The sequence below is a fragment of the Streptomyces sp. B15 genome (genome assembly GCF_018070605.1).
GTDB classification, from domain to species: Bacteria; Actinomycetota; Actinomycetes; order Streptomycetales; family Streptomycetaceae; genus Streptomyces; species Streptomyces smyrnaeus.
The window spans coordinates 1-56322 of record NZ_JAGPXJ010000016.1; the positions used below are offsets into that span (position 1 = coordinate 1).

Sequence of the window (56322 nt, forward strand, 5' to 3'; positions counted from 1 at the left end):
CCTCCGCCCCTCCGCCCCTCCGCCCGTCGGACCTTGCCTTCCTTGCCTTGGGGGCTTGTGCCTCATCTGCCTCACCAGGAGTTCCGCCCATGCCTGCGATCCCTCTGACACCTCGCCGAGTGCTCGCCGCGTTCGTCACCGTCGCCGTGCTCGTTCCGCTCGCCGCCTGCGGGAGTGGCGGTGACGGCGGTGCGGGTGAGGGGGGAAAGACCGAACTGACCGTGCTCGGCGCCGCGTCCCTCACGGATGTGTTCCAGAAAGCGGGTAAGGCCTACGAGAAGGAGCACCCCGACACCAAGGTGAAGTTCTCCTTCGCCGGGTCGCAGGCGCTGGCGGCTCAGGTCGAGCAGGGCGTGCCCGCAGATGTGCTGGCCACGGCGGACACCGCCACCATGGACGGCCTCAAGGCCGAGACGGGCAAGCCGATCGTCATCGCCCGGAACAGGCTCGTCATCGCCACCGAAGAGGGCAACCCGAAGCACGTCGAACGCCTCGAGGATCTGGCGGACAGCAAGCTGAAGGTGGTGCTGGCGGCGCCCGAGGTGCCGGTCGGGCGCTACGGCAAGCAGGTGCTGGATGCCCAGAAGCTGAAGGTCGAGCCCGTCTCCGAGGAGCCGAACGTCCGGGCGGTGCTCAGCAAGGTCGAGCTGGGCGAGGCGGACGCGGGCCTCGTCTACAAGACCGATGCCGCCACGGCGCCCAAGAAGGTCGACGCCATCGACATACCGGACAGCCAGAACGCCATCGCCTCCTACCCCGCCGCCACCCTCAAGCAATCCGAGCACCAGAAGGAGGCTGCGGCATTCGTGAAGTGGTTGAGCACGCCCCAGGCCCAGAAGGTGCTGCGTAGCGCGGGCTTCCAGCGCCCATGAACCGCCGGCGCCACTACGGAGAGCCCCACGCGCACCCGGCGGCGCGTCGCGTCCGTATCCGAACCCGCACCGGCACCGGCACCGGCACCGGCATCCGAACCCGCACCCGGCCGCCTACGCCGTTCGCGCTGGCGGTGCCCGCGCTGCTGGCGATCGCGTTCTTGCTGATGCCGTTGCTAGGCATCCTGGCGCGAACCGAGTGGGCGGAGCTGGGCTCGCATCTGAGCAGCGAGGGTGTGACGGAGGCGGTAGAGCTTTCGCTGCTGGTGTCCTTCTGCGCGCTCGGGCTCTCGCTCGTACTGGGCGTACCGCTGGCCTGGCTGTTGGCGCGGGTCAGCTTCCCCGGCAAGGCGCTGGTGCGTTCGCTGGTGCTGTTGCCGATGGTGCTGCCGCCGACCGTGGGGGGCGTGGCGCTGCTGCTGGGTTTCGGGCGGCGCGGGCTGCTGGGGCCCTGGCTGGAGGAGACATTCGGCATCGTGCTGCCGTTCCACACCTCGGGGGCGGTGGTCGCGGCGACATTCGTGGCGATGCCGTTTCTGGTGATCAGCCTGGAGGGGACCCTGGCGGGGTTGCGGCCCGCCTACGAGGAGACGGCGGCCTCGCTGGGGGCCGGGCCGCTGCGGGTGTTCTGTACGGTCACCTTGCCGCTGGTCGCCCCGGGGCTGGCGGCGGGCGCGGCGCTCACCTGGGCACGGGCGCTCGGCGAGTTCGGAGCCACGATCACATTTGCCGGAAATCTTCCGGGGGCGACACAGACGCTGCCGCTCCAGGTGTATCTCCTGCTCCAGGAGCAGCCGGAGGCGGCGACATCGGTCTCGCTGCTCCTGCTCGCCATCGCTATGGCGGTACTCGTCGGACTGCGCGGCCGCTGGGCGGGCGCCGGGCGCTCCCGGGCCACACCCACTCCGCTCCTCGACGAGACCGCCCCGTCGCCCGGTACACCCGGCCCCGCCGGCACGACGGGCGTCAGCACGACGGGTGTCAGCACCACCGGCGACACCACCTCCCCCACCGGCTCCCCCACCGGTGCGGCCAGCCCCACGGGAACCGATGACCCGAGCGGCCCGGGTGGCGTCGGCGGTAGTTGGCCGTTGCATGCCCGTGTCACCGGGTTCACCGAGCTGACGCTGGATGCTGAGCCCGGTACCACCGTCGCCGTCGTCGGTCCCAACGGGGCGGGTAAGACGACGCTGCTGCGCGCCCTCCTCGGTCTCACCCCGCGCGCACACGCCGAACTCCAGCTCGGCGAGACGCCGGTCGGCTCGCTGCCTTCGCACCGGCGCGGTGTCGCCTGGGTTCCCCAGGACGGTGCGCTCTTCCCTCATCTGACCGCACTGGCGAACACGGCGTACGGGCTGCGTGCCCAGGGAGCACGCCGTAACGAAGCGCGCCGCCAGGCACAGGCGTGGCTGACGCGGCTGGGGGTCGGGCACCTGGCGCACCGCAGACCGGGGCAGCTCTCCGGCGGCCAGGCCGGGCGGGTCGCGCTCGCCCGTGCGTTGGCGGGGCGGCCCCGGCTGCTGTTGCTGGACGAGCCGCTGGCAGCGCTCGACCAGACGACGCGGGCACAGGTACGGCACACACTGCGCGGCCATCTCGCCGGATTCGGGGGCGTCTGTCTGCTGGTCACACACGACCCGGTGGAGGCGGTCTCACTGGCCGACCGGGTCCTGGTGCTGGAGGGCGGCCGGGCTGTCCAGGACGCTCCGCCCACCGAGGTCACCCGGCATCCGCGCTCGCCGTGGGTGGCACGGATGCTCGGGCGCAACGCGCTGGCGGGCACGGCGGCGGACGGCACGCTGGCCCTGGACGGCGGGGGCAGCCTGGTGGTCGCCGACCCGGTCGCGGAGGGGACCGCCGTGCTGGCGGTCATCGCTCCCGAGGCGGTCGCCCTGCATCGCGAGCGCCCGCACGGCAGCCCGCGCAATGTGTGGCCGGGGACGGTACGGGAGATCACGGCGGTCGGCAGCCGGCTGCGGGTGCTCGTCACCTCGGCCAACGGTCCGGATCTGGTCGCCGAGATCACCACGGAGGCCGCTGCCGAGCTCCGGTTGGCGGACGGTGCCGAGGTCTTCACCAGCGTCAAGGCAACGGAGATCACTCTCGTGGAGAGATGAGCCCTCTCGGGCCGCGACGAAGGTACACCGCGCCTCTGCCCGTCCGTTCGGGATAATGACCGAGTACACCACCAGTTCGTTCAGTAAAGCGAACGCAACCCGTGAGGGAAGGGAGGGGACCGTGAGCGGTCCCGAGGGGTCGATCCGGGGAATGCTGGCGCTCAACCTGAAGCGGGCGCGAGCCCAGCGGGGATTGTCGATCTCCGAGCTGTCCCGCCGCTCCAAGATCGGCAAGGCGACGCTGTCCCAGTTGGAGTCCGGCACCGGGAACCCCACCATCGAAACGGTCTTCAGCCTTTCGCGCGTTCTCGAGGTGCCGATCTCCGACCTGCTGGACGCCCAGCAGCCCGCAGGCCTGCGCGTGGTCCGGGCCAAGGATGTGGAGGTGCTCAGCGGCCAGGGCATCGACCTTCGCCCGCTGCAGCGGATCGAGTCGGGGCAGGCCGTCTTCGAGGTGTACGACCAGCAGGTCAGAGCCGGTGAACGGCGGGATTCACTGGGCCACGTCGGTGTCGAGCACACCGTCGTGCAGGCCGGCCGGCTGGAGGTGACGGTCGACGGGCAGGAGGTGGAGCTGGAAGCCGGGGACTACGTCGGCTTCGACGCCACACTGCCGCACAGCTATGCCGCCGTGGAGGGGGTCGTGCGCTCGGTACTGCTGCTCCAGTACCGGTCGGACCAGCGGCTGGACCCGAACGCCCCGCACCCCCTGCCCGGTGAGGGCACCCCATGCGGTGACTGATCGACCGCGCAACCGTGCAGCCATCCACCGCGCCGTCGTCGAGTGCGCGTGCGGATAGGCGGGGCCGGGGTACGCAGGGCGGGGTCGCGGCTGGACGCGACCCCACGGAAGGCACGGTGCGGTCGCACCGTTGACACCCCCTGGGCGCTGGCATAGCGTCCCACTCGTTCGCTTTAACGAACGAGGAGGGTTCGATGAACGGAACGCGGGCCGTAGTGCTCGGGGCCGGCATCATCGGAGCGGCCTGTGCTCGCGAACTCGCCCTGGCCGGGCTGGAAGTGACGGTCCTCGACCGGGGCGGCGCCGGCGCGGCCACCACCTCGCACGGCGAGGGCAATGTACTCGTCTCCGACAAGGGCCCCGGGCCCGAACTCCGACTGGCTCAGCTCTCGCGGCGCCTGTGGCCGGAGGTGCTGGCGACAATCGCGGAACGCTCTCCCGCAGGGGCGCGGTGTGTGGAAGCGGCCGAGTGGGACCCCAAGGGCGGCATCGTCGTCGCCACCACCGAAGCCGGGGCCCACGGGCTCGCGGAGTTCGCCGCCACCCAGCGCACCGCCGACGTGCGGGCCGACACCCTGACGACTGACGCGCTCCGCGCAGCCGAACCCTGCATCACCCACGGGCACACCGCAGCCGTCCACTATCCGGAAGACGCCCAGGTCCAGCCCGCAGCCGCGGCGGCGGCGCTGCTCACCGACGCCCTCGCGGCAGGCGCCAGGCTGCGGACCGGCGAAGAGGTGCTGGCCGGGGTGGTGGCCCGCGGTGACCGACTGACCGGCGTACGCACACCCGGTGGAGTGGTGGAGGCCGACCTGTTCGTCAACGCGGCCGGTCCCTGGTCGGGCGCGCTCGGCGCCCGGCTCGGCGCGCCGGTGGCCGTCGAACCCCGTCGCGGCGACGTCCTGGTGACGACGCCGCTGCCGCCGACCGTCTTCCACAAGGTCTACGACGCCGACTACGTGGGTGCCGTCGGCAGCAGCGAGGAGGAGCTGCAGACCTCGGCGGTGGTCGAGTCGACGCGGGCGGGCAGCGTACTGATCGGCTCCTCGCGGCGCCGGGTCGGCTTCGACGACCGGCTGCGGCCCGAAGTGCTGTCCGCCGTCGCGGCCAAGGCGCTGCGGCTCTTCCCGTCACTCGCCGGTGTGCCGGTGATGCGGGCGTACGGCGGTTTCCGGCCGTACGTGCCCGACCATCTGCCGGTCGTCGGCGCCGACCCCCGGCTGGCCGGGTTGTGGCACGCGAGCGGTCACGAGGGCGCCGGAATCGGGCTTTCGGTCGGCACCGGACGGCTGCTGCGAGATCTCGTACTCGGTGAGCCGACCGAGATCGACGCCCACCCGTTCCGGGTGGACCGCCCGGCCGTGCTCACGCCCCCGCCCGCATCCCGGCAGCAGAACCGGCAACAGGGCCGAAGGCAGCGCCGGAAGCAGGACCGGAAGTGGGAACTGGAGCAGGACCGGAAGCTGGAGCAGGACCAGGAACAGGAGGGGGCATGAACCCGCGACTCGTACCCGTCGAGAGCGACTCCACCAACCGCAGGGACCGGCCGTTGCGCATCACGGTCGACGGCGAGCCGGCCGACGGCGTCGAGGGGCAGACGGTGGCCGGTGTGCTGCTCGTCTCCGGCCGACCGGCCTGGCGCGAGGGCCCCTCCGGTGCCGGGCGCGGGGTGTTCTGCGGCATCGGTGTCTGCTTCGACTGCCTGGTGACCGTCAACGGCGACCGCGATGTACGCGCTTGCCGACGGCGGGCCGTGGACGGCGACGTGGTGCACACCCAGTCCCGTGCCCGGAGCGGCCTCCGGCCCGGTACACCCGGCACACAGGCCGCCTCCCGGGCCGAAGCACCGGACGGCCCGCAAGCCGGGGAGGGCGAGTGATTCCCCGGCACGTGGGGGTCGTCGGTGCAGGACCGGCCGGGTTGGCGGCGGCCCACGCGGCGCTGGCGGCGGGCGCCCGGGTGACGCTGATCGACGCCGCCGAGCAGCCGGGCGGCCAGTACCACCGCATGCTGCCCGAGGCGTACGCGGCGGAGCGTCCCGAACGACTCCAGCACGGGTGGCAGGAGTTCGAGCGGCGCCGCCGCCAGGTACTGACGCACCCGCGCTGCAGTTGGCTGCCGGAGACGTCGGTCTGGGCGCTGGAGCGCCACGAAGCCAACCCCGGGCCGGCCGCCCCGGCCACCCCCGCCGCCCCGGCGGGCCCGGGCGGCCCGACGGACACGACCGGCCCGACGGACGCGATCGGCCCGGCGGACCCGACCGGACGGCCACCGCGCGTGCATCTGCTGTGCGGTGGTCCCGCCGACGGCTCCGGACGTGTGCGGCGGACACTCGACGTGGACGCGCTGGTGCTGGCGACCGGCGCCCATGACCGGGTGCTCCCCTTCCCCGGTTGGCAGTTGCCGGGGGTCTTCACCGCGGGCGCCGCACAGGCGTTGGCCAAAGGGGAGCGGGTGGTCGTCGGCGAGCGTGTCGTGGTCGCGGGCAGTGGGCCGTTCCTGCTTCCGGTGGCCGCGTCCTTGCTGGAGGCGGGCTCCACAGTGCTGGAGGTGCTGGAGGCCAACACCGCGGGCACCGTGGCCCGGGGCTGGGGCAGCCGTCCCTGGGAGCTGGCCGCGCAGTTGGGCAAGGCCCCCGAACTCGCCGACCACTCTGCCGCGATGGCCCGCCACCGGGTGCCCTACCGGCTGGGCCGCGCGGTCGTCGAGGCGCGGGGCGAGGGCCGTGTGGAGGAGGTCGTCACCGCTCGGTTGCGCCCGGACTGGTCGGTGGTCGACGGCAGTGAGCGCACCGTGCCGGTCGACGCGCTGTGCATCGGCCATGGTTTCAGCCCGCAGTTGGAGCTCCCGGTGGCGGCCGGGTGCGCTCTGCACGACGGCCGTGGCCGACCCGGGAACGGGAACGGGACCGGGACCGGGACCGGGACCGGGACCGGGACCGGGACCGGGGAGTTCGTGCTGGTGGACGACGAGCAGCGCACCAGCGTGCCCGGCGTCTTCGCCGCCGGGGAGGTCACGGGGATCGCCGGGGCGCCGGCCGCACGGGCCGAGGGTGCGGTGGCGGGGTGGTCGGCCGCCGGTGGCGACCGGTCCGCGCGGGCGCTGCGCGTACTGCGGCGCAGCCGGGACCAGGGACGGGCCTTCGCGCGCCGACTCGCCCGCGCGCATCCCATCGGGGCGGGCTGGCCGGGCTGGCTGCGTACGGACACGGTGGTGTGCCGCTGCGAGGAGACCGACTTCGGGGCCCTGTGCGCGGCGTTCGGCAGCGAGGCGGAGGCGTCGCCCCGGGTCGTCAAGCTGGGCACCCGGGCCGGGCTCGGGCCCTGCCAGGCCAGAATCTGCGGCCCCACCGTCTCCGAGCTCCGCGACCGGCTCGGTGCCCGGCCCGGTGCCGGACCGATCCCCGGGCACAGGGGCGGGCCCGGGGGTGAGGACAGGGCCGGGGATGGACCTTGCGAGCGGTCCGCCGAGGGGCTGCCTGCCGCCACCCCGCACCGCAGGCCGATCGCCCAGCCACTCCGGCTGGGCGAGCTCGCTGCTTCCCCGGCGCCCTGGGGCGCTGCTCCTCCGGACACCGCCCCCGACGCCACTCCCGGCACCCCCGACATCGCCGTTCCCGACGCCGCCCCCGACACCACTTCCGCTACAGCCACCGGTGCCACCCCCGGCACCGCGCCCGACGCCACCACCCCCGGCACCGCCGAGCGAACCGATCCGACCGATCCTTCGGAGGAGAGCACTTCATGAGCGACAGCAAGAAGCCGACCCGGGCCGTACAGGGTCTCGGTGGCGTGGTTGTGGCAACAGCACTCCCGTACTACGAGAAGGCATCGGCGCCCGCCGGCCTGGCCGTCGACTACGACCGCTACGCCGAGCACTGCCGCTGGCTGGTGGCGAGCGGCTGCGACGGTGTCGGGCCCAACGGTTCGCTGGGCGAGTACTCGTCGCTGACGGACCAGGAGCGCCGCACCGTGGCCCGTACGGCGATCGAGGCGGTGGGTGACACGGGCAAGGTCGTCGTCGGGGTGCACGGGGTCGGCTCGCACCAGGCGCGGCACTGGGCCGAAGTCGCCGCCGAGGACGGTGCGGACGGGGTGCTGTGTCTGCCTCCGACGATGTACCGCGCCAACGAGCAGGAGATCTTGGACCATTTCGCCGCGGTGGCCTCGGTCGGTCTGCCGGTGATGGTCTACAACAACCCGTTCGACACCAAGGTCGATCTGGCGCCGGAGCTGCTCGCTCGGATAGCGCAGATCGAGAACATCGTGGCCGTCAAGGAGTTCTCGGGCGATGTCCGTCGTGTGCTGGAGATCAAGGAGCGGACCGCCGGCAGCGGCCTGGAGGTCGTCAGCGGTGCCGACGACGTGGTGCTGGAGAGCCTGCTGATGGGCGCGACCGGCTGGTTCGCCGGGTTCCCCAACGTCTTCCCCGCCGAGTCGGCGCGGCTGTTCCAACTGGCCACCGAGGGGCGGCTGGAGGAGGCGCGAGCGCTGTACGAGCCGCTGGTGGCGGCCTTCCGCTGGGACTCGCGCACCGAGTTCGTCCAGGCGATCAAGCTCGGAATGGAGCAGGTCGGCCGGTTCGGTGGCCCCTGCCGACCGCCGCGCGGGCCGCTGCTCCCGCAGCTGCGGGAGCGGGTGGAGGCCGACATGGCGCGGGCGATCTCCGCCCTCTCGGAGCGGGGGGCCGCCTGATGCGGTCGGTCCGTTCGCTCAGCGCCGTCGACTCGCACACCGAGGGCATGCCGACCCGGGTCGTCACCGGCGGCCTGCCGCCGATCCCGGGCGCGACGATGGCCGAACGTCGCCGCTACGCCGTCGAGCATCTGGACGAGTTGCGCAGGTTCCTGGTGGACGAGCCGCGGGGGCACCCGGCGATGAGTGGTGCGCTCCTCCAGCCGCCGACCCGGCCGGACGCGGACTGGGGTGTGGTCTACATCGAGGTCAGCGGCTTCCTCCCGATGTGCGGGCACGGCACGGTCGGGGTGGCGACCGTGCTGGTGGAGACGGGCATGGTCCCGGTGAGCGAGCCGGAGACCATGGTGCGGCTGGACACTCCGGCCGGGCTGGTGGAGGCCCGCGTCACCGTGCGGGACGGGATGGCCGAAAAGGTCACCCTGCGGAACGTGGACGCGTTCGCGCTGGAGCTGGACGCCTCCGTACGGGTGCCGGGGCTGGGCGAGGTCGGCTACGACATGGCGTACGGCGGGAACTTCTACGCCATCGTCGAACTCGACCAGCTCGGGCTACCGTTCGACCGGACGCGCAAGGACGACATCCTCGCCGCGGGCCTCGCCGTCATGGACGCCGTCAACGAGCACAACCGGCCGGTGCATCCCGGCGATCCCGGCATCAGCGGCTGCAAGCATGTGCAGTTCCTGGCCCCGGGCTCGGACGGTCGGCACTCGCGCAACGCCATGGCGATCCACCCCGGCTGGTTCGACCGCTCCCCCTGCGGCACCGGCACCTGTGCACGGATGGCGCAGCTGCACGCGCGGGGTGAGCTGCCGCTGGGTACCGAGTTCGTGAACGAGTCGTTCATCGGCACCCGGTTCACGGGCCGACTGCTGGAGACCACCGAGGTCGGCGGGTTGCCCGCAGTCGTGCCCGAGTTCTCCGGGCATGCCTGGATCACCGGCATGGCAACCTATCTGCTGGACCCCCGGGACCCGTTTCCGCACGGCTTCGCCCTCTAGAGCCCGTCCGGTACGGCCGCACCGGCCCACCCCGTCCCGCTCGATCCGGCCCGCTCACCCGTGGGACGACTCCTCCAGCAGCCGCAGGGCGAGTGCCTTCAGCTCCGGGGACGCTTCCGCGGCGTTCCCGGAGTCGAACGGGGGCTGAGGGTCGTACTCCACGGCGAGTTGGATCGCCCGCGCGATGCGCTCCCCGGCGATCAACGACGCGAGGTGGAGCGACATGTCCACCCCCGCCGAGACCCCGGCGGCGGTGACGATCTTGCCGGACCGGACGTAGCGCTCCGGCACGTACGTCACGTCGAAGGTGGACTCCAGATATGCGGCGGAGGCCCAGTAGGTGGTCGCGCGGCGCCCGTCCAGCAGTCCGGCCGCGGCCAGGATCAACGATCCGGTGCACACGGAGGTCGTCCAGCGGGTGTGCCGGTGCATACGGCGGATCCACTCCAGTATCCGCTCGTTCTTCATCGCCGCCGTGGTGCCGCGATTGCCGGCGCCGGGCACCAGCAGCACGTCCAACCGGTCGACCTCGGCGAGCGAGCGGTCCGCCATGACGGCCACGTCTCCGGTGTCGGTACGGACCGGGCCACGCCGCTCCGCCACCATCGTCACCGCCGCGTCAGGCAGTCGGGACAGCACCTCGGCAGGTCCCGTGGGGTCCAGCAGGCTGTAGCCGTCGTACAGCAGGATGCCGATGTCGAGATCACGGCGGCGGGGCTGTGCGGCGTGCGCGGTCCCGGTCTGCGTCGCGGCGACGGCAGCGAGCGCGGAGGCCGCCGCCGCACCCCGCAGCACCGCACGGCGCGCCGTCGAAGAGGTGCGGGAGCTGGAAGGCGTCGGAGAAGACGGGAACGCTGCCGAAGGAGTCGAAGAGGAGGAAGGCGAAGAAGGCGTGGACGGAGCCGAAGGCATGGTCTGGGCCGAAGGCGTGGACGGAGCCGACGGCGTGGACGGGGTCGAAGGGGTCATGGCTCGGGATTCTGCGCACGGGCGGCGCCGCGCGGCCGCGGCATGTCCGGCATCCTGCGAATCCTGTCCCCGCCGACGCCGTAGAGGTCCAGGAACGCCTGCCGGAGCGTCTGCGGCGACCGGAACCCGCAGCGCCGGGCGATGGCGGCCAGCGGCAGTGCGCTGGACCGCACCAGATGCGCCGCGGCCTCGGTCCGCGCCGCCCGTACGGCGCGGCTCGGTGTGGTGCCCAGGTGGGTGGTGAACAGTCGTGTCAGATGGCGGGTGCTCACCCCCGCCCGGGCGGCCAGCGCACGCGGGCTGAGATCTTCGGACAGGTGTCCGGCGATGTAGCCGGCCAGGTCCCGCACCAGCCGGTCGCCCGGCGGCGGAGCGGCGAGGAACATGCTGATCTGCGCCTGGTCGGCGGGCCGGTGCAGATAGGAGACGAGTTCGCGGGCGACGGCGCGGGCCAGCGTCGGCCCGTGGTCGTCCTCGATCAGCGACAGCGTCAGATCCAGGGCACTGGTCACCCCTGCTGAGGTGTAGATGTTGCCGTCGCGGATGTGGAGCGGTCCCACGTCCACCGCGACTCCGGGGTGCTGCGCGGCCAACTGCTCGCCGAACCTCCAGTGCGTGGTGACGCGCCGGTTGTTGAGCAGCCCGGCCGCGGCCAGTACGTAGGTGCCGGTGCAGACGGAGGCGATACGCCGGCTCTGCCGCGCCAGCCGCCGTACCTGTGCCAGCAGCCGCGCGTCGGCCGCCGCGGTCGCGTACCCGGCCCCGCCCACCACGACCAAGGTGTCCAACTGCCCGCCGACCGCCTCCAGATCGCACCCGGCACCGAGCACGATCCCGGCCGAACTGCGCGCGGCGCAACGCCCCAGGGTGCCCAGTTCGACGGCGTACGGCGGAGTGGCGCCGTGCCGGTTGGCCAGCTCCAGGGCACTGCTGGGCGAGGCGATGTCGAGTATCTGCGCATCGTCGTAGGCCACAAGAAGCACGCGCCGCCGGTTCTCCATGCCGCCGATATCATCACGCCCGAAGCCACCCCGGACGCCGCACCGACCGCCACCCTTCCCGCTACCCCTCCTCCCCCGGATCGCTCACAGCACAAACATGGTGACAGCGCCGTCCCGTGCAGGCAGGCTCAGGCCCATGAAGAACCGAGAGTTCATCGACATCCTCAGCCGCGAGGGCCGTCTCTTCGCGGACGCCGTCGAACAGGCCGACCCCTCGGCCCCCGTTCCCACCTGCCCCGACTGGACGGTGCGTGACCTGGCCCTGCATCTGGGCGCGGTGCACCGCTGGGCGGCGGACATGGTCCGGGAGGCCCGTGCGCAGCCCGTACCGCCGTCCAGACCCGCCGGGTTGGCCGACGAGGCGCTCGGTCCGTGGTTGCGGGAGGGGCACGGGCTGCTGGTCGAGGCGCTGGAGTCGGCTCCGGACGATCTGACCTGCTGGACGTTCATGCCCGCGCCCTCCTCGCTGGCGTTCTGGGCGCGGCGCCAGGCGCACGAGACGGCGGTGCACCGGGTGGACGCCGAGTCGGCACTCGGCGCCCCGCTCTCCCCCGGCTCCTCATCGACAACCGAACTCGCCGAACAGCAACTCGCTGCCGAGTTCGCCGCCGACGGGGTGGACGAGCTGTTGTGCGGCTTCTACCCCCGGCGCGGTACGCCGGACGGCTTCGCCGCCGATCCCCGTACGGTCCTCGTGCGGGCGACGGACGTGGACGGGGCCGTCTGGGCCGTCCACCTCGGCGATCCGGCGCGGGCGGAGCGCGTCACCGAACCACCGGCCGCGCCGGACTGCGTGTACGAGGGCACGGCCGAGGACCTCTACCTCACGCTGTGGAACCGGCGCCCGCTGTCCGACCTCGGCATCACCGGGGAGGTGTCCGTGGCGCATCGCTGGCGCGAGGTGCTCCGGCCGTGACCGCACCGTCCTCGCCCGTACGGTGGGTGGCACGCCGGGCGGCAACGGCCCGCGCCACCCCGCCCACCAGCAGGGCGAGTGCCACCAGCAGCGCACTCACCCACAGGGGCGCGCGGTAGCCGGTACCCGCGCTGAGCGCGAGGCCACCGGCCCAGGGACCGAGCGCCGCGCCGACGTTGAGCGCCGCCGTCGCGAAGCCGCCCGACAGGGTCGGTGCCTCGGCTGCCGCGTACAGGGCCTGCGAGATGAGCGTCGAGCCGACCGCGAAGGACAGGGTGCCCTGGACGAGGACGAGAGCGACGGCCGCGAGTTGGCTGCCCGCCGTCAGTGCGAAGAGCACCCATCCGGCGAGCAGCGCGGCCCCGCCCACGGTCAGCAGCCGCAGCGGGCGGGTGTCGGCGACCCGGCCCGCCGCGGTGACGCCCAGGAAAGACCCGAGACCGAAGAGCGCCAGCAGGATCGGCACCCAACTGTCGTCGAACCCGGCGACGTCGGTGATCAGCGGGGCGAGGTAGGTGAAGGTGCAGAAGGTGGCGCCGTTGACCAGTGCGCCCAGCAGCAGCGTCACCAGCAGCCGCGGTCCGCGCAGCGCCCGCAGCTCGCGGGAAAGGCTCACGGACCGTCCGCCCGTCACCGGGTCCGTGTGCTGTGGGCCCGCCTGCGCCGGGGGCTCGTCCGCGCCCGCCCGCACCCCGGTGTCGTCCGCGCCGGGCAGCGATCGGACGAGGGCGAACAGCGCCGGTGCAGACACCAGGGCCACCGCCCAGAACGCCGAGCGCCAGCCCCACGCCTGCCCCAGTACGGCGCCTGCGGGCACCCCGGCGACACAGGCGAGGGTGACGCCGCTCAGCAGCACCGAGGTGGCCCGGCCCTTGGCGCCGGGCGGCACCATTCCGGCGGCGGCGGTCAGTGCGACGGCGAGGAACCCGGCGTTGGCCAGCGCCCCCAGTACACGGGTGACCACCAGCACCGCGAAGCTCGTCGTCACCGCGCCCACCACATGCACCAGCAAGAAGGCGCTCAGGAATCCCAGCAGCGCCCGTCGTCTGTCCCAGCGACGGCTCAGCACCGCCATCAGCGGCGCGCCCACGATCATCCCGACGGCGAACGCCGAGGTCAGCAGCCCGGCCGCGGAGACCGACACCTCCAACTCCGCGGCGAGGTCCGGGACGAGCCCGGCGAGCATGAACTCCGACGTTCCCTGCGCGAACACCGCCAGCGCGAGAACGTACAACACAAATGGCATGAAAACTCCGCAATCCACTCGGATCGGAATCGACGAGGACAGCGGTAGGCGCGCACGGCACCCGGCGACAGGGCATGCCTGAGGGAGCCGCTGGAAGACCCGGGACCCGCCGGAGCCTCCGAAGAAGGAGTCCGGGCCGGGGAGGCAGCGGCATACGTCAGGAAGAGAGTCCGTCCAGCCGGGCGCGCGGCAGCACTACCGCGGAAGAGCCCGGGACACGGCGATCCGATGGCGTTCGGCGAACGCGGGAAGCAGACAGCGCGAAGCAGCCACCGGAGGGCCGGTGGCTAGAGTCTGGAAGCCTCAGGACTGGACACGCCCGTACCTTAACCGGGCCGCGCCGTCGAAAGCCAAGCAATTCTTGGGCAGGAAGCCATGACGCACACCCGGGCCTTGTTCGACTTCATCGCCTACACCGCCCGCCTGCGGGAGGTGGAGCGGCACAACCGGGCCACGTCCGAGCGGCGCGAGTCGGTGGCGGAGCACTCCTGGCATCTGGCGATGGTGTGCTGGGTACTGCACATGGAATTCGAACGGGAGAGCGGACTACGGCTCGACCTGGAACGGATGCTGAAGCTGTGCCTGATGCACGACGTGGTGGAGATCGACGCGGGTGACCCCTCCGCCTGGCACACATCAGGCGGGAGCACGCAGACGGAGCAGGCCCGCGCACGGGAAAAGGCCCGTACGGAGGAGAAGGCCCGAACCGAGGAGGCGGTGGCGCACGAACGGTTCGGTGTGCTGCCGGCACCGCTCGGTCCCGAACTGCTCGACCTGTGGCGGGAGTACGAGGACGGCGCCACCCCCGAGGCCCGCCTGGTGCGCGGCGTCGACCGCCTCAACCCGGCGCTGATGCGGCTGCTCACCGGCCAGGGCTGGTTCGACGTCGGCGCCGACGCCGCGGCGCTGGACCGCCTCCAGCTTCCCCGCGTCAGCGCCAGCCCGGTCCTGACGGCGCTGTACGAGGAGGTACGGGAGGCCGCGGTCGCCCGCGGCCTGCTGCACCCCTGAGGCAGCGGCCGGGCCTCAACTCCGAGTCAGGGCCGTCGGCGTGGGCGGCGGCGCACAGCACAGGTGCGGCGAGCCGGACGGCGCTACCGCCTCCGGGCCGGAGGTGTCCTGTGCTACGGGCCCGCGTCCGTCCGCCGGGCCGGCTGCGGCGGATGCGGCGGCCAGGGGCCCAGTTCGGGCAGGCCGTCCGGGCAGCGGGGCGGGCTGTCGGGCACCCGCCCGGCAAGCCATGCCGCCAGATCCCGTACGCCGCCGCACACTTCGCGGACCGGTGCGGTGCCTTCGCGGACCGGTGCGGTGCCCTCGTGGCCCGGCGTGGTGCCCTCGTGGCCCGGCGTGGTGCCCTCGTGGCCCGGTGCGGTGCCTTCCCCGCCCGTGTGCCAGCGCCGGTCCAGGTCCGTGGCGACCAGGCAGATGCCGTGCGGCAGCCTGCCCAGCAGGAAATCAAGGGCATGGGCCGCCAGTTGCCGGGGCCAGTCGGCCGGGCCGACACCGAGGTCCAGATCGACCATATGGATCCACACCTCGCGCCAGCGCGCGAACACCGTCGCGGCGATGTCCGCGTCACGGAACGCGACGGGACGCCGCCAGTCCTCCGCCGCCGCCCGCGACCATACGGCCATCAGCGTCCGGGTGTGTCCGGCCAGCGCCGCCCGGTGCTCTGCGGCCGTACGCCCGGCCGTGGCCTCGATGATCGCGTCACGCTCGGCCTGGCCCCCTTCGTAGGTGGGCACCCGCTCTCCGCACAGCGCGTGCTCGGCGAGGCGGGCGAACATCCGGGCGTTGTCGGTCAGATGCGCCAGCACATGCCCGCGGGACCAGCCGGGCAGCGCGGAGGGCGCCCGCACCTGGTCGTCGTCCACATCGGCGAGCAGTTCCCGAAGCACCCGCTGGGCCTCGGCCACTTCCGCAACAGGAGGTATCACAAGCACCAACACTAAGCCCCCGCCCCGCCATCGGGCCGCCCGGCTGATCCGAGCAGTACCGCCTGCCGCTGAAGGAAGGGGGAGCGGCACGGCAGTTCGCTCAGCAGGACGGCGCGACCAGTCCCGCTTCGTAAGCGAGGATCACGAGTTGCACCCGGTCACGCGCGTCGAGCTTGGCCAGCAGCCGGGTCAGATAGGTCTTGGCGGTGGCCACACTGAGGGAGAGCTGGTCGGCGATTTCGGCGTTGGACAGGCCCTGGCCCACCAGGGTGAGTACCTCACGTTCCCGGTCGGTGATGCGAGCGAGTTCCCTCCGCCGTGGTGGCGTCGCTGCCGGGCGGCCCTCCGTGTCGTTGCGGCCTCCGCACTCCTCGCGCCGGTGTGTGCGCTCGCCGGGCTCGCGCTCGGCGCCGTCATCCGGCACACCGCTGCCACCATGATCACCTCGGTGGTGGTCGTCCTCGTGCTGCCGCTGTTCCTGACCGACGGCCGCCACTGGCCGGCTGTTGCCGGGCACACCCTGCCCTACCGTGCATGGCTGCGGCTCGTCGATGTCAACTACTCCCCGATGGCCTTCCCGTGGACCGTCGGCGGAGCCTGGACCGTCTACGTGGTGTGGGCGTGCGCCGCCTGCGCTGTCGCCGTCACCAGCGTCCACCTGCGGGACCAGTGAGTGGTCGAGGTCCGCAGAGTGCTGCTCGCTCCGTGCTGCCGCCCCCGGATACACGGCGGCAGGGCGGCAGCACGGCGGCAGCACCCGGAAGGCGCACCCGGAAAGCGCGGACAGGAGAATACTGGCCTCTACCTCGGTGATCCCCCGGCCGCCGTGGCCGTCACCGCCGCTGTCACCGTCACCGCCGCAGTCGCCGCCTCGGCCTCGTCCAGGAGCCGGCGCAGACGTGCCGTCAGTGCCGGGTCCGCGTCCAGGAGCGGGCCGCGTACCGGACCCGCCGGCAGGCCGCGCGCGTTGAGCAGGGCCTTCGTGGCGACGGTGCCCGGCTGGCCGGTCATCACCGCCTCGGTCAGCCGGGAGAGCGCCAGATGACGCCGCGCCGCCGACTCGTGCGCCCCCGCGTCGTAGGCGTCGAGCACCCCGCGCACCATTTAATTGACGTGAAGCAGGCGCGTAAGCAGTGCTTCATTGTGCGCCGCCGGTCATGGAGGACCGGCGGTCATGGTGGGCCGCCGGTCAACGGGTGCCGCGCTCACCGCCGTTGACGTTGAGCACCTGCGCCGTGATGTCGCGGGCCGCGGACGAGGCGAGGAAGGCGACGGCTCCCGCGATGTCCTCCGGCAGGCCCGGACGCCCCAGCGCGGTGGAGGCGATCAGGTGGTCGCGCCGCTCGGGCGTGAGGTGGTCGCGGAAGAACTCCGTCTCGGCGATGTAGCCGGGCGCGACCACGTTCGCCGTGATGTCCCGCTCCCCCAGCTCCTGCGCCAGGCCCAGATTCCACGAGGCGAGGCCCGCCTTGGCCGCGCCGTAGGCGCCCGCCCCCTTGTCGGCCGCGATGGAGCCGATGCTGACGACGGCGCCGCCCTCGGCGAGCCGGTCCTCGACCGCCTTGGTCGTCAGCGCCGCGCTGACCAGGTTGGCGTCCAGGTTCGCGCGGAACCGTTGTGCGAACGCCGCCAGTTGACTGAGCCCGGTGTCGTCGGCGGTGTCGGCGGGCGCCGCGTCGAAATCGGTGTTGCCGCCCGCGTTGTTGACCAGGACGTCGAGCCGCTCGGGCAGCCGAGGCAGCAGTCGGGCCACCGCCTCGGGGTCGGTGTGGTCGCAGACCACCGCTTGTGCACCGATCTTCTCGGCCGCCGCCTCCAGCGGAGCCTGCCGTCGCCCCGTGATGACGACCGTGTCCGCGTTCTCCGCGAAGTGCCGCGCCACGGCCAGCCCGATGCCTGTCGCACCGCCGGTGACCAGGATGCCGCGTGCCATACAGTGTCCTCCAAGGATCATTCAGACCTAAATTTAGATCTAAACGTAACCGGGAGAAGCAGCCATGGCAAGCGACGACCACCCACTGGACAGCGCGTCCGACTACCCGGTGGCGGAGATCGCCGCAGCATGGGAGCGGGAGCGCCCCGGCACGCCCGTCTCCTCCATCGGCATCGTCACCCCGCTGTGGCGGCTGGCCAAACTACTGGGCGACGACCGCCGCCGCGTGCTCGCCCGCGCGGGCGTGGACCCCGCCACCCTGGACCTGCTCAGCGTGCTGCGGCGGGCGGGCGAGCCGTACGCCCTCACCACCCGGGAGCTGGCCGACCGTTCCATGATCACCGCGGGCGCCATCTCACAACGGGTGGCCCGCGCCGAACGGGAGGGTCTGGTCACCCGGCGCCCCGGGGACGCTCCCCGGGCGCAGGGCGGAGCGGGCCGCCGCCGCTCGGTCGTGGTGGAGCTGACCCCGGCCGGGCACCGGCTGGTGGAGTCCACCGTCGATCAGGTCCTCACCCGCGAAGCGGACCTGATGACGGGCCTCGACCCCGATCAGCAGAACCAACTCGCCGAGTTGCTGCGTGTCCTCCTTCAGGATGTCCAACGACGGTTGAACGATCACCGATTGACACAAGTGGGAGAACCGGAGTGAGGACTGTCGACTCCCCTTTCACTGTAGTAACTTTAAGTGATCAAAACTGCGGGTGATTCGTACCGCCGTCGCCCACGGACAGAGAGCTGAGAGAACTTGCGCATGAAAAAGCAGGCCAGCACAGCGATGTGGACCGCAGCAGCCCTGGCCGCGTCCCTCCTCCTGGGCGCGTGCGGGGGCGACGGCGACTCGGACGACAAGATCGACGGCGCCAAGGACGGAAGCAAGGCCGCCGCCAAGTCCCCCTCGCCGTCGAAGAGTTCGGACACCGGTGAGCGCAAGGCGCCCGACGAGATCAAGCTGGCGAAGGACGCCAAGAACGTCTTCGAGGACACCGAGACGGGTGACCCGAAGAAGGACGGAGTCCTGGCGGACAACCAGGCGCGGATCAACACCATCGACCGGGTCATCACCACCCGCAAGGACGTCGACCAAGTGACGGTCTACGCCAAGGGAAGGGCCGCGATCTCCGCCAACGAATACATCCAGAGCTTCCTCAAAAACGGGAAGAGCTGGGCCGGTGTAACGCGGTACTACAACCAGACCGTCAAGTTGGACGGGGACAAGATCGCCCATCTGACCTTCTGCACCGATGAGAGCAAGGCGAAGAACAAGATCCTCAAAACGGGGAAGCTTGAGCCGAACAACGGGGGCGAGAAGAATTATATCTTCAGCACACTGCGGCTCGAGCGCAACAAGGAAGGCGTCTGGCAAGCGACATCCGGTTCTGAGACAGCGGGGGCCAAGAAGTGTATGAGTTGAAACGCAGAGCTTCGGTGACTGGTCTGGCAGCAATTTTTCTACTCACCGCCTCCAGCGGCGCGTACGCCGCCGAAACCGAAGGGAAGGGATCAGGGAAAGGATCCCTCACGGGAGGATCCAACCACGGAAAGGTGACGTCCGAGGTCTCCCACGTCCAGATAACCGGCGGGGGCGGCAAGACCAAGAACACCGTCAAGCTGAACCCCAAGGATCCCAACTGGGAAGCTCCTGCGTGCTGGTACGAGCCCAAGACGACGCCCAAGGAACTCAAGGAGAAGATCGAGAGCGCGAAGCCGAAGAAGCGGAAGCCGGAGAAGAAGAAGGATTCCGGCACGATCTTCGACGACCTGGAAGAAAGCAACCAGAAGGCAGTGGACGGCCTCCAGAACCAGGTCGTCAACCTCTACGAGAACTACTACCAGACCGACAAGTACGAGGACTACAACATCGACCAGCAGGGCAAAGGCATGTTCTGGGAGGGCGTGCGGAATCCCAACCGCGCGGACGACCCCGAGGCCGACGCCTGCAGCGAGCACGCCATCTGGGTGCCCAAGGGCAAGCCGCCCGAGAGCATGCCGCTCGCGGTCAGCCCGAAGATTCTCGCGGAGTACGCGTACGAGGAACTGCCCATCCCGGGGACCGACATATCGATGAACCCGGAGGACAAGCAGACGGTCAATCTCGACACCTGGGTGTGGCTCGACAAGGGGAAGTTCAAGCCGGTGGACGTGACCGCGTCCCTGGATCTGGAAGACGGCACCCACCTTTCGGCGACCACCACTGCGAAGCCCACCTCGCTCACCCTGGAACCGGGTACCGACGCTGCCAAGACGTACCCCGGCTCGGGAAAATGCGTGGTCAAGAACGGGCAGTTGGGTGAGGAGTACTCGGCCGGCAAGAAGGACGAGACCCCGCCCTGCGGGATCAGGTATCTGCGGGCCAGCGGCCAGAACGGTTCCTACCCGCTGAAGGCGACGCTCACCTGGGACATCTCCTGGAAGGGCTCGGACGGGACCAGCGGCGATCTGCCGTCCGGCTCCTTCAGCACGACCGAGAACGTCACCGTGAAGGAGATCCAGTCCATCGTCCGCGACTGACGGGGCCGATTACCAAGCGCAGGGGCTGACGGACGAGCCGGCAGCCCCTTTTGCGCGACCACCGTCTGGACATCGTCCGTATATCTCCGTAACTCCCTTGCGGCCTCAGCAGCAACGCCTGTTACCGTGACAGCTGATTTGTGCACACAGGGTGACTGGGGGGACGATGTCGTTCGCGAGCGAGTGGGAACAGCTCAAACAAGGCTCGCAACAGGACTCGACACGTATGCAGCTCAACGGGACACCGGACGGCTCGTACCGCCCGGGGACGGTCGGCTCCTCACCCGCAGGTGATCTGAAGGTCAGCCAGAAGGACTTAGCCGCTGTCGGTGATGCGGCGTACAAGGTGTACCAGCGCTTGAAGAGCGACGGCGGCCACGCACGGGCGAGTACGGAGACCGCCAAGAAATCTCTTTCGGGTGACTTCGAACTGGCCTCGGCCTTGGGTCACGTCGGCGAACGCTGGGATGAGCAGCTGCGGACCGTCCTTGACGCCTGTGCTCACATCTCCAACCATCTGGACTTCACCAAGAAGGCCCACGCGGGTGATGAGCAGTGGATTCGCGTCCAGATCAGCAAAATCTCGGAGCTTGACAAGGGGTTTGACGAACGGACCCAACCGCAGCCTCCCTCCAAGGCCCCGTCGAACGGGGCCGGCTGATGGACCTGGACGCGCTGCTCGGAGCGAAGTTCACCAGCCTCGGTGACGCGGTCTCCGACTGGCGGCAGATGAGGGACAAGCTCGACACCTTGGCTGCCGACGCACGGTCTCAACTCCGCAACCGGGCCAAGAAGGCCGACTGGGCGGGCGTCAACTCCGATGTCACCCGCCCGTTCATCGACAAGACGGTCGGGGAGATCGAAGACGCGCGCACCCAGGCGGAGAGCATTCACAACATCCTCAAGGACACGTGTGCCGAGCTGACCCGCTACCGGGACTCCTTGGAATTCAAGATCACCGAAGCCGACTGGCAGCACGTCCGGGTCAAGGACACCGGGAATGGATCGTTCGAAGTCAGGGCGAAGGACGGGGCGAAGGTCCCACAACCGACTCTCGACCGGTTCCGGGACGACATCGCAGATCTGCTCAAGAAGGCGACCAAGTCCGACAGCACCGCGAAAGACGCTCTTTACGCGTTGGTGGATCAGAGCAAGTACGGATTCTCCGACGCGCGTTACAAGAACAGGGACGAAGCGGCGAAGGCCCTGGAGGACGCCGAACGTGCTGCGGTACTGGCCAAGGATCCCGCAAAGGCTGCTGAGCTGAACCGTCTCCTCAAGGACCACAAGGGAGACAGCCTCTTCGCCGAACGGTTTGCGACGAAGCTGGGCCCCAAGGGCACGCTCGACCACTGGCTCACAGTCAACGATCCGAGCCGGGCGCAGCAGGGCGATCTCGAAGAGCTGCAGAAGAATCTGAGCATGACACTGGCTCAGGCCACCCAGTCCGACAGCCCGGCGATGGACCGCTGGGAACGGGCCGTGATCAAAGCTGGACCGGGGGTGGTGGGCAAGGAGCCGGGTGGACCGGTCGGCTTCCAGGTCATGAGCAATCTGATGCGGTACGGGGACTACGATGACACGTTTCTGTCCAAATACGGCACCAAGCTGGTCGCCGAGGACAAACGGCGTAGTGACGGCGGAGAAGATCCCGGCTGGGACACGGACAACTCCTACGGCCTCAACCCGAACGGCCCAGACGGCGGCCTCGATCCGATGACCGGCTATATGAAGGGCCTGGCCCGCAGCCCGGACGCCGCGACGGATTTCCTCACCGAAGGCCCTTCCGGAAAGACGAACTTCCACTATCTGTTCAACGACCGGGAATGGCCCAAGGAATACGGCGCCGGTGGGGAGGAACTCCACACCGGCAAGAACTACCTGGCCCAGGCGATCGCTGCGGGGACGACCGGAACGCCCGTGGGCGAGCCGATCCCCAAGGACCTGCCGCCCCACAACGAGCAGCAGGCGAAGCTCTTCGAAGACGTGGTCCACACCATCGCCAAGGACGACGGCAAGCTCACCGACAACGGATACATGTCCGACAGCTTCGGCAAGATGACGGCGCACTATCTGCCCGACATCAACCGTGCGATCTCGGACGACGCCTACGGTGACACGCCAAAGCTGTATCCCTTGTCGGGCGCCCAGGCGAACCCCTCGCACCAGGATGTCACCAGATTTCTGTTCACCTTGGGGCAGAACCCCGAGGGCTATGCGATGGTCGAACTCGGGCAGAAGCAGTATGCGGCGAATCTGATGGACTACCATCTCGACCCGGACCTTCCCGCGGACAAGCGTCTCATTCAGACCTCCGAGTCCCCTCAAGAAGCTATTCGCAGGATCTCGGAGCAGGCGGGAGAGATTGGCGGCACCCTTGCCGCTGGCCGCGAGGAAGCGGTTCTGGGGCCTGCGAAGGAAGAGGATGAGTCCTTCACGCATGCATTGGCACAGGGGAAGAACCTGGTATCCGGCGCCATTGGCACCGGGATCGGAATCGGCACTTCCTTCGTAGCCAGCCCCGTCGCTGGAGCCACCACGGCCGCAGTGACCTCAACCGCCAGCGGCATGATCCTGGAAGAGATTTTCCAGACTAACGAAACCGGCCGAACCGAGAATGTAGGGTATCTCGCGGGAGGCAAATGGGAAACAACTCAGGACAATCACGCGAAAATCAGCCAACTGGCCGCCAGGTTGGCTGCGAAGGCCCATAATTCCAAGTATGAGAGTGATGTTTCCGACTGGGCACAGTCCGGCACGTCCAGCGGTTTCGGGAAGGCCCATACAAACCTAGAGGAAATGGCGGATGATCTCGAAACGGACGCGTAGGTCGCTGCTCCTTGTTTCACTGCTGTGCAGCGCCGCCCTTGCCAGTACAGGGTGCACAGAGAAACGTCGAGAATACAGCGTCCCCAACTCTCTGTGCGGCATCAAGGTTTCCTCTCGACTGCTTGAGCCCCTACTTCCCCCAGGAAAGTCGTTGAAACAGGATTTTGACGACCCGCTGCTCAACCACGGAAACCTGCATTGCAAGTTGTCCGTCGACGAGAAAGTCGTATTCATCGGCACTCAAACATGGCTGGAAAAAGGGCATTCGACGCTTGCCTTGGCTACCATCCAGCCCGAAATGGAACCTGAAATGCTCGACGGGGGCCCGGATTTTCAGTACTCCCAAAAGGGCGCGGCACTGAGGGTTTACTGCCCGAACCCGAGGAAAAAAGAGTCGGACCTCTTCGCCCTCACCCGCATCCCCGGTCCGCAAGAACCCGACGTCTCCGACGTGAAGGCGTTCACCAAGAACTACAGCAAGGGAGTGGCGGCGTCGCGGCAGTGTTCGCGGTGACGCCGGCCGCAGGCACAGTGCGGCGCCTGCCACAACCCGGTCGGGGACTGGCAGGCGCCGCGTCGTCCGTACGCCCTTGTACGGAAGTTCCGAAGGAAGCTACACCGTCAGCGCGCGGTCCGTGGGGCGGACCGGGGCGTGGAGGGTGCTGGACTCGCCGGTGAGGTAGCGGTCGACGGCCTTGGCGGCGGAGCGGCCTTCGGCGATGGCCCAGACGATGAGGGACTGGCCGCGGCCGGCGTCGCCGGCGACGTAGACGCCGGGGACGTTGGTGGCGTAGTCGCCGTCCCGGGCGATGTTGCCGCGGGCGTCGAGTTCCACGCCGAACTGCTCGACCAGGCCGTTCTCCCGGTCGACGCCGGTGAAGCCCATGGCGAGGGTGACCAGTTGGGCGGGGATCTTCCGCTCCGTACCGGGCTTGGGCTCCAGCTTGCCGTCGACCATCTCGACCTCGACCAGGTGCAGCCACTGGACGTTGCCGTCCTCGTCGCCCTCGAAGTGGGTGGTGTTGACGGAGTAGACCCGTCCCTCCTCGCCCGCCTTCGGCGAGGAGGGTCCCTGACCAGAGCGAGCCCGGTTCAGTTCGATGGTCTCCTCGTGTGCGGAGGTCACCTTGTAGAGCATGGGGAAGGTCGGCCACGGCTGGCGGGCCGGGTCCCGCTCCTCGCCCGGCTTGGGCATGATCTCCAGCTGGGTGACGGAGGCCGCGCCCTGCCGGTGCGCGGTGCCGACGCAGTCGGCGCCGGTGTCGCCGCCGCCGATGACGACGACATGCTTGCCCTCGGCGGTGATGGGGGGCGTCACGAAGTCGCCCTCCTGCACCTTGTTGGACAGCGGCAGGTACTCCATCGCCTGGTGGACGCCGTTCAGCTCGCGGCCGGGTACGGGCAGGTCGCGTGCCGTGGTGGCGCCCGCGGCGATGACGACCGCGTCGTACCGCTTGCGCAGCTTCTGCGCGTCGATGTCGCGGCCGATCTCGACACCGGTGCGGAACTTGGTGCCCTCCGCGCGCATCTGCTCGATACGGCGGTTGATGTGCCGCTTCTCCATCTTGAACTCGGGGATGCCGTAGCGCAGCAGTCCGCCGATGCGGTCGGCGCGCTCGTAGACGGCGACCGTGTGGCCGGCCCGGGTGAGCTGCTGGGCCGCGGCCAGCCCTGAGGGGCCGGAGCCGATGACGGCGACGGTCTTGCCGCTCAGCCGCTCGGGGGGCTGGGGGGTGACGCCGCCGGTCTCCCACGCCTTGTCGATGATGGAGACCTCGACGTTCTTGATGGTGACGGGGGGCTGGTTGATGCCCAGCACACACGCCGACTCGCAGGGTGCGGGGCAGAGTCGACCGGTGAACTCGGGGAAGTTGTTGGTCGCGTGCAGCCGCTCGCTCGCGGCCTCCCAGTCGCCGCGGTAGGCGTAGTCGTTCCACTCGGGGATGAGGTTGCCCAGCGGACAGCCGTTGTGGCAGAAGGGGATGCCGCAGTCCATGCAGCGCCCGGCCTGCTTGCTGATGATGGGCAGCAGGGAGCCGGGTACGTAGACCTCGTTCCAGTCCTTGACCCGCTCCTCGACCGGGCGGGTCTCGGCGACCTCGCGGTCGGTGTTCAGGAAGCCCTTGGGGTCAGCCATTGGTCGCCGCCTCCATCATCTTCTCGTGGGTCTCGGACTCACTGAGCCCCGCTCGCTCGGCGGCGTCCTTGGCGGCGAGCACAGCCTTGTACGTGGCGGGCAGGACCTTGCTGAAGCGGCTGAGCGCTCCGTCGGGTCCGTCCCAGTCGGCGAGGAGCTTGGCGGCCACGGTGGAGCCGGTCTCCTCCTGGTGGCGGCGCACGACCTCGTGCAGCCACGCCTTGTCGTCGTCGGTCAGCTCCTCGACGGCGCCGCGCAGCCCGGCGTTGACATTGGCCAGGTCGAGGTCGATGACGTAGGCGGTGCCGCCGGACATACCGGCGCCGAAGTTGCGGCCCGTGGTGCCCAGGACGACGGCCGCGCCGCCGGTCATGTACTCGCAGCCGTGGTCGCCCACGCCTTCGGAGACGACCAGTGCGCCGGAGTTGCGGACGCAGAAGCGTTCGCCGACCCGGCCGCGCAGGAAGATCTCGCCGCCGGTGGCGCCGTAGGCGAGCGTGTTGCCCGCGATGGCGGAGAACTCGGCGAGGTGGTCGGCGCCCCGGTCGGGGCGGACGACCAGGCGGCCGCCGGAGAGGCCCTTGCCGACGTAGTCGTTGGCGTCGCCCTCCAGTCGCAGGGTGATGCCGCGCGGGACGAAGGCGCCGAACGACTGGCCGGCGGAGCCGGTGAAGGTGATGTCGATGGTGTCGTCGGGCAGTCCGGCGCCGCCGAACTTCTTGGTGACCTCGTGCCCGAGCATGGTGCCGACGGTCCGGTTGACGTTGCGGATCGCGACCTGGGCGCGGACCGGCTCCGCCTGTTCGGCGGTGTCGGCCTGCAGGGCGTCGGCGGCCAGCTTGATGAGCTGGTTGTCGAGCGCCTTCTCCAGTCCGTGGTCCTGGGGGACGGCCTGGTGCAGCACGGCGCCCTCGGGCAGCTCGGGCACGTGCAGCAGCGGTGCCAGGTCGAATCCCTGGGCCTTCCAGTGGTCCACGGCGCGCGAGGTGTCGAGGAGTTCGGTGTGCCCGATGGCCTCGTCCAGGGTGCGGAAGCCCAGTTCGGCGAGGAGTTCGCGGACCTCTTCGGCGATGAACCGGAAGAAGTTGACGACGTATTCGGCCTTGCCGCTGTAGCGCTCGCGCAGTACCGGGTTCTGGGTGGCGATGCCGACCGGGCAGGTGTCCAGGTGGCAGACACGCATCATGACGCAGCCGGAGACGACCAGCGGCGCGGTGGCGAAGCCGAACTCCTCGGCGCCCAGCAGCGCGGCGATGACCACGTCGCGGCCGGTCTTGAGCTGGCCGTCGGTCTGCACGACGATCCGGTCGCGCAACCCGTTGAGCAGCAGTGTCTGCTGCGTCTCGGCCAGGCCCAGCTCCCAGGGGCCGCCCGCGTGCTTGAGCGAGGTGAGCGGGGAGGCTCCGGTGCCGCCGTCGTGTCCGGAGATGAGCACGACGTCCGCGTGCGCCTTGGAGACGCCCGCCGCGACCGTGCCGACGCCGACCTCGGAGACCAGCTTCACATGGACGCGGGCTGCCGGGTTGGCGTTCTTCAGGTCGTGGATGAGCTGGGCGAGGTCCTCGATGGAGTAGATGTCGTGGTGCGGCGGGGGCGAGATGAGGCCGACGCCGGGTGTGGAGTGCCGGGTCCTGGCCACCCACGGGTAGACCTTGTGGCCGGGCAGCTGGCCGCCCTCGCCGGGCTTGGCGCCCTGGGCCATCTTGATCTGGATGTCGTCGGCGTTGACGAGGTATTCGGAGGTGACGCCGAACCGGCCGGAGGCGACCTGCTTGATCGCGGACCGCCGGGAGGGGTCGTAGAGCCGCTCGGGGTCCTCGCCGCCCTCGCCGGTGTTGGACTTGCCGCCGAGCTGGTTCATGGCGATGGCCAGCGTCTCGTGCGCCTCCTGGGAGATGGAGCCGTACGACATGGCGCCGGTGGAGAACCGCTTGACGATCTCGTCGGCGGACTCGACCTCCTCGACGGGGATCGAGGGGCGGCCGCTCTTGAAGGAGAACAGGCCGCGCAGCGTCATCAGCCGCTCGGACTGCTCGTCCACCCGCTGGGTGTACTGCTTGAAGATGTCGTAGCGGCGCCGGCGGGTGGAGTGCTGGAGGCGGAAGACCGTCTCCGGGTCGAACAGGTGCGGCTCGCCCTCGCGGCGCCACTGGTACTCGCCGCCGATGTCCAGCAGCCGGTGGGCGGGCGCGATACCGGAGGAGGGGTACGCCTTGGCGTGCCGGGCGGCCACCTCCTGGGCGATGACGTCGAGGCCGGCGCCGCCGATCTTGGTGGTGGTGCCGTGGAAGTAGCGGTCGACGAACTCCTCGTCCAGGCCGACGGCCTCGAAGACCTGCGCGCCGCGGTAGGAGGCGACGGTGGAGATGCCCATCTTGGACATCACCTTCAGCACGCCCTTGCCCAGCGCGTAGATCAGATTGCGGATGGCCTGCTCGGGTTCGAGCCCTTCCCCGGAGTCGGTCGCCGAGGTGCCCCCGGTGCCGGGCAGGAAGGTGCCGGCGCGCACCAGGTCCTCGACGGACTCCATGGCCAGGTAGGGGTTGACCGCTGCGGCGCCGTAGCCGATGAGCAGCGCCACGTGGTGCACCTCGCGGACGTCACCGGCCTCCACCAGCAGACCCACCTGGGTGCGCTGCTTGGTACGGATGAGGTGGTGGTGCACGGCGGAGGTGAGCAGCAGCGACGGGATCGGCGCGTGCTCGGCGTCCGAGTGGCGGTCGGACAGCACGATGAGCCGGGCTCCGGATTCGATCGCCGCGTCGGCCTCCGCACAGATCTGCTCGATACGGGCCGCGAGGCCGTCCCCTCCTTCGGCGACGCGGTAGAGCCCGGAGAGCGTGGCGGACTTGAAGCCCGGCAGGTCGCCGTCGGCGTTGATGTGGATGAGCTTGGCCAGCTCGTCGTTGTCGATGACGGGGAACGGCAGCGTCACGCTCCGGCAGGAGGCCGCGGTCGGGTCCAGCAGGTTGCCCTGCGGGCCCAGCGGCGAGTGCAGCGAGGTGACCAGCTCCTCGCGGATCGCGTCCAGGGGCGGGTTGGTGACCTGCGCGAACAGCTGGGTGAAGTAGTCGAAGATCAGCCGGGGCCGCTCGGAGAGCGCAGCGATGGGCGAGTCGGTGCCCATCGAGCCGATCGGCTCGGCGCCGCTGCGGGCCATCGGGGCGAGCAGGACGCGCAGCTCTTCCTCGGTGTAGCCGAAGGTCTGCTGGCGGCGGGTGACCGAGGCGTGGGTGTGCACGATGTGCTCGCGCTCGGGCAGGTCGGCCAGCTCGATGAGGCCCGCTTCCAGCCACTCCTGGTACGGGTGCTCGGCGGCCAGCTGCGCCTTGATCTCGTCGTCCTCGATGATGCGCTTCTCGGCGGTGTCCACCAGGAACATCCGGCCGGGCTGCAGGCGGCCCTTGCGCACGACCTTCGCCGGGTCGATGTCGAGGACGCCTACCTCGGAGGCGAGGACGACCAGCCCGTCGTCGGTGACCCAGTACCGGCCCGGACGCAGCCCGTTGCGGTCGAGAACGGCGCCGACCTGGGTGCCGTCGGTGAAGGTGACGCAGGCGGGGCCGTCCCAGGGCTCCATCATGTTCGAGTGGTACTGGTAGAAGGCCCTGCGCGCGGGGTCCATGGAGTCCTGCGACTCGGCGCTCTCCCAGGCCTCGGGCACCATCATCAGCACCGAGTGCGGCAGCGAACGCCCACCCAGGTGCAGCAGCTCCAGCACCTCGTCGAAGGTCGCCGAGTCGGAGGCGCCCTCCGTGCAGACGGGGAAGATCCGCTCCAGGGGCTCGTGGCCCCCGTCGTGCTCGCGGCTGAACAGCTCGGAGGCGAGCTGCGACTCACGGGCGCGCATCCAGTTGCGGTTGCCCTGCACGGTGTTGATCTCACCGTTGTGCGCGACGAACCGGTAGGGGTGGGCCAGCGGCCAGCTCGGGAAGGTGTTGGTGGAGAAGCGCGAGTGCACCAGCGCGATGGCGGTGGCGAAGCGGCGGTCCGACAGGTCGGGGAAGAACGGCTCCAGCTGTCCGGTCGTCAGCATGCCCTTGTAGACCAGGGTGCGGGCGGACAGCGAGGGGAAGTAGACGCCGGCCTCGCGCTCGGCGCGCTTGCGCAGCACGAACGCCAGCCGGTCGAGGGCGATGTCGCTGCGCTGGCCCGCTGTGTCGGCGACGAACAGCTGCCGGAACGTGGGCATGGTGGCGCGGGCGCCGGGGCCCAGCAGTTCGGGCGCGACGGGGACCTCGCGCCAGCCGAGCACGGTCAGCCCCTCCTCGGACGCCAGCGTCTCGATGTGCGAGACGGCGGCCGAGGTGGCCTGCGGGTCGTCCTCCTCGTGCGGCAGGAAGGCGGTGCCCACGGCGTAGGAACCCGGCTCGGGCAGGGCGAAGGGGACGTTCTCGCGCAGGAAGGCGTCGGGGACCTGCAGCAGGATGCCGGCGCCGTCACCGGTGTCCGGGTCGGAGCCGGTGGCGCCCCGGTGCTCGAGGTTGCGGAGCACGGTCAGCGCCTTTTCGACCAGCTGGTGGCTGGGCTCGCCGGTCAGGGTCGCCACGAAGCCGACGCCGCAGGCGTCGTGCTCGTATCGGGGGTCGTACATGCCCTGCTTGGCAGGGCGGTGGGCGGCCCAATCCGCTGTAGGCACAGCACGCATCGGCTCTCCCGTCGTCTCGTGGCAGTGGTACGTACCGAGGGACGACGTTGGCCCTCATATGGCAAAAGGATCGTGCAGAAATTTTCGTGCAGGTTACATGGTGGCGGACTTCCCGGAAAGTGGAAGACGCATCTCACCATGCGAACGCGGGCGCGACTGTGTCAGCGCGCCGACGCGGAATGGTCCTTATGGGACCGGAGGAGTCCTGCACAGAGGGTTCGGGGTGGGTGGCCCCGGGTGATGAGCGGCTTTGACTCGCGCGCAGGCGTCGTTGCCGGCGGCGTTACGGACTACTGCCCAGCGCCACGCGAGATGAAACCGCCGGGTAACACACGGATCATGCAGCCACCCCTTTCGGAGCGCCATGAACCAGGTCACAGCGCCCGTACCCCGCATGGTGGGCTGCGCTTGTCAGCCCTACTCCCCCAGCCTCCGGCCGGGCGGTACCCCCAGGGCGCAGACCTCCCAAGCGCGGGGGGCGCCCCACCAGGGGCGCGGGGAACTGCTCCCCCAGCCTCCGGCCGGGAGGTGCCCCCACAAGCCACCAAGCATCCGCAGACTGCGACGGACAGGCAGGGGCCCCCCTCAGCAGCGCGAGGGCTACCGCCGCAACCGCACCGGCAACGACTCCAACTCGTTCTGCGTGAGAACGGGACGATTGCGGATCTCCGTGACCGGGACGGCCGGCGAAAGCCCAGGAAACCGCTCGAACAGCGCCGGGAGGGCAACCAATGCCTCCAGCCGGGACAGCCCCGCACCGGGGCAGATGTGCGACCCGTGCCCGAAGGCGAGGTGCCGGATGGGCGCGGGGCGCCGTACATCGAAGCGGTCCGCGTCCTGACCGTGCTGCTCCCGGTCCCTCCCGATGGCGCGGTAGGACATCACCACCCCTTCCCCCGTACGGATGACGGCGCCGGTCTGCTCGACCTCGATGTCCGAGGTCGCAAACCGCATCAGGAGGTGGGTGGAGGGCGACTCCCACCGCAGCGTCTCCTCGATGACCGCCTCCCAGCCGACCTCGCCGTCGAGCACGAGCCGCAGCTGGTCCGGATGGGTGAGCAGCGCCCGTACCGCGCACAGGATCAAGGTCACCGTGGTCTCGTGCCCGGCGGCGACCATGGCCTCCAGGTTGCCCCGCACCTCCTCGGGGGTCAGCGGCTCGCCGCCCTCGTCGGCGAGGATCAGGGCACTGGTGAGGTCGTCGCCCGGGGTGGCGGTCTTGTCCCGGACCATCTGCGCGTAGAGGTCGTCCAGCTCCTGGATGACGGCCAGCCGCTCGTCCTGCGGCGTCAGCATGGAGAAGAAGGCCTCGTAGAGCTGGTGCAGCCGTGGCTCCAGCTCCGGGTCGACGCCCATCAGGGAGCAGACGACCGACATGGGCAGTGGCTGCGCGAAAGCCGATTTCAGGTCGACGGGCTCCTCGGGCGCCTGGGCGGCGTGCGCCTCCAGCGCGTCCAGCAGCCGACCGGCGATCCGTTCGACGACGGGCCGGATCCCCTCCAGCCGGCGCGGGGTGAGGGCCTGGGCCGTCTTGACGCGCAGCCGCCGGTGCTCGGCGCCGTCCACGGTGAACATGGAGCGGCCCGCGTCGACCATGCCGATCAGCGGCCAGCTCTCGTCGATCTCGCCGCTGCGCCACAGGTTCCAGCGGGTGATGTCCTTGACCAGCCGGGCGTCGGTGAGCAGCTTGCGCGCCTGGGCGTGGGTGGTGACCGCCCATGCCTCGGCGCCCATGAGGTCGATCCGGGCGAGCGGTCCGGTGGTCCGCAGCGCCTCGGTCTCCTCGGCGAGCGCGCCGACGAGCGGGTCGATGGCGATCGGGCACCCCGGGGAGCCGGGAGCCGCTCCCCCGGCCGGGGAGCCGGGAGTCGCTTCCCCGGCCGCCGGGCACCCGCCGGACGCCGCCCCGCCGGGAAGGGCGCCGCTCGCCGTGGTCGGTGAGTTCCCGCTCGCCGTGGTCGGTACGTTCCCGTTCATCAGCGTCCTCCGTACGGGGGTGTGGTGGCGAACCGGACGGGGAGCACCGTCATGCCGCGCAGAAAGGGCGAGGGGCGGCGGGCCAGCGCGCGGGGCGCTACGGCCAGTTCGAGGTCGGGGAGCCGGTCGAGCAGCACCTCGATGCCGGTTCGGGCGATGATCTCGGCGAGCTCCTGTGCCGGGAAGGGGCACTGGTACTCGCCGTGGCTGAAGGCGAAGTGGGCGAAGTTGCTGTTGCGCAGGCCGTTCGCGCTGTGCGGGGTGTGTGCCGCCGGGTCGCCGTTGGCTCCGGCGAGACCGAGCAGCAGCATGTCGCCCCGGGCGATGGTGTGGCCGCCCAGCCGAGTGTCGCGCGCGGCCCAGCGGCCGGCGAGGATCTGGGTGGGGGTGTCCTCCCACAGCACCTCGTTCATGGCCTCCGGGATGCTGTGGCGACCACCGGTCAGTGAGACGGCGAACCTGTCGTCGGTGAGCATGAGGCGCACCGAGTTGCCGATCCAGTCTGCCGTCGGCAGGAAACCGGCGGAGGTGAGGGCCATCAGATTGAGGACGTACGCCTCGTCGGTGAACTCCTCGGGGTGGGCCAGCATGGCGGAGAGGACGTCGGGGCCCGGCGCTGTCTGCTTGCGGGCGACCAGCCGCGACATGAGGGCCAGCGCGTGCTCGAACCCGGCCAGCGCGTCGGGGCCGCCGTCGGCCATGTCGGTGAGGGAGCGGATCAGCTCGGGCCCGTCGGAGTCGGGGAAGCCCAGGATCCGGGCGAGGGTGAGCAGCGTCAGCGGTTTGGCGTAGGCGGAGACGATCTCGGTTTCGCCCGCGGCGCAGAAGCTGTCGATGAGGCGGTCGGCCATCTCCTCGGTGGTGCGCCGCAGTCCGATGCCGTCCACGTTCTCCAGCGCGTACTGGATCATCGCCAGATGGCGGCGGTGCTCCTCGCCGACGGTGAAGTAGACGGAGGGCTGCCGGGTGCCGATCATCGGGCGCAGCGGCCAGTCCTCGGGGAGCGTGTCCCACTGGTTCCACAGCCCCTGGTCGCGGGGGAAGAGCACCGGGTCGGCGGTGACCTGGTAGAGCTCGCGGTAGCCGATGACCAGCCAGGCGGGGACGTCGCCGGGGAGGGTGACGGGGACGACGGGGCCGTGGTCGCGCCGCATGTCCCGGTAGACCGCCTCCAGGTCGGTGTGGAACCGGGGGCCCATCAGCGGGACCGGCCCCGGGGCGGTGCCACCGCCTCCGGACGCGGGGCACGCCCGGCCTTCCGGAGTACGGGGCTCCGAGGCGGGTGGGCCGTGTGCGGCGGCCGACCGGTAGGGCTGGGGCTGACTGGTCACGGTCGTAACTCCCCTTTGGGCTGCGGCACTTGACGTTCGCAGGTGTCACTTCGTGCACAGCCTAGGCGTGTTCACGATCAGAGGGAGGCCGTTCCTGACGATCGGCATCACTCATTCCGCCCACAACTGCTCGCCCAGCGACCCGCCCTGAGACCGGCGAACATCCGGCGTGCACGACCCCTTGACGTACGGGAGGCCCGGCCCCACTATCTGTAAACGTTTTCAGTCGCTGTAAAGGTTTACAGCCGATTCCCGGCCACTACCGCGAAGGGGCGAGCAGTGATGCCTGAGGGCGGACCACCGACCATCGTGTCCATCGCGGAACGGGCGGGCGTCTCGATCGCCTCGGTCTCCCGGGTCCTCAACGGCGTCGGCGCACGCCCGGAGACCGTACGGCGGGTCGAGCGGGCCGCGGCCGAGCTCGGCTACGTACCCAACGCCGTGGCCCAGTCCCTCAAGGGCGGTCGCACCAAGCAGCTGACGTTCGCCATGCAGGACATCGGCAACCCCGTCTACGTCGCGATGGTCCGGCAGATCCAGGCCGTCACCAGGGCAGCCGGCTACCGGCTGCTGCTGCACTCGACCGATGCCGTCCTGGAGGAGGAACTGGCCGTCGTACGCAGCCTCGGTGACCGCACCAGCGACGGACTCATCCTGTGCCCCATCCGCATCACGCCCGAACATATCGAGGTGCTCAAGTCCGCCGCGGGTCCGGTCGTCGTCATCGGATCGCTGCCCGGCGACGTGCCGGTGGACGCCGTCGCCGCCGACTCGGTGACCGGCGCCCGACTGGCCGTCACCCACCTCGCGGAGACGGGCCGAGAGCGCATCGCCTTCCTCAACGGCCCGCTGGACACGGTGCCGGGACACAACCGCCGCCAGGGCTACCTCAAGGCGCTCGCGGACCACGGCATCGTGCCGGAGCCCGCGCTGGAGCGCGCCACCTCCTTCGGACTGGCGGCCGGCCGCGCGGCGATGCTGGACCTGCTCGACTCCGGCGCCGCCCCCGACGCCGTCTTCTGCGCCAACGACCAACTCGCGCTCGGCGCCGGGCAGGCCGCGCACGAGCGGGGGCTGCGCATACCCGAGGACCTGGCCCTCGTCGGCATGGACGACAGCGAACTGGCCCGCGCCGGCTGGCCTCCGCTCACCAGCGTGGACCTGGGGTCGGAGGAGCGCGGTCGGGCAGCGGCCCGGATGCTGCTCGAACGGCTCGCCCAGGACGCCACGGCGGCGCGCCGGATCACCACCGATCCACGGCTCGTCGTGCGGGCCTCCTCCGCGCCGCGGAGAGGCTCCGCCTCATGAGCGGCGCGGAGGAGCGTACCCGGCACGAGGGGATACGCCCCGCCAAGGGTGCGGGGAACCCCTCCCCTGGGGGCACCTCCCTGCTCGAAGAATCCGGGGGAGGACCTGCAGCCGGTGGACGACGGGCAGGGGCACCCCCTCCCCGTACGCCCGCGGCCCGCAAGCGGCTGCTCGGGCTGGACCATGGCGCCTGGTTCCTGCTGCTGCCCGCGCTGCTCCCCATCCTGGTGCTGAGCGTGGGGCCGCTGCTGTACGCGGTCTCGCTCTCCTTCACCGACGCACAGGCCGGGCGCACCGTGCGCACCGACTTCGTCGGCGTGGCCAACTTCGCCGATCTGCGCCTGGACTCGCTGTTCTGGGAGTCGTTCCGGATCGGCCTGGTGTGGGCCGTGTCGGTGACCGCGCTGCAACTGCTGCTGGCCCTCGGGCTTGCGCTGCTGCTCAACCAGAATCTGCGGTTCCGCTGGCTGGCCCGCACCCTGGCTCTCGTCCCCTGGGCCATGCCGGAGGTCGTCGTCGGCGTCATGTGGCGACTCGTCTACCACCAGGACGCGGGCATCCTCAACAAGACGCTGCGGCAGCTGGGGATGCTCGGCGAGGGCTCGGGCAACATCGACTGGCTGACCAACATCTCGCTCGCGCTGCCCGCCGTCATCCTCGTCGGCGTCTGGGCGGGCATGCCGCAGACCACCGTCGTCCTGCTGGCCGGGCTGCAGAACGTGCCCCACGAACTGACCGAGGCAGCACAGCTGGACGGAGCAGGAGTGTGGCGGCGGTTCGCCGCGGTGACCTGGCCCGCGCTCAAGCCGGTGGCGCTGGCCATCACCGCGCTCAACTTCATCTGGAACTTCAACTCCTTCGGGCTGGTGTATGTGCTCACCCAGGGCGGCCCGGGCGGGCAGACGCGGCTGCCGATGCTGTTCGCCTACGAGGAGGCGTTCAAGTACGGGCAGTTCGGCTACGCCGCCGCGATGGGCGTCGTGATGATCGCCGTGGTCGCCGTGTTCCTCACGCTGTTCCTGCGCAAGCGGCTGAAGGGCTCCGAGGAGGAGGCGGTATGAGCGCACCGAGCACCGGCGTCACCCGTGGATGCGCCCCGCCCGCCCGGCGGCGGGCCCGGCGGTTCGCGGGCCGCGCCGGACAGTACGCGGCGCTGCTGGCCTATCTGGTCTTTCTCGCCTTCCCGCTGGTGTGGCTGCTGTCCACGTCGTTCAAGTCGCCCACGGAGCTGGGGAAGATCGACCCGACCTGGATTCCGCAGCACCCCACCCTGGAGAACTTCCGCTCCGCCTTCGAGGCGCAGCCGCTGGCCCGCTCGGCGCTCAACAGCCTGATCGTGGCGAGCGGCGCGACGCTCGTCTCGGTCGTGATCGCGGTGCCCGCCGCCTATGTGCTGGTCAGGCACCGCTCCAGGGTGGGCGGCGCCGCGAACGGCTGGGTGCTGGTCAGCCAGATGTTCCCGTTCGTACTGGTGATCATCCCGCTGTTCCTCGTGCTGAAGAACCTCCACCTGATCGACTCGGTGGGCGGGCTGATCATCGTGTACGTCGTCTGGAATCTGCCGTTCGCGCTGTGGATGCTCCAGGGCTATGTGCGCGCGGTGCCCGTCTCGCTCGAAGAGGCGGCCGCGGTCGACGGAGCCGGCCGGCTGCGCATCCTGCGCAGTGTCGTGCTGCCGCTGCTGGCACCAGGGCTGGTGGCCACGCTGATGTTCTCCTTCGTCACCGCCTGGAACGAGTTCTTCTTCGCCCTTGTGCTGCTCAAGTCCCCGGAGAACCAGACGATGTCCGTCATCCTCACCCGCTTCCTCGGCGCCGAGGGGGTCGCCGATCTGGGCCCGCTGGCCGCCGCATCGGTGCTGGCGACCGTCCCCAGCCTGCTGTTCTTCGCACTGCTCCAGCGGCGGCTCGCCGCCGGGATGCTGGCAGGGGCGGTGAAGGGCTGATGCGCCGCAGCACACCCACCGCCCGCCCGGCCGTCGCGGCCCTGCTGGCCTGCACACTGCTCGCCTCCTGCGGGGGCGGCGACGGGGACGACGCCGCCGGCACCGTCACCCTCGACTACTACAGCCTCGCCTGGCAGAAGGAGTCCGTCGCGGCCAACAAGAAGCTGGTCGCGCAGTGGAACAGGACGCACAAGAAGGTGAAGGTCCGCTATGTGCAGGGGGCCTGGGAGAGCGTCCACGACCAGTTGCTCACCTCTTTCGAGGGCGGCGAGGCGCCCGACATCATCCACGACGACGCCAGCGACCTGACCGACTTCGCCTACGGCGGCTACCTCGCCGATCTGCGCCCGTATCTGCCGAAGGCCACCCGCGCCGCCATCCCGCGGCCCAGTTGGGAGTCGGTGACGATGAACGGCGGCCGCGTCTACGGAGTGCCGTTCCTCCAGGAGCCCCGGGTGATCATCGCCAACCGGAAGCTGCTGGAGCGCTCCGGCGTGCGCATACCGACGGCGGCCAAGCCGTGGACCTGGCGCGAGTTCGAGCGGGTCGCCGAGAAGCTGACCCGCGACAAGGACCACAACGGCAGACCGGAGCGGTACGGCACCGTGTGGACGATGAAGGAGCCGGTCAAGCAGACGGTCAACCTGGCGCTGTCCACCGGCGGAAAGGTCTTCACCAAGGAGCGGACGGACGAGGGCACCAAGAACGTGGTCCGCTTCGCGGCGCGGGACTCGGCCATCAGCCGGCTGATCCGCCGCCAGGTCGAGGAGGACCGGACGGCGCCCAGGAGCGGACTCGGCATGGGCGGCTCCGACGCGCTGCCCGGCTTCTTCGCCGGTCGCTACGCGATGGCCCCGCTCAACTTCTCCTACCGGCAGCAGGTGCAGCAGCAGGCCCCGGACGGTTTCGAGTGGACCGTGCTGCCGCTGCCCCGGGGCGAGCGTCCCGGCGAGAACGTCCAGGGCGTCGTCCCGCAGACCCTCTCGGTGGCGCAGGAGAGCCGGCACAAGCGGGCCGCGGCCGACTTCGTCGCTTATATGACCACGCCCGAGCACCAGGTCGAACTCGCCAAGGGTGACTGGCTGCTGCCCACCGCCACCGAGGCGCTGAAGGACCCGGCCGTCAACCGGCGCGAGGACGGCTGGAACACCGGCGCGCGGACGGCCGGCACCCTGCGCCCGTCACCGACGCTCGGCGTACGGGGTTACGCCGAGTGGTCGGACAAGGTCGCCACCCCCGCCTTCCAGCGCTACTACAACGGCGACACCGACCTGGGGACGCTGCGCGACTCCCTCGTCGACGACGGCAATCTCATACTCAACCGCTACCAGCGCTAGGGCACGCACGGCACGCACAGAAAGAGCAGCGCATGAGCGCCGAGCACTCGGCCGCAGCACCGACCGCACCACCGCCCTCTCCTCCCTCACCCACGCCACCACCCACCCCCGTACCGGTACCCGTCCCAGCAACCGCCACCGCGACCGTCCCCATTCATCCCCTCGCCCCCACCCCCATCGATCGCGCCCGGGGAGCCATGGTCGGGCTCGCCGTCGGTGACGCGCTCGGTGCCCCCGCCGAGAACATGAAACCCTCGCAGATCCGTGAACGCTGGGGCCGGATCGAGGGGTTCGTCCGCGACGACCCGGCCGGTACCGACGACACCGAGTACGCCATCTTCTCCGGGCTGCTGCTGGCCGAACACGGCTCGGCCCTCTCGGTCGCGCACGTGGAGGCCGCCTGGCACCACTGGATCGCCGACCTGGAAGGGGACGGCACGGGCTCCTTCCGCGGCGCGGGGTTCAGCGAGCGCGGCACCCTGGAGAACCTGCGCCGGGGCCTGGCGGCGCCCATCTCCGCACAGCACCGGCACGCCTGGAGCGACGGACGGGCCATGCGCGCCGCGCCGTTCGGCGTCTTCGCCGCGGGCCGGCCGGCCGAGGCCGCGCGGCTGGTGTCCATCGACGGCACCGTCAGCCACGAGGGCGAGGGCATCTACGGCGGACGGGCCGTCGCGGCCGGGGTGGCCGCCGCCATGGTGAGCGACAGTCCGGGCGCCGTCGTCCAGGCCGCGCTGTCGGTCATCCCCGAGGACGCCTGGACCTCCCGGTCCCTGCAGCGGGCCGTGTCGGCGGCACGGCGCGCCCCGCTGCGGCCGAACGCCACCCGGTTGAGCGTCGAGCGGGCCGTGCGCTCCTCCGTCGTCATCGGCGGCTACCCGTGGACGGATCTGGCGCCAGAAGCCATCGGACTGGCCTTCGGCGCCTTCACCGCCGCCCGCGGGGACTTCACCGGCTCGGTGCTCACCGCCGTCAACATGGGGCGCGACGCCGACACCACGGCGGCCGTCGCCGGGGCGCTGGCGGGCGCCCTCCGCGGCGAGTCGGCCATCCCCGCGCAGTGGGCCGCCGCGATCCGACCGGCCCGCGGCAGCTGTCTGCCCGCCATGGCCGGGCGTCACGTCCGCGACATCGCCGACCGGCTGGCCCCGGTCCACGACGCGCGGGACGCCTCATGAGCTGCGTCACCGCCGCGCCGCGGCCCACCGGCCCGCCCGGTGGTGACGGCGCCGCGCGGATCGAGGGACTGCTGCTGGGGCTGGCCGCCGGGGACGCGGCGGGCTGGCCCTCCGGGCGGCACCGCGCGGCCCGGCTGCCGGACTGGACGCGCAGACTGACCCGCGAACTCGACACGTTCGCCGAACAGAACGCCACCACGACGCTGCCGGTGCCCATCGCGCTCAACCAGCCGCCAGAGCCGCTGCGTCTGGGCCCGTCCGACGACGCGGAGTGGGCGGCCTTCACCGCACACGCCGTGCTGTCGGCCGACGCCGCGGGCCACAGCGACCTCACCCCCGACCAGCGGGTGCGCGCGGCACTGACCCTGGCGTGGAACGCGCTGGCCGACGAGGTCGCGGCGGCGGCCGAGCAGGCCGAGGAGATCGAGTCGGCCCAGATCCCGCTGCGGGCCCGGATCTCCGTGCGCGCCGGCCTGGGCAACCTGGCCGCGGGGCTCAGGCCGCCGGCCACCGGCCACGACAACCCGCACTACTTCGACGACGCCGCGTGCGTACGCGCCGCCGTACTGGCCGTCGTCCACCCCGGCGACCCCGCCTCGGCGGCGGCGCTCGCCGAGTTCGACGCCCGCTACTCCCAGGACGACGACGGGGTGCACGGCGCCCGTGCGATGGCCGCGGCCGTCGCGGTGGCGCTGGCCGGCGGCCGGACCGGTGCCTGTGTACAGGCGGCGCTCGACCAACTGCCGGAGGGCACCGAGATCCGCCGCAACACGCTGCACGCCGTACGGCTGGCGCGCCAGGCGCTGCGGGAGAACGCGTCGGGGCCCGGCAGTGCCTTCGCGCTCGTCCCCGTCCTGGAGCACGGGATCGTCGACCACGTCTACAGCTACGGCATCGCCGCCGCCGAGACCGTGCCCGTGGCGCTCGCCGTGGCGACGGCCGCGCGGGGCTCGCTCAGCGCCGCCGTACCCGCCGCCGCGTGTCTGTCCCGGGTGGCCGACTCGGCGCCCGCGCTGACCGGAGCGCTGGCGGGCGCGCTCGGCGGCTGCGCCGCGGTGCCCGCCTCCTGGCGGGACAGCTGCCGGCAGCTGTCGGGCTGCGCGCTGCCGCAGTTCGCCGGCACCGATCTGGTGGAGACCGCACGGCGGTTGGCCGCCCACCATCTGCTCCCGGTCCCGGCCGACGCACCACCGGACCCCGCCACGCCCCTCGCCCCGGAAGGACCACTGGAATGAGTTCTGCTCACGCACCGAACCGTGCACTGCCCTCGCTGGAGGAGCGCGCCGTGGGCTGCCTGGTGGGCGCCGCTGTCGGTGACGCGCTGGGCGGCCCGGTCGAAGGCTGGACCCCGGAGGCCATCGCCGAGCGGCACGGCGGCCGGGTGAGGGGCATCGTCGAGCCGTTCCACAAGGACCGGTGGCGGACGGCCCGGCCCATCGCGCCGTACCACAAGGGTGATGGGCACGTCACCGACGACACCCTCATGACGCACGCCCTGGTCCGCGTCTACGAGACGGTGCGCGACCATCTGGACGCCTACGCCGTCGCCGACCATCTGGTGCCCGACCTCATCGGCTCGCCCCGCTGGATCCCCGAGCTGGAGGCGGAGGCGCTGCTGCTGCAGCGGATCTTCCTCGCCGAGAAGTGGCTGGTGGCCCGGCTGCACTACGGCCATGTCGACCCCCGTGAGGCGGGGACCGGCAACATCGTCAACTGCGGGGCGGCGATGTACATGGCGCCGGTCGGGGTCGTCAACGCGGGCAACCCGGACGCCGCCTACGGGGAGGCGCTGGACGTGGCGGGGGCCCACCAGTCCTCGTACGGGCGGGAGGCGGCCGGGGTGTTCGCCGCCGCCGTGGCCGCGGCGCACCGGCCGGACGCCACCCCCGAGTCGGTCGTCGAGGAGTCGCTGCGGCTCGCCAAGGACGGTACCCGTGCCGCCATAGCCGCGGTCTGCGAGACGGCCGGACGGTACGACGACTGGGAGGCGGCGCTGGCCCCGCTGCGGGAGGCCGTCGCCCCCTTCGACACCGTGGGCGCCGACTACCGCAACCCGTCGCTGGGTGCTCGCCGGCCCTCGCGGCTGCACGCCATCGAGGAGCTGCCGATAGCGCTCGGCATGCTGCTGGTCGGCGCCGGTGACTACCGGGCCACCGTGCTCGGCTCCGTCAACTACGGGCGGGACTGCGACTCGATCGCCTCGATGAGCGGTGCCCTGGCCGGCGCCCTGCGCGGCGGGGCCGCCGTCCCCGCCGAGTGGAGCGAGCGGATCGCCGCCGCCAGCAGACTCGATCTGCACTCCCCCGCGGTGTCGCTGGCCGCGGTGGCCCGCGAGGTGTTCGCCCGGGACGTGGCGCGCAGGCGGGCCCACGAGGCGGCGTTCGAGGCGCTGGGAGGAGGGCGATGAGCGGCGGCGCACCGGGCGCGGAGGGCTCCGGCAGCGCGCCCGGCACGGCACAGGCCGCAGCGCTGCGTCTCACCTGGGTGCAGCCCGAGGATCTGGTCGGGCACGAGCTGCGGCAGGCGGCCGAGGACGGGCGGGACGCCTCGGCGGTCGAGCGGCGCTGGCTGGCCGCGGGAGGCGGGCCGGCGCCGGAGCGCGCCGGCGCGTCCGCCGGTGGAGCCGATCCCGGACTGCGGTCGCTCGCCGAGGAGTTGCTGGACGAGTTGGCACGGCTGGAGAGTCCGTCGGCTCCGGACGAGCCGACCGGTCTGGCGGCGATCCGAGCCGCCTGCCCCGACTGGCCCACCGGCCGCCGCGCGGTGCGGCCCGGGCTCGAAGGGCGGCTGCACGCCGCCTGGTCGGGCCGGGCCGCCGGGTGTGTGCTGGGCAAGCCCGTGGAGAAGGTGTCGCTGGCGGGCATCAGGGCGCTGGCCCGGGCCACCGGGAACTGGCCGCTGACCGGCTGGTTCACCGCACACGGGCTCGATCCGGCGACGGCCGCCGCACATCCCTGGAACCGCCGCTCGGCCGCCAACTCGCTCGCCGAGAACATCGACGGGGCGCCCGAGGACGACGACCTCAACTACCCGCTGCTGGGCATCCTGCTCCTGGAGCGGTACGGCCACGGGTTCAGCACCGCCGACGTGGCGCGGCTGTGGCTGGACGAGCTGCCGGCCGGCCGTACGTTCACCGCCGAGCGCGTGGCCTACCGGAATCTGCTGGCCGGGGTCGAGCCGCCGGACACGGGGACGTACCGGAACCCGTTCCGGGAGTGGATCGGCGCCCAGATCCGCGCCGACATCTTCGGCTGGACCCACCCGGGCGATCCCGGGGCCGCTGCCGAGGCCGCGTGGCGGGACGCGGTGCTCACCCATACCGCGAACGGCGTCTACGGCGCGATGTTCGTGGCGGCGGCGCTGGCCCGTGCGGCGGGCGGGGGCCCGGACGTCGACGTGGACGCCTGCCTGGCGGCGGGGCTGTCCGTGGTGCCGCCCGCCTCCCGGTACGCGGCCGCGGTGCGCGCCGGCGCCGCCGCGGCGCATGCGGCCCGGGACGGCGGCGTGGCCGGATTCGAACCCGTGGTCGACGAGCTGCACGAGGCGTACGGCGGCCACCACTGGGTCCATGTGCTGCCCAACGCGGCGCTGGTGGCAGCGGCCCTGACCCATGCGCGCGGCGACTTCGACGGTGCCGTGCGCCGGGTGGTGTCGGGCGGCTGGGACACCGACTCGAACGGGGCGACCGCCGGGTCCTTGGCCGGGCTGCTGGCGGGCTCCCCCGCCGCGCTGCCCGCCCGCTGGACGGACCCGCTGCGCAACCGGCTGGCGACGAGCGTCGGCGCACTGGACGGCATCGGCTTCGACGCGCTGGCCTCCCGCACGGCCGCGCTGAGCGTGAAAGGAGCACCGCACCATGTCTGACGGCACCTCATCCGCCGCGCCGCTCGACCGACTCCGCGTCCTGGACTGCGCCACCCTCTTCGCGGGGCCGCTGGCGGCCACCATGCTCGGCGACTTCGGCGCCGAGGTCATCAAGGTCGAACACCCGCACAAGCCCGACCCGTCCCGGGGGCACGGCCCGAGCAAGGACGGGATCGGCCTGTGGTGGAAGCTGCTGGGCCGCAACAAGAGGACCATCGCCCTGGATCTGTCCTGCGCCGAGGGGCGCGACGTACTGCTGAGGCTCGCCGCCGGGGCGGATGTCGTGGTGGAGAACTTCCGCCCCGGCACCCTGGAGCGGTGGGGGCTGGGGTGGGAGGAGCTGTCCGCGGCCAACCCGCGGCTCGTGCTGGCCAGGGTGACCGGCTTCGGCCAGTTCGGCCCGTACGCGCACCGCCCCGGGTTCGGCACCCTCGCCGAGGCGATGAGCGGTTTCGCGGCGCTCACCGGTGAGCCGGACGGGCCGCCGACCCTGCCACCGTTCGGCCTGGCGGACTCGATCGCCGCGCTGTCCACCGCGTACGCCGTCATGACCGCGCTGGCCGGCCGGGAGCGCACCGGGCGGGGCCAGGTGGTGGACATGGCCATCATCGAGCCGATGCTGACCGTGCTGGGCCCGCATCCCGTCTGGTACGACCAGCTCGGCTACGTCCAGCCGCGCACCGGCAACCGGTCGGCCAACAACGCGCCCCGCAACACCTACCGCACGGCCGACGGCCGGTGGGTCGCGGTCTCCACCTCCGCGCAGTCCGTGGCCGAGCGGGTGCTGCGGTTGGTGGGGCGCCCCGAGTTCCTGGCCGAGCCGTGGTTCTCCACCGGTGCGGGCCGTGCCGCGCACGCGGCGGAGTTGGACGAGGCGGTCGGCGGCTGGATAGCCCGCCACGACCGCGAGGAGGTGCTCCGCGCTTTCGAGGAGGCCCAGGCCGCTGTCGCCCCCGTCTACGACGTCCGCGACGTGCTGGCCGACGAGCAGTACCGCGCCCTGGGTTCGATCACCGAGGTCGAGGACGAGGAGCTCGGCACCGTGGCGATGCAGAACGTCCTCTTCCGGCTCTCCGAGACGCCCGGCGGAATCCGCTGGGCGGGCCGCGCGCACGGGGCCGACACCGACGAGGTGCTCTCGGGTCTCGGCCTGACGAGGGAGCAGATCGACACGCTGCGGGAGGCAGGTGTGGTGCGGTGAAGTCCTCCCCGGCGGCCCCGGCGGCGCACACCACCGCAGCGACCCCTTCCGGGACCCCTGCGACCTGGCTGACCTGGCTCTATGTTCCCGGGGACCGGCCCGAGGTGGTCACCAAGGCGCTGCACTCGGGCACCGATGTGGTGCTGGTCGACCTGGAGGACGCCGTCGCGCCCGAGCGCAAGGCGTACGCCCGTGCCGCCACCGCGGAACTGCTGGCGGACGGCCCGCCCGGCCCGGTCCCCGTCCATGTGCGGGTCAACGACCTGGACGGTCCCCTCGCCGAGGGGGACATCCGCACGCTGGCGCCCCTGCCGGGGCTCGCCGGGCTGCGGCTGCCGAAGGTGACGGACGCGGACCAGCTGCGGCGCGCCGTCGGCTGGGTGCCGTCGGCGGACGACGTACCGCCGCTGTACGCCCTGTTGGAGTCGGCGCTGGGTGTGGAGTACGCCTTCGAGATCGCCACCGGGCACCCCGCGGTGGACGGCATCGCCCTGGGAGAGGCCGATCTGCGTGCCGATCTGGGGGTGCCGAGCGGCTCGGCCGGCGGTCTGGAGTACGCACGGGGGCGGGCGGTGGTCGCCGCGCGGGCCGCCGGGCTGGCGCCCCCGCCCCAGTCGGTGTACCCCGACGTACGGGACACCGAGGGGCTGGCCCGCGACTGCGCGGAGGGGCGGGCGCGCGGGTTCCTCGGGCGGACGGCGATCCATCCGCGGCAGCTGCCCGTCATCGAGGAGGCGTACCGGCCCAGCACGCAGGAGGTGGCGGCGGCGGAGGAGATCGTGACGGCCGCCGCCACCGAAGCGGGGGCGCTGGCGCTGCCGGACGGGCGCTTCGTCGACCCGGCCGTCGTCGCGGGGGCCCGCCGCACACTGTCGCTGGCCCGCCGCCGCTGACCCGTCCGCCGTCCGGCTATCCGACCGCGACCCCGAACAAGGCGCCCAGCCCGTAGGTGACCGCGGCAGCGGCGGCGCCCAGGCCCAGTTGGCGGGCGCCGCTGAACCACCAACTGCGGGCGGTGACCCGGGCGACGACCGCCCCGCACACGAACAGCCCCGTCAGCGCGAGCAGCACAGCGGGCCACAGTGCGGTGGTCCCGAACAGGTAGGGCAGCACGGGCAGTACGGCGCCCAGGGCGAAGGACAGGAACGAGGAGACGGCCGCGACGGTCGGCGAGGGCAGATCGGCGGGGTCGATGCCCAGCTCTTCGCGGGCGTGTATCTCCAGCGCCTGCTCCGGGTCGCGGTGCAGCTGCTTGGCGACCTTCATGGCCAGCTCGGCGTCGACCCCGCGCGACTCGTACAGGGCGGCCAGCTCCTTGACCTCCTCACCGGGGCTGCGGCGCAGCTCGCGCCGCTCGATCTCCAGCTCGGCCTGGACCAGTTCGCGCTGCGAGGCGACGGAGGTGTACTCCCCGGCGGCCATCGAGAAGGCGCCGGCCGCCAGCCCGGCGAGACCGGCGATGACGATGGTCTGCGAGGAGGCGGCACTGCCCGCCACGCCGGTCATCAGACCGAGGTTGGAGACCAGCCCGTCCATCGCGCCGAAGACGGCGGGCCGCAGCCAGCCGCCGTTGACGTCGCGGTGGGTGTGGTTGTCGCGGTGTGCGACATGGGTCGGGTCGGTGACTCCGGCATGGGACATGGCCGGTACGGCTCCTTCGCTTCGGACTGCAGACGGGCGGGGCGCCCACTGTTCGAAGCGTAGGCACGAAGCGCCTTCCGCTGCCAGCAAGGAAGGCCGTACTTACCCCGTTGACCTGGGATTCTCCCCGGGATCCCCCGGGTCTCGGTCGGCGGCCGCGGTACGAAGTGCCTCCGCCAGCTCGTCGCGGACCAGTCCCTCCCGGTCCAGCCGTCCGGTCCGATAGGCGGCACGGCCCACCATGTGCGCGGCCACCGGTGAGGTCAGCAGCTGGAAGAGGCCGACGAGCAGCAGGGTGCACAGGTCGATGGGGCTGCGCAGCCAGAGCCCGGCACCGATCAGGACCAGCAGCAGGCCGAAGGACTGCGGCTTGGTCGCGGCGTGCATCCGGCTGAGGACGTCCGGCAACCGCAGCAGCCCGATCCCGGCCAGCAGGCACAGCAAGGCGCCCACCAGCATGCACAGGGCGCCCCCGGCGTCGGCCACCTCCCCCCAGCTCATCGCGGCTCCCGGGATGTGGGCTTCATGGCTCCTCCGGTGGTGGTCCGGGCCGTCGCGGGCCGTCGTCGGGCGCGGAGTTCCCCCCGGCACCGCCCGCTTGCCCGCCGGCGCTCTCCTGGGCGGCGCCCTGGTCGCCCCGGCTCTCCTCTCCGGTGCCCTCGCTCACGTCCACGTCCTCGGTCCCGGCCTCGTCGCGCAGCGCCATGAAGCGGGCGACGCCGACCGAGCCGGTGAAGCCGAGGAAGGAGAGGACCAGGAGCACCGGCAGATAGAAGGAGTTGCCCCGGACCGCCGACTGGAGGGCGATACCGGCCATCACCACGGCGACCAGCACATCGAGGGCGACGGCCCGGTCCAGGGTCGAGGGTCCTCGCGCCATCCGCAGGGTGACCAGCAGCCCGGCGGCCAGCAGCAGCGCCGCGATCACCGCCGCGACCGTCTCGTAGGCCGCCGAAGGGGCGGCTGCCGTCACCGCCACCGGCCGAACACCTCCTGGGCGGTCTCGGAGGCCCGGATGGCGGCGACGTCGGCGGCGGTGCCGAAGGCCTCCACGACGCGGGTCTCCAGGCGCAGCGCGTCCCGTCGGGCGCGCGCCAGATCCTCCTCCCGGTCGCCGCCGAGCACATGCAGGTAGAGGGTTCCCGACCGGCGGTCGACCTCCAGGACGGTGCTGCCGGGTACGGCGGTGACGGCGACGGCCGTCGCGGTCAGCAGCAGGTCGCCGGGGCAGCGCATCCGCACCGCGAGCACGGCGCAGCGCGGGCGGCCGAGGGCGAGGATGGAGCGGTTGATCCGCCAGCTGGAGACGACCATGTCCAGCGCGAACCGGGCGACGAACCGCAGGATGCCGAGCGGGTGCGGATGGGACTGCTTCTCGATGGGCGGCAGCGGGAAGACCAGCACCACCAGCAGCGCGACCAGTACCCCGGTCACGATGTTGGCCGGGGTGGGGGTGCCCCACAGCAGCAGCCACAGCAGGGTCAACCCGAGCACCATGGGCCACTGGGTGGCGCGCAGCCGACTGGCCTCCGGCAGCCGTTGAGGGGCCGTCATCCGCCGATCACCGCCTCGACGTAGGGGGTACGCGCGAGCAGTTCGCCGGCCGCGCGGTCGGTCAGTGCGAACAGCGGTCCCGCGAGCACGGTGAAGGCCAGTCCGAACAGTACGAGGGCCGTGGTGGCAGCGGCCATGCTGACGGGGAGCGAGCTGGTGGTGGTGATCTCCTGACCACCGAAGGTGGCCGTCACCCGGCGCGGCGCCAGCAGCCCGAGGCCGCCGGCGGGCCAGTCGCCGCCGCCCGTCGGGGTGTCCCGGGCGGCGGCGCCCCGGGCGGCGGCGTCCGGGACGTCCGAAGCGTCCTCCTCCGTCGATTCCAGCACCGTCCCGGCAGCGCACATCTCGGGTGTGGCGGCGCGCCAGAATGCCAGATTCCACGCCTTGGCCAGCGCGTACAGGGTGAGGAGGCTGGTGACCGTGCTGCCCGCGACCAGGACGTAGGCGAGGACCCCGCCGTCGTCCACACCGGCCCGCATCAGCCCCAACTTGCCGAGGAAGCCGGAGAGCGGCGGAATGCCGGCGAGGTTCAGTGCGGGGACGAGGAACAGCACGGCCAGCAGCGGGGAGAGCCGCACCAGGCCGCCGAGGCTTTGCAGGTCGGTCGTTCCACTGCGGCGTTCGACCAGCCCGGCGACGAGGAAGAGGGTGGTCTGCACGGTGATGTGGTGGGCGACGTAGAAGACGGCGCCGGAGATGCCGTCGGGGCTGGCCAGTCCGATCCCGAAGAACATGTATCCCATATGGCTGACGAGAGTGAAGGACAGCAGCCGTTTCAGGTCCGTCTGTGCGACGGCGCCGAGGATGCCGACCAGCAGCGACAGCAGCGCCACGACCAACAGGACGGTGTCGATGCCGGTCCCGGGGAACAACAGCGTCTGGGTGCGGAGCGCGGCATAGACACCGACCTTGGTCAGCAGTCCCGCGAAGACCGCGGTCACCGGCGCCGGGGCCGTGGGGTAGGAGTCGGGCAGCCAGGCGGCGAGCGGGAAGACGGCGGCCTTGATGGCGAAGACTCCGAGCAGGGCGACCTGGATGACCATGGCCACGCTGCTGGGCAAGGCGTCGAGCCGGGCGGGCAGTTGGGCCATGGTCACGGTGCCGGTGGCGGCGTACACCATGGCGACGGCGGCCAGGAACAGCATGGACGACAGCAGCGAGACGATCGCGTAGGTGGCACCCGCGCGGATGCGCGCCAGGGTGCCGCCGATGGTCATCAGCACATAGCTGGCCGTCAGCATCAGCTCGAAGCCGACGTAGAGGTTGAACAGGTCCCCGGCCAGGAAGGTGTCCGAGACCCCGGCGACCAGCACCAGATAGGAGGGGTGGAAGACGGACAGCGGGGTGGTGTCGTCGTTGTCCGCCATGCCCTGGCCGACGGAGTAGACGAGTACGCACAGCGTCACGGACGAGGAGATCACCAGCATCAATGCGGAGAGCCGGTCGGCGACCAGGACGATGCCCACCGGCGGGGCCCACCCTCCGGCGAACATCACCTGCGGTCCGTGCCGGTCGGCGGCGATCAGCAGCAGCAGCGAGACGATCAGCACGGCGAGCAGCACGGCAGCGCTGATGAACCGCTGCACGCGTTCGAGTCTCGCGCCGATGGCCAGTTTGAGCCCCGCGGCGCACAGGGGGAGGATCACCGGGAGGGGCACCAACGACTCCACCCCGCTCATCGCGGCCCCCTCTCCGCGCCGGGTCGCCGAGGGCTGCGGGCGGGCGCGCTCATCGGTCCGCGCCCAGGATGGTCTGCCACGGGTCGTCCTCCCCTACGATCTCCTCCGCCGTCTCCTCGGCGCGCGCCTGCCGGGCTCGGAAGACCCGCGCGTCGGCGCGGGCGCGCCGGCGCAGTCCGCGGTACCGGTCGCGGGCCGTGCCCAGCCGCTCGTAGGCGCTGCGTTCACGGGCCTCGCGCTCTTCCTCGTCGTGCGCCAGGGCGCGGTACTCGTGGCGTCGTTTGCGGTAGGCGGCGCGCAGCCGCTCCCGTTCCTCGGCGTACGTGGCGCGGCGTACGACGCGGATGTCCTCGATGTCGTCGGGTACGTCGTCGTTTCCGGAGTGCTGCCAGGCGCGGTAGGCCATGGTCGCCAGGAACGCCGTCAGCGCGAGGGTGATGACGATGGCGGTGAGGATGAACGCCTGCGGCAGCGGATCGGCGATCGTCTCGCGCGCGGTGCCCGGGTGCAGCAGCGCGGCGTTGCCCTGGGGACCTGAGGTGGCGAGGACCAGAAGGTTGACGCCGTTGCCGATGAGCACGGCCCCCAGCAGGATGCGGGTCAGCGGGCGGGCCAGCAGCAGCGCCGTACCGCAGGAGAACAGCACTCCGCCGCAGCCCACCAGCGCGACCGTCCCCGTCATCGCGACCGCTCCTGCCTGGTGCCGGACGGGCTCCCCGCACCGGACGCGTCGCCCGTGCCGGACGGGCCCGTACCGTGGCGCTCTCGCTCCAGGCGCCGGTCGATCTCCGAGCCGAGGCTGCGCAGGACGTCGAGGACGACGCCGAGCACGAGCAGATAGACGCCGGTGTCGAAGAGCACGGGGCTGGCCGCGTGGAACGGTCCGACGAGCCAGAAGTCGCCGGTCACCTTGCCGGAGGCCAGCACGGCGCCGCCCAGTCCGAGCCCGGCCAGACCGGTGCCGGTGATGATCAGCAGCCCCAGTCCGAGCAGGAACCCGGCGTCCACGGGTGCGGCAGCCGCCAGTTCCAGCCGTCCGCCCGCCAGATAGCGCACGGCCAGCGCGAGTCCGGCCACCAGTCCCGCGGTGAAGCCGCCGCCGGGCTGGTTCTCGGCGGAGAAGAGCAGATAGAGGGAGAGCACCAGGATCGGGTGGAAGACCAGTCGGGCCATCACCTCGAACATCACCGAGCGGCCCTCGGGCGCCAGCGTGGCGCCGGCCGCCAGCCAGGTGCGGCGGGGCGCGACGGGCGAGCGGTGCGGAGGGCGGGCGCCGAGGCGCCCCGGCAGCTTCCAGGCGTCCCGGCGCCCGGTGGGCAGCCGGTGGGCCCCGGTCTCCGCGGCTTCGGGAGGGCGGTCGAGGGCGACGCTCGCCGAGCCGGCCGACTGGGCACCGGGTGGTCTTCCGGGCCCCGCGACGGGCGCGGTCGGGGCGGGGCCGTCGACGGGGTGTTCGGCGCCGGGGACGGGATGGGCGACGGGCACCCGGGCACGGCGGCGCAGATAGACCAGGCTGGTGACCCCGACGGCGGCGACGGCCAGCACCGCCGACTCGCCCATGGTGTCCCAGGCCCGCAGGTCCACCAGGGTGGTGGCCACCACGTTCCGGACGCCCTCGTGCTCCGTGGCGGAGAGCAGTTCCGGGCCGGAGGGCGCAGCGGTGCGGGCCGCGAGCGAGAGGTGGAGCAGCCCGGCCAGCAGGCCGCCGGCTGCGACGGAGACGACGAGCTGCACGCCCCTCCGCGTGCGCCACCTGCTGCTGCCGTCGGGAAAGCGCGCCGGAAGTCTGCGCAGCACGAGTACGAAGACGATGAGCGAGACGGTCTCGACGGCGAACTGGGTCAGCGCCAGGTCGGGCGCGCCGTGCAGCACGTAGAGGAGTGCGGCGCCGTAGCCGGTGATGCCCGCCAGGACGGCCGCCTTCAGCCGCTGGCGTGCCACCACGCACAGCACCGCGACCGCCGCGACCCCGGCTGCGACGGCCAGCTGCGGGAACGAGTCGTACCAGCGCACCGGCTCCAGATCCGGCCATGGCCCCCCGGCCACCAGTTGCGCGGTCTCGAAGCCGAGCAGGACGACGAGGGCGGTGCCCAGATAGACGGGCAGCGAGCCGCGCTGCACGGCGCCGGTGACCTGGAGGGAGACGCGCTCCAGCGCCCACAGCGCCCGGGCGAACACCTGGTCGCCGTCGACGTGTGCGAGCCGGTCCCCCAGGGCGGCCAGCTGCCGCCCGGCGAGGAAGACGGCGGCGCCCAGCACCCAGGAGAGGGCCGAGAGTCCCAGCGCGGTGCCCCAGCCGTGCCACAGCGCCAGGTGGTAGCGGGCGCCTTCGACGGGGAAGACATCGGCGTACCGGCCCAGCAGCGGGTCCAGCCATGCCACGCCGGGCCCCAGCACGAGCCCGGCCAGCGCGCACACCAGCGCGGGTCCCAGCAGCAGTGACCCGGCGCGGGCGTCCGGGGACACGGTCACCGGCTCCATCGGCGGGGTGCCGCACTCCTTGCGGGCGAAGGCCCCCCACAGGAAGCGCAGCGTGTACGCGGTGGTCAGCGCCGACCCGGCGACGACGGCACACAGCGCCCACGCCTCGGCCGTCCTCGCCCCCAGCAGCGCCGAGACGGCCGCCTCCTTGGCGGCGAACCCGAGCAGTGGTGGCAGCCCCGCCATCGACAGCCCGGCGCACACGGCGACGGCGCACAACACGGGCTGCGCCCGTCCGACACCGGAGAGCCGGTCGAGATCACGGGTGCCGGTGAGGTGGTCGATGATGCCGACGACGAGGAAGAGGGGTGCCTTGAACAGCGCGTGCGCCAGGATCACATCGGCCCCGGCCAGCGCCGCGTCCCGGGTGCCGTCGCCGACCAGCACGGTGAGGAGGCCGAGCTGGCTGACGGTGCCGTAGGCCAGCAGCAGCTTCAGGTCCTTCTCGCGCAGTGCCCGCCAGCCGCCAAGCAGCATGGTGACGCTGCCCAGCACCAGCACCAGCGGCCGCCAGGGCGGTACGTCGGCGAAGGCGGGCGCGAGCCGCGCGATCAGATAGATCCCGGCCTTGACCATGGCGGCGGCGTGCAGATAGGCGGAGACGGGCGTGGCGGCGGCCATCGCCCCGGGCAGCCAGAAGCTGAACGGCCACACGGCGGACTTGGACAGCGCCCCCACCAGCACCAGTACGAGGGCGCCCGAGACCAGTGCGGAAGCACCGGGCGGGTCGGCGAGCAGCCGTGAGATCCGGTAGGTGCCGGCCGCCTGCCCCAGCATCAGGAAGCCGACGAGCATCACCAGTCCGCCGAGCGTGGTGACCAGCAGCGCCTGCAGCGCGGCCCGGCGGTTGGTGCGGTGTTCGGAGCTGTGCCCGATGAGCAGGAAGGAGAAGACCGAGGTGAGTTCCCACAGCACGTACAGCACGATCAGGTCGTCGGCCAGCACCAGGCCGAGCATGGACCCGGCGAAGGCGGTCAGCGACCCGGCGAAGGCACCGAGCCGTGGCGCGTCGCGGTCGAAGTAGGCCGCGCAGTAGACCATCACCAGGGCCCCGACGCCCCCGGCGATCAGCACCATCACCAGTGCGAGCGCGTCGCAGCGCAGGGCGATACCGACGCCGAGCGCGGGGATCCAGTCGGTGTGCTCCTCCAGTGCACCGCCGTCCACGACCTGGCTGTAGTGCGCCGTGGCCCAGCCCGCCGCACCGGCGGGTGCCAGCGCGAGCGGCAGGAAGGCGCGCGGACCGAGCCACCGCACCAGTGGCCCGGCACAGCAGGCGGCCGCGAAGTGGACGACGATCAACCACAGCACGCACCGAGAATTGCACACATAAGCGCGCAATTCGGACAGGCGGCTCGCCCCCTGCCCTCGCAGGGGGCGAGCGGGTCAGGGTCTAGGAGGCGGGCCCGTCGACCGCCTTGCGCCGCGGCTCCGGTCCCTTCGCCACCGACTCCGCCCCCGCGGGGCCGTCACCGCCGCCGTCACCGGCAGGCTTCCCGCCGGAGGGCTTCCCGCGGCCGGGCCCGTCCTCGGAGGACTCCTTCGCCGAGGAGCTCCCTTCCGCCGAGGAGCCCTCGGGCGCGGCGTCGACATCCGCGGAGTCCGGACCGCCGGTGTCCGTCCCCGGCTCCGGCTCCGCCTCCGCCTCCGGCTCGACGATCTCCTCGCGGCCGGGCCGCTTCTTCGCGGAGACGACGATGTAGACGACCGCGAGCAGGAAGACGACGATCGCCGTCCAGTTGTTCAGCCGCATGCCGAGCACATGGTGCGCGTCGTCCACCCGCATGTACTCGATCCAGAAGCGGCCCACCGTGTACCCGGCCACATAGAGCGCGAACGCCCGGCCGTGCCCCAGCCGGAACCGGCGGTCCGCCCAGATCACCAGCAGCGCCACACCGACGCACCACAGCGACTCGTACAGGAAGGTCGGGTGGTAGGTGGCCAGATCGGGGGTGTCCACCGGCCGGTGCTCCGGGTCGATCTTGAGGGCCCACGGCAGATCGGTCGGCCGCCCGTACAGCTCCTGGTTGAACCAGTTGCCCCAGCGGCCCAGCGCCTGCGCCAGCACGATGCCCGGCGCCACCGCGTCCGCGTAGGCGGGCAGTGCGATGCCCCGGCGACGGCAGCCGATCCAGGCACCGAGCGCGCCCAGCGCGATGGCGCCCCAGATCCCCAGCCCGCCGTCCCAGATCCGGACGGCGTCGACGGGGTTGCGGCCCTCGCCGAAGTAGAGCTGATAGTCGGTGATGACGTGGTACAGCCTGCCGCCGACGAGGCCGAACGGTACGGCCCATACGGCGATGTCGGCGACGGTGCCCGCCTGCCCGCCCCGAGCGACCCACCGGCGCCCGCCGAGCCAGACCGCGACGAAGACGCCGAGGATGATGCAGAGCGCGTAGCCGCGCAGCGGGAGCGGCCCGAGGTGAATCTCACCGGCCGAGGGACTGGGGATAAAGGCAAGGGTCTCCATGGCGAACCCGACGCTACCGTGCCCGGCGGCGCACCGGACAATCAGCCCGCACAACGGCTGGATAACGCCTCGCCGCCCGGGCGGGACGGGACGGGGCGGGGCGGGGCGGGGCGGGGCGTCCGGGCGGCTAGCTCTTCTCGTCGGCCTTGCGCTCGACCAGCTTCCGCAGCTTGTCGGGGGTCAGCGGGTCCGACTGGTCGCTGAAGACGTCCTTGCCGTTGAGCAGGACGGTCGGCGTCCCCTGGTACCCGGAGGCACGGAAAGCCTCGTCCGAACGCTTCACCGAGGCGTCGTGCCGGCCGCTGGTCACACACTTCTCGAACCCGGAGTCGACCAACCCGTCCACCTTCCGGGCCAGTTCGATCAGCCGCCGGGTGTCGGCGAACGCGTCGTCCTCCTCGGCGGGCTGGTGCTGGAAGAGCACGTCGTGGTACGGGGCGAACTTCCCCTTGTCCCTGGCGCACAGCGCGGCATTGGCCGCCTCTCGGGAGCCCCGGCCGCCCATGTTCCCGTCGATGAGCGTCACCAGGTGGTACTCGGCCTTGAGCTTGCCCGCCCGCTCCAGGCTCTTGACCGTGCTGCGGAAGGCGTTCTCGAACTGCCCGCACGCCGGGCAGCGGAAGTCCTCGTAGACAGTGAGCTTCGCCGGGGCGCTCTGCCGCCCCACCGTGACCGGCTTCGCCGACTGGGCGCTCTGGTCGCCGCCGCTCCGGCTGGCGACCGTGGCGCCGATACCGGCCGCGACGGCCAGCACCGCGACGACCACCCCGCCCACCTTGAGCGAACGCCACCGGCGCTCGGCTGCCTTGTCCCGCTCCCGCTGGTCCCGCAGGCGCTCGCGGGCCGAGCGCCTGCCGTCCTCTTTGTCGTTCTGGCTCATCACGCCCGACCCAACGAGAGGAGCGGGGCGGCGACGGACACACCGCACCCTTTTTCACCCGAAAGGGAGGGCTTCGGTGTCACCCGAAAGGGAAGGGCCCCGGCGAGGGATCGCCGGGGCCCTGACAACCGTGCCGGGTCCGCCGGTCCGCTAGCGGCGGACGCCCTCGGCGAGTGCCGCCGCGAGCTCGCGCACCTCGTCGAGGCCCGCCTCCAGGGTGTCGGCGTCCAGCAAACGCTTGACGAACGCCGAGCCGACGATCACCCCGTCCGCGAAGGCGGCCACCTCGGCGGCCTGCCCGGGATCGGACACCCCGAGCCCGACGCACACCGGCAAAGAGGTGGTGGCCCGCACCCGGGCGACCAGCCCGCGGGCCTCGTTGCCCACCGACTCCCGCGTCCCGGTGACCCCCATCAGCGAGGCGGCGTACACGAAGCCGCTGCCCGCCGCGGTGATCCTGGCCAGCCGTGCGTCCTGGCTGCTGGGCGCGACGACGAAGACGGTGCCGAGCCCGGCCCGCTCGGCGGCCTTCCGCCAGCCCTCCGACTCCTCGACCGGAAGGTCGGGCAGGATGCAGCCGGCGCCGCCGGCGGCCGCCAGTTCCTCGGCGAAGCGTTCGGCACCGTACCGGTCCACGGGGTTCCAGTACGTCATCACCAGCACCGGCTTCCCGGTGGCGGCGTGTGCCTCGCGGACCGTGCGCACCACGTCCGCGATCCGCACCCCGCCCTCCAGTGCGATGGTGTCCGCCGTCTGGATCACCGGCCCGTCCATCACCGGGTCGCTGTGCGGCAGCCCGACCTCGACCACGTCGCAGCCGCTCTCCAGCAGCGCGGTGCAGGCGGCGATGCCGCCCTCGACGGTGGGGAAGCCCGCGGGGAGGTAGCCGACGAGCGCGGCCCGGTTCTCGGCCTTGGCCCGCGCCAGGGTCTCGTCCAGCAGTGTGACGTTGCCACCCGTGCCGCTCATGCGTTCTCCCCCTCGGCCGTGCCGCTTGCGTCGTTGTCGTCACCGAGCAGGCCGAAGTACCGCGCGGCGGTGTCCATGTCCTTGTCACCACGGCCCGAGAGGTTCACCAGCACGATGCCGTCGCTGCCCAGCTCCTTGCCCAGCTCCAGGGCGCCCGCCAGCGCGTGTGCGCTCTCGATGGCCGGAATGATGCCCTCGGTCCGGGAGAGCAGCCGCAGCGCCCGCATCGCCTCGTCGTCGGTGACCGGCCGGTACTCCCCGCGTCCGCTGTCCTTGAGGAACGCGTGCTCGGGGCCGATGCCCGGGTAGTCGAGCCCCGCGGAGATCGAGTACGGCTCGGTGATCTGGCCCTCGTCGTCCTGCAGGACGTAGGAGCGCGAACCGTGCAGGATGCCCGGCTCGCCCGCGGTCAGCGTGGCCGCGTGCTCACCGGAGTCCACACCGTGGCCCGCCGCCTCGAAGCCGACCAGCCGTACGCCGGTGTCCGGCAGGAAGGCGTGGAAGAGCCCGATCGCGTTGGAGCCGCCGCCCACACAGGCGGCGACCGCGTCCGGCAGCCGACCGGTCCGCTCCAGGATCTGCCGCCGCGCCTCGACGCCGATGACGCGGTGGAAGTCGCGGACGAGCTGTGGGAAGGGGTGGGGCCCGGCGACGGTGCCGAAGAGGTAATGGGTCCGCTCGACGTTGGCGACCCAGTCGCGGAAGGCCTCGTTGATGGCGTCCTTGAGGGTGCGGCTGCCCGAGGTGACGGGCACGACCTCGGCGCCGAGCATCCGCATCCGGGCGACGTTCAGCGCCTGCCGCTCGGTGTCGATCTCGCCCATGTAGATGGTGCATTCGAGCCCGAAGAGGGCGCATGCGGTGGCGGTCGCCACGCCGTGCTGCCCCGCGCCGGTCTCGGCGATGACGCGCGGCTTGCCCATGCGCTTGGTCAGCAGCGCCTGACCAAGCACA

Annotated in this window: 48 protein-coding genes and 1 pseudogene (1 of these 49 only partly in view); 27 read left to right on the plus strand and 22 right to left on the minus strand. The window is 71.6% G+C overall.

Features of this window, described 5'->3' with window-relative positions; all coding sequences use genetic code 11:
- Positions 1–89 precede the first annotated feature (89 nt).
- The 8 genes from modA (at position 90) to KBY19_RS10195 (ending at position 9426) form a co-directional block, all read left to right on the plus strand.
- Positions 90–872, plus strand: coding sequence for a molybdate ABC transporter substrate-binding protein (gene modA, locus KBY19_RS10160; protein WP_099879707.1), 783 nt, complete (start codon positions 90–92; stop codon positions 870–872).
- Between the two features lie 167 nt (positions 873–1039).
- Entirely contained in the window at positions 1040–2989 is a 1950-nt protein-coding gene (locus KBY19_RS10165) for an ABC transporter permease (RefSeq protein ID WP_247690826.1), read from the plus strand.
- A gap of 121 nt (positions 2990–3110) precedes the next feature.
- Positions 3111–3731, plus strand: a complete 621-nt coding sequence (locus tag KBY19_RS10170) for a helix-turn-helix domain-containing protein (protein WP_210956073.1) — start codon at positions 3111–3113, stop codon at positions 3729–3731.
- Between the two features lie 194 nt (positions 3732–3925).
- On the plus strand, positions 3926–5227 hold the full coding sequence (locus tag KBY19_RS10175; protein ID WP_099879711.1) for an FAD-binding oxidoreductase: 1302 nt from the start codon (positions 3926–3928) through the stop codon (positions 5225–5227).
- Positions 5224–5610: a (2Fe-2S)-binding protein gene (locus KBY19_RS10180; protein WP_210965621.1), complete on the plus strand. Its 387-nt coding sequence runs from the start codon at positions 5224–5226 to the stop codon at positions 5608–5610. Before KBY19_RS10175 ends, KBY19_RS10180 begins: the two co-directional genes overlap by 4 nt.
- Positions 5607–7478, plus strand: coding sequence for an FAD-dependent oxidoreductase (locus KBY19_RS10185; protein ID WP_210965622.1), 1872 nt, complete (start codon positions 5607–5609; stop codon positions 7476–7478). Before KBY19_RS10180 ends, KBY19_RS10185 begins: the two co-directional genes overlap by 4 nt.
- Complete coding sequence (locus KBY19_RS10190) at positions 7475–8425, plus strand: dihydrodipicolinate synthase family protein (RefSeq protein ID WP_210965623.1); 951 nt, start codon at positions 7475–7477, stop codon at positions 8423–8425. The genes KBY19_RS10185 and KBY19_RS10190 overlap by 4 nt, the downstream gene beginning before the upstream one ends.
- Complete coding sequence (locus tag KBY19_RS10195) at positions 8425–9426, plus strand: proline racemase family protein (RefSeq protein WP_099879717.1); 1002 nt, start codon at positions 8425–8427, stop codon at positions 9424–9426. Before KBY19_RS10190 ends, KBY19_RS10195 begins: the two co-directional genes overlap by 1 nt.
- A gap of 54 nt (positions 9427–9480) precedes the next feature.
- On the opposite strand, the gene KBY19_RS10200 is transcribed toward KBY19_RS10195, so the two are convergent.
- Together KBY19_RS10200 and KBY19_RS10205 are read right to left on the minus strand one after the other, a co-directional pair.
- Positions 9481–10221, minus strand: a complete 741-nt coding sequence (locus KBY19_RS10200) for a DJ-1/PfpI family protein (RefSeq protein WP_307842474.1) — start codon at positions 10219–10221, stop codon at positions 9481–9483.
- Positions 10222–10391: 170 nt separating this feature from the next.
- Positions 10392–11396 carry a GlxA family transcriptional regulator gene (locus KBY19_RS10205; RefSeq protein ID WP_210965624.1) on the minus strand — a complete coding sequence of 335 codons (1005 nt, stop codon included), beginning with the start codon at positions 11394–11396 and terminating at the stop codon, positions 10392–10394.
- A gap of 136 nt (positions 11397–11532) precedes the next feature.
- Between KBY19_RS10205 and KBY19_RS10210 the strand changes: the two genes are divergently transcribed.
- The gene (locus KBY19_RS10210; RefSeq protein ID WP_210965625.1) at positions 11533–12312 is read left to right on the plus strand and encodes a maleylpyruvate isomerase family mycothiol-dependent enzyme; all 780 of its coding nucleotides are present in this window, start codon (positions 11533–11535) and stop codon (positions 12310–12312) included.
- On the opposite strand, the gene KBY19_RS10215 is transcribed toward KBY19_RS10210, so the two are convergent.
- On the minus strand, positions 12260–13558 hold the full coding sequence (locus KBY19_RS10215) for a Cmx/CmrA family chloramphenicol efflux MFS transporter (protein ID WP_210965626.1): 1299 nt from the start codon (positions 13556–13558) through the stop codon (positions 12260–12262). The two genes, KBY19_RS10210 and KBY19_RS10215, sit on opposite strands and share 53 nt — an antisense overlap.
- 375 nt (positions 13559–13933) lie before the next feature.
- On the opposite strand from KBY19_RS10215, the gene KBY19_RS10220 reads away from it, so the two are divergent.
- A complete protein-coding gene (locus KBY19_RS10220; protein ID WP_099879726.1) occupies positions 13934–14569 on the plus strand; it encodes an HD family hydrolase in 636 nt (211 codons plus the stop codon).
- A 113-nt stretch (positions 14570–14682) separates the two neighbouring features.
- Here the strand turns inward: KBY19_RS10220 and KBY19_RS10225 are convergent, their stop codons facing one another.
- Both KBY19_RS10225 and KBY19_RS10230 read right to left on the minus strand, forming a co-directional pair.
- Positions 14683–15474, minus strand: a complete 792-nt coding sequence (locus KBY19_RS10225) for a maleylpyruvate isomerase family mycothiol-dependent enzyme (RefSeq protein ID WP_307843484.1) — start codon at positions 15472–15474, stop codon at positions 14683–14685.
- 121 nt (positions 15475–15595) lie between these two features.
- Positions 15596–15835 (minus strand): annotated as a pseudogene (locus tag KBY19_RS10230) (response regulator transcription factor); the annotation flags it as partial.
- 96 nt (positions 15836–15931) lie between these two features.
- Here KBY19_RS10230 and KBY19_RS36355 point away from each other — a divergent pair.
- On the plus strand, positions 15932–16168 hold the full coding sequence (locus KBY19_RS36355) for a hypothetical protein (protein ID WP_247690823.1): 237 nt from the start codon (positions 15932–15934) through the stop codon (positions 16166–16168).
- Positions 16169–16296: 128 nt separating this feature from the next.
- Here the strand turns inward: KBY19_RS36355 and KBY19_RS10240 are convergent, their stop codons facing one another.
- Entirely contained in the window at positions 16297–16599 is a 303-nt protein-coding gene (locus tag KBY19_RS10240) for a hypothetical protein (RefSeq protein WP_307843485.1), read from the minus strand.
- An 85-nt stretch (positions 16600–16684) separates the two neighbouring features.
- Positions 16685–17428: an SDR family NAD(P)-dependent oxidoreductase gene (locus tag KBY19_RS10245; RefSeq protein WP_099879732.1), complete on the minus strand. Its 744-nt coding sequence runs from the start codon at positions 17426–17428 to the stop codon at positions 16685–16687.
- 64 nt (positions 17429–17492) lie between these two features.
- On the opposite strand from KBY19_RS10245, the gene KBY19_RS10250 reads away from it, so the two are divergent.
- The 6 genes from KBY19_RS10250 to KBY19_RS10275 all read left to right on the plus strand — a co-directional run bounded on the left by KBY19_RS10250 (position 17493) and on the right by KBY19_RS10275 (position 23282).
- Positions 17493–18080, plus strand: coding sequence for a MarR family winged helix-turn-helix transcriptional regulator (locus tag KBY19_RS10250; RefSeq protein WP_185016590.1), 588 nt, complete (start codon positions 17493–17495; stop codon positions 18078–18080).
- Positions 18081–18182: 102 nt separating this feature from the next.
- Positions 18183–18842: a hypothetical protein gene (locus tag KBY19_RS10255; protein ID WP_099879736.1), complete on the plus strand. Its 660-nt coding sequence runs from the start codon at positions 18183–18185 to the stop codon at positions 18840–18842.
- A gap of 131 nt (positions 18843–18973) precedes the next feature.
- Positions 18974–19939 carry a hypothetical protein gene (locus KBY19_RS10260; protein ID WP_307843486.1) on the plus strand — a complete coding sequence of 322 codons (966 nt, stop codon included), beginning with the start codon at positions 18974–18976 and terminating at the stop codon, positions 19937–19939.
- Positions 19940–20105: 166 nt separating this feature from the next.
- On the plus strand, positions 20106–20600 hold the full coding sequence (locus KBY19_RS10265; protein WP_099879743.1) for a hypothetical protein: 495 nt from the start codon (positions 20106–20108) through the stop codon (positions 20598–20600).
- Entirely contained in the window at positions 20600–22768 is a 2169-nt protein-coding gene (locus tag KBY19_RS10270; RefSeq protein WP_210965627.1) for a hypothetical protein, read from the plus strand. The genes KBY19_RS10265 and KBY19_RS10270 overlap by 1 nt, the downstream gene beginning before the upstream one ends.
- A 151-nt stretch (positions 22769–22919) precedes the next feature.
- The gene (locus KBY19_RS10275) at positions 22920–23282 is read left to right on the plus strand and encodes a hypothetical protein (RefSeq protein ID WP_210956055.1); all 363 of its coding nucleotides are present in this window, start codon (positions 22920–22922) and stop codon (positions 23280–23282) included.
- 99 nt (positions 23283–23381) lie between these two features.
- Here the strand turns inward: KBY19_RS10275 and KBY19_RS10280 are convergent, their stop codons facing one another.
- From KBY19_RS10280 to KBY19_RS10295, 4 genes are all read right to left on the minus strand, one after another.
- Entirely contained in the window at positions 23382–24905 is a 1524-nt protein-coding gene (locus KBY19_RS10280; protein ID WP_185016594.1) for a glutamate synthase subunit beta, read from the minus strand.
- Positions 24898–29499 (minus strand): glutamate synthase large subunit, encoded by a 4602-nt coding sequence (gene gltB / locus KBY19_RS10285; RefSeq protein WP_247690824.1) that lies wholly within the window; start codon positions 29497–29499, stop codon positions 24898–24900. The genes KBY19_RS10280 and gltB overlap by 8 nt, the downstream gene beginning before the upstream one ends.
- Positions 29500–30153: 654 nt before the next feature.
- Positions 30154–31530, minus strand: coding sequence for a cytochrome P450 (locus KBY19_RS10290; protein ID WP_210965629.1), 1377 nt, complete (start codon positions 31528–31530; stop codon positions 30154–30156).
- A complete protein-coding gene (locus tag KBY19_RS10295) occupies positions 31530–32729 on the minus strand; it encodes a cytochrome P450 (RefSeq protein ID WP_099879753.1) in 1200 nt (399 codons plus the stop codon). Before KBY19_RS10295 ends, KBY19_RS10290 begins: the two co-directional genes overlap by 1 nt.
- A 414-nt stretch (positions 32730–33143) precedes the next feature.
- Here KBY19_RS10295 and KBY19_RS10300 point away from each other — a divergent pair, with 414 nt between their 5' ends.
- The 10 genes from KBY19_RS10300 to KBY19_RS10345 all read left to right on the plus strand — a co-directional run bounded on the left by KBY19_RS10300 (position 33144) and on the right by KBY19_RS10345 (position 44587).
- Positions 33144–34169, plus strand: coding sequence for a LacI family DNA-binding transcriptional regulator (locus tag KBY19_RS10300; protein ID WP_210965630.1), 1026 nt, complete (start codon positions 33144–33146; stop codon positions 34167–34169).
- Positions 34166–35230, plus strand: a complete 1065-nt coding sequence (locus KBY19_RS10305) for a carbohydrate ABC transporter permease (protein ID WP_099879757.1) — start codon at positions 34166–34168, stop codon at positions 35228–35230. Before KBY19_RS10300 ends, KBY19_RS10305 begins: the two co-directional genes overlap by 4 nt.
- On the plus strand, positions 35227–36114 hold the full coding sequence (locus KBY19_RS10310) for a carbohydrate ABC transporter permease (protein WP_099879759.1): 888 nt from the start codon (positions 35227–35229) through the stop codon (positions 36112–36114). The genes KBY19_RS10305 and KBY19_RS10310 overlap by 4 nt, the downstream gene beginning before the upstream one ends.
- Complete coding sequence (locus KBY19_RS10315) at positions 36114–37451, plus strand: ABC transporter substrate-binding protein (protein WP_099879761.1); 1338 nt, start codon at positions 36114–36116, stop codon at positions 37449–37451. Before KBY19_RS10310 ends, KBY19_RS10315 begins: the two co-directional genes overlap by 1 nt.
- A 197-nt stretch (positions 37452–37648) precedes the next feature.
- The gene (locus KBY19_RS10320) at positions 37649–38629 is read left to right on the plus strand and encodes an ADP-ribosylglycohydrolase family protein (RefSeq protein WP_247690830.1); all 981 of its coding nucleotides are present in this window, start codon (positions 37649–37651) and stop codon (positions 38627–38629) included.
- Positions 38626–39864: an ADP-ribosylglycohydrolase family protein gene (locus KBY19_RS10325; protein WP_180289605.1), complete on the plus strand. Its 1239-nt coding sequence runs from the start codon at positions 38626–38628 to the stop codon at positions 39862–39864. Before KBY19_RS10320 ends, KBY19_RS10325 begins: the two co-directional genes overlap by 4 nt.
- Complete coding sequence (locus KBY19_RS10330; RefSeq protein ID WP_099886416.1) at positions 39861–41036, plus strand: ADP-ribosylglycohydrolase family protein; 1176 nt, start codon at positions 39861–39863, stop codon at positions 41034–41036. Before KBY19_RS10325 ends, KBY19_RS10330 begins: the two co-directional genes overlap by 4 nt.
- Positions 41033–42493: an ADP-ribosylglycohydrolase family protein gene (locus tag KBY19_RS10335; protein WP_210956049.1), complete on the plus strand. Its 1461-nt coding sequence runs from the start codon at positions 41033–41035 to the stop codon at positions 42491–42493. Before KBY19_RS10330 ends, KBY19_RS10335 begins: the two co-directional genes overlap by 4 nt.
- The gene (locus KBY19_RS10340; RefSeq protein WP_210965632.1) at positions 42486–43694 is read left to right on the plus strand and encodes a CaiB/BaiF CoA-transferase family protein; all 1209 of its coding nucleotides are present in this window, start codon (positions 42486–42488) and stop codon (positions 43692–43694) included. Before KBY19_RS10335 ends, KBY19_RS10340 begins: the two co-directional genes overlap by 8 nt.
- 68 nt (positions 43695–43762) lie before the next feature.
- A complete protein-coding gene (locus KBY19_RS10345) occupies positions 43763–44587 on the plus strand; it encodes a CoA ester lyase (RefSeq protein ID WP_247690831.1) in 825 nt (274 codons plus the stop codon).
- A gap of 16 nt (positions 44588–44603) precedes the next feature.
- Here KBY19_RS10345 and KBY19_RS10350 read toward each other — a convergent pair whose 3' ends face one another.
- The 11 genes from KBY19_RS10350 to trpB all read right to left on the minus strand — a co-directional run.
- On the minus strand, positions 44604–45335 hold the full coding sequence (locus KBY19_RS10350; protein WP_099879772.1) for a VIT1/CCC1 transporter family protein: 732 nt from the start codon (positions 45333–45335) through the stop codon (positions 44604–44606).
- Between the two features lie 102 nt (positions 45336–45437).
- Positions 45438–45836: a monovalent cation/H(+) antiporter subunit G gene (gene mnhG / locus KBY19_RS10355; protein WP_185016599.1), complete on the minus strand. Its 399-nt coding sequence runs from the start codon at positions 45834–45836 to the stop codon at positions 45438–45440.
- Between the two features lie 22 nt (positions 45837–45858).
- The gene (locus KBY19_RS36360) at positions 45859–46314 is read right to left on the minus strand and encodes a monovalent cation/H+ antiporter complex subunit F (protein ID WP_307842469.1); all 456 of its coding nucleotides are present in this window, start codon (positions 46312–46314) and stop codon (positions 45859–45861) included.
- Positions 46305–46889 carry a Na+/H+ antiporter subunit E gene (locus tag KBY19_RS10365; RefSeq protein ID WP_099879773.1) on the minus strand — a complete coding sequence of 195 codons (585 nt, stop codon included), beginning with the start codon at positions 46887–46889 and terminating at the stop codon, positions 46305–46307. The genes KBY19_RS36360 and KBY19_RS10365 overlap by 10 nt, the downstream gene beginning before the upstream one ends.
- Entirely contained in the window at positions 46886–48559 is a 1674-nt protein-coding gene (locus KBY19_RS10370; RefSeq protein ID WP_185019356.1) for a Na+/H+ antiporter subunit D, read from the minus strand. The genes KBY19_RS10365 and KBY19_RS10370 overlap by 4 nt, the downstream gene beginning before the upstream one ends.
- Before the next feature lie 58 nt (positions 48560–48617).
- Positions 48618–49250: a Na(+)/H(+) antiporter subunit C gene (locus tag KBY19_RS10375; RefSeq protein ID WP_210965634.1), complete on the minus strand. Its 633-nt coding sequence runs from the start codon at positions 49248–49250 to the stop codon at positions 48618–48620.
- Positions 49247–52360, minus strand: coding sequence for a Na+/H+ antiporter subunit A (locus KBY19_RS10380; RefSeq protein WP_307843487.1), 3114 nt, complete (start codon positions 52358–52360; stop codon positions 49247–49249). Before KBY19_RS10380 ends, KBY19_RS10375 begins: the two co-directional genes overlap by 4 nt.
- An 82-nt stretch (positions 52361–52442) precedes the next feature.
- The gene (lgt, locus tag KBY19_RS10385; RefSeq protein WP_210965635.1) at positions 52443–53519 is read right to left on the minus strand and encodes a prolipoprotein diacylglyceryl transferase; all 1077 of its coding nucleotides are present in this window, start codon (positions 53517–53519) and stop codon (positions 52443–52445) included.
- Positions 53520–53646: 127 nt separating this feature from the next.
- On the minus strand, positions 53647–54399 hold the full coding sequence (locus KBY19_RS10390; RefSeq protein WP_210956046.1) for a thioredoxin domain-containing protein: 753 nt from the start codon (positions 54397–54399) through the stop codon (positions 53647–53649).
- A 150-nt stretch (positions 54400–54549) separates the two neighbouring features.
- Positions 54550–55368, minus strand: coding sequence for a tryptophan synthase subunit alpha (trpA, locus tag KBY19_RS10395; protein WP_099879784.1), 819 nt, complete (start codon positions 55366–55368; stop codon positions 54550–54552).
- Positions 55365–56322: the 3' portion of a tryptophan synthase subunit beta gene (gene trpB, locus KBY19_RS10400; protein WP_099879787.1), read on the minus strand. It continues 308 nt past the right edge of the window; 958 of the gene's 1266 nt are visible here — the last part of the coding sequence; its start codon lies off the right edge, out of view; its stop codon occupies positions 55365–55367. Before trpB ends, trpA begins: the two co-directional genes overlap by 4 nt.

What these genes read in the sequence shown, in the direction of transcription:
- KBY19_RS10180 (WP_210965621.1), top strand. Translation starts at nt 5,224, where the DNA reads ATGAACCCGCGACTCGTACCCGTCGAGAGCGACTCCACCAACCGCAGG.
- KBY19_RS10390 (WP_210956046.1), bottom strand. Translation starts at nt 54,399, where the DNA reads ATGAGCCAGAACGACAAAGAGGACGGCAGGCGCTCGGCCCGCGAGCGC.
- KBY19_RS10255 (WP_099879736.1), top strand. Translation starts at nt 18,183, where the DNA reads ATGAAAAAGCAGGCCAGCACAGCGATGTGGACCGCAGCAGCCCTGGCC.
- KBY19_RS10195 (WP_099879717.1), top strand. Translation starts at nt 8,425, where the DNA reads ATGCGGTCGGTCCGTTCGCTCAGCGCCGTCGACTCGCACACCGAGGGC.
- KBY19_RS10250 (WP_185016590.1), top strand. Translation starts at nt 17,493, where the DNA reads ATGGCAAGCGACGACCACCCACTGGACAGCGCGTCCGACTACCCGGTG.
- KBY19_RS10280 (WP_185016594.1), bottom strand. Translation starts at nt 24,905, where the DNA reads ATGGCTGACCCCAAGGGCTTCCTGAACACCGACCGCGAGGTCGCCGAG.
- KBY19_RS10295 (WP_099879753.1), bottom strand. Translation starts at nt 32,729, where the DNA reads ATGGGCCCCCGGTTCCACACCGACCTGGAGGCGGTCTACCGGGACATG.
- KBY19_RS10310 (WP_099879759.1), top strand. Translation starts at nt 35,227, where the DNA reads ATGAGCGCACCGAGCACCGGCGTCACCCGTGGATGCGCCCCGCCCGCC.
- KBY19_RS10210 (WP_210965625.1), top strand. Translation starts at nt 11,533, where the DNA reads ATGAAGAACCGAGAGTTCATCGACATCCTCAGCCGCGAGGGCCGTCTC.
- mnhG (WP_185016599.1), bottom strand. Translation starts at nt 45,836, where the DNA reads ATGAGCTGGGGGGAGGTGGCCGACGCCGGGGGCGCCCTGTGCATGCTG.
- KBY19_RS10205 (WP_210965624.1), bottom strand. Translation starts at nt 11,396, where the DNA reads ATGGAGAACCGGCGGCGCGTGCTTCTTGTGGCCTACGACGATGCGCAG.
- KBY19_RS10350 (WP_099879772.1), bottom strand. Translation starts at nt 45,335, where the DNA reads ATGTCCCATGCCGGAGTCACCGACCCGACCCATGTCGCACACCGCGAC.
- KBY19_RS10175 (WP_099879711.1), top strand. Translation starts at nt 3,926, where the DNA reads ATGAACGGAACGCGGGCCGTAGTGCTCGGGGCCGGCATCATCGGAGCG.
- KBY19_RS10240 (WP_307843485.1), bottom strand. Translation starts at nt 16,599, where the DNA reads ATGGTGCGCGGGGTGCTCGACGCCTACGACGCGGGGGCGCACGAGTCG.
- KBY19_RS10325 (WP_180289605.1), top strand. Translation starts at nt 38,626, where the DNA reads ATGAGCTGCGTCACCGCCGCGCCGCGGCCCACCGGCCCGCCCGGTGGT.
- gltB (WP_247690824.1), bottom strand. Translation starts at nt 29,499, where the DNA reads ATGTACGACCCCCGATACGAGCACGACGCCTGCGGCGTCGGCTTCGTG.
- KBY19_RS10270 (WP_210965627.1), top strand. Translation starts at nt 20,600, where the DNA reads ATGGACCTGGACGCGCTGCTCGGAGCGAAGTTCACCAGCCTCGGTGAC.
- lgt (WP_210965635.1), bottom strand. Translation starts at nt 53,519, where the DNA reads ATGGAGACCCTTGCCTTTATCCCCAGTCCCTCGGCCGGTGAGATTCAC.
- KBY19_RS10220 (WP_099879726.1), top strand. Translation starts at nt 13,934, where the DNA reads ATGACGCACACCCGGGCCTTGTTCGACTTCATCGCCTACACCGCCCGC.
- modA (WP_099879707.1), top strand. Translation starts at nt 90, where the DNA reads ATGCCTGCGATCCCTCTGACACCTCGCCGAGTGCTCGCCGCGTTCGTC.
- KBY19_RS36355 (WP_247690823.1), top strand. Translation starts at nt 15,932, where the DNA reads ATGATCACCTCGGTGGTGGTCGTCCTCGTGCTGCCGCTGTTCCTGACC.
- KBY19_RS10190 (WP_210965623.1), top strand. Translation starts at nt 7,475, where the DNA reads ATGAGCGACAGCAAGAAGCCGACCCGGGCCGTACAGGGTCTCGGTGGC.
- KBY19_RS10245 (WP_099879732.1), bottom strand. Translation starts at nt 17,428, where the DNA reads ATGGCACGCGGCATCCTGGTCACCGGCGGTGCGACAGGCATCGGGCTG.
- KBY19_RS10340 (WP_210965632.1), top strand. Translation starts at nt 42,486, where the DNA reads ATGTCTGACGGCACCTCATCCGCCGCGCCGCTCGACCGACTCCGCGTC.
- KBY19_RS10265 (WP_099879743.1), top strand. Translation starts at nt 20,106, where the DNA reads ATGTCGTTCGCGAGCGAGTGGGAACAGCTCAAACAAGGCTCGCAACAG.
- KBY19_RS10315 (WP_099879761.1), top strand. Translation starts at nt 36,114, where the DNA reads ATGCGCCGCAGCACACCCACCGCCCGCCCGGCCGTCGCGGCCCTGCTG.
- KBY19_RS10365 (WP_099879773.1), bottom strand. Translation starts at nt 46,889, where the DNA reads ATGACGGCCCCTCAACGGCTGCCGGAGGCCAGTCGGCTGCGCGCCACC.
- KBY19_RS10305 (WP_099879757.1), top strand. Translation starts at nt 34,166, where the DNA reads ATGAGCGGCGCGGAGGAGCGTACCCGGCACGAGGGGATACGCCCCGCC.
- KBY19_RS10330 (WP_099886416.1), top strand. Translation starts at nt 39,861, where the DNA reads ATGAGTTCTGCTCACGCACCGAACCGTGCACTGCCCTCGCTGGAGGAG.
- KBY19_RS10375 (WP_210965634.1), bottom strand. Translation starts at nt 49,250, where the DNA reads ATGACGGGGACGGTCGCGCTGGTGGGCTGCGGCGGAGTGCTGTTCTCC.
- KBY19_RS10300 (WP_210965630.1), top strand. Translation starts at nt 33,144, where the DNA reads ATGCCTGAGGGCGGACCACCGACCATCGTGTCCATCGCGGAACGGGCG.
- trpA (WP_099879784.1), bottom strand. Translation starts at nt 55,368, where the DNA reads ATGAGCGGCACGGGTGGCAACGTCACACTGCTGGACGAGACCCTGGCG.
- KBY19_RS10335 (WP_210956049.1), top strand. Translation starts at nt 41,033, where the DNA reads ATGAGCGGCGGCGCACCGGGCGCGGAGGGCTCCGGCAGCGCGCCCGGC.
- KBY19_RS10215 (WP_210965626.1), bottom strand. Translation starts at nt 13,558, where the DNA reads ATGCCATTTGTGTTGTACGTTCTCGCGCTGGCGGTGTTCGCGCAGGGA.
- KBY19_RS10165 (WP_247690826.1), top strand. Translation starts at nt 1,040, where the DNA reads ATGCCGTTGCTAGGCATCCTGGCGCGAACCGAGTGGGCGGAGCTGGGC.
- KBY19_RS10320 (WP_247690830.1), top strand. Translation starts at nt 37,649, where the DNA reads ATGGTCGGGCTCGCCGTCGGTGACGCGCTCGGTGCCCCCGCCGAGAAC.
- KBY19_RS10290 (WP_210965629.1), bottom strand. Translation starts at nt 31,530, where the DNA reads ATGAACGGGAACGTACCGACCACGGCGAGCGGGAACTCACCGACCACG.